36 protein-coding genes are annotated in these 44,123 nt (G+C 30.3%); 8 read left to right on the forward strand and 28 right to left on the reverse strand.

Annotated elements, in window-relative coordinates; translation table 11 throughout:
- Positions 1–209 precede the first annotated feature (209 nt).
- Genes flgG through OB7_RS08005 form a run of 5 tightly spaced genes read right to left on the reverse strand, consistent with a single transcriptional unit; the run spans position 210 to position 4,107 of the window.
- The gene (gene flgG, locus OB7_RS07985; protein WP_012579812.1) at positions 210–995 is read right to left on the reverse strand and encodes a flagellar basal-body rod protein FlgG; all 786 of its coding nucleotides are present in this window, start codon (positions 993–995) and stop codon (positions 210–212) included.
- Between the two features lie 12 nt (positions 996–1,007).
- Positions 1,008–1,715 carry a flagellar hook-basal body protein gene (locus OB7_RS07990; protein WP_114702984.1) on the reverse strand — a complete coding sequence of 236 codons (708 nt, stop codon included), beginning with the start codon at positions 1,713–1,715 and terminating at the stop codon, positions 1,008–1,010.
- 19 nt (positions 1,716–1,734) lie between these two features.
- Positions 1,735–2,742, reverse strand: coding sequence for a rod shape-determining protein (mreB, locus tag OB7_RS07995; RefSeq protein WP_114702985.1), 1,008 nt, complete (start codon positions 2,740–2,742; stop codon positions 1,735–1,737).
- Complete coding sequence (locus OB7_RS08000; protein ID WP_114702986.1) at positions 2,729–3,598, reverse strand: DMT family transporter; 870 nt, start codon at positions 3,596–3,598, stop codon at positions 2,729–2,731. The genes mreB and OB7_RS08000 overlap by 14 nt, the downstream gene beginning before the upstream one ends.
- A complete protein-coding gene (locus tag OB7_RS08005) occupies positions 3,598–4,107 on the reverse strand; it encodes a TIGR00725 family protein (RefSeq protein ID WP_114702987.1) in 510 nt (169 codons plus the stop codon). Before OB7_RS08005 ends, OB7_RS08000 begins: the two co-directional genes overlap by 1 nt.
- Before the next feature lie 249 nt (positions 4,108–4,356).
- On the opposite strand from OB7_RS08005, the gene OB7_RS08010 reads away from it, so the two are divergent.
- The gene (locus tag OB7_RS08010) at positions 4,357–5,640 is read left to right on the forward strand and encodes an MFS transporter (RefSeq protein WP_249031068.1); all 1,284 of its coding nucleotides are present in this window, start codon (positions 4,357–4,359) and stop codon (positions 5,638–5,640) included.
- Positions 5,641–5,662: 22 nt separating this feature from the next.
- On the opposite strand, the gene ileS is transcribed toward OB7_RS08010, so the two are convergent.
- From ileS to OB7_RS08050, 8 genes are all read right to left on the reverse strand, one after another.
- The gene (gene ileS / locus OB7_RS08015) at positions 5,663–8,395 is read right to left on the reverse strand and encodes an isoleucine--tRNA ligase (RefSeq protein WP_114702989.1); all 2,733 of its coding nucleotides are present in this window, start codon (positions 8,393–8,395) and stop codon (positions 5,663–5,665) included.
- Positions 8,396–8,490: 95 nt separating this feature from the next.
- Positions 8,491–8,850 (reverse strand): response regulator, encoded by a 360-nt coding sequence (locus OB7_RS08020; RefSeq protein WP_114702990.1) that lies wholly within the window; start codon positions 8,848–8,850, stop codon positions 8,491–8,493.
- Between the two features lie 48 nt (positions 8,851–8,898).
- Positions 8,899–11,433, reverse strand: a complete 2,535-nt coding sequence (gene pulA / locus OB7_RS08025; protein WP_114702991.1) for a type I pullulanase — start codon at positions 11,431–11,433, stop codon at positions 8,899–8,901.
- Positions 11,434–11,449: 16 nt separating this feature from the next.
- Complete coding sequence (locus OB7_RS08030) at positions 11,450–13,450, reverse strand: alpha-amylase family glycosyl hydrolase (protein WP_114702992.1); 2,001 nt, start codon at positions 13,448–13,450, stop codon at positions 11,450–11,452.
- Between the two features lie 72 nt (positions 13,451–13,522).
- Positions 13,523–14,101, reverse strand: coding sequence for a TetR/AcrR family transcriptional regulator (locus tag OB7_RS08035; protein ID WP_114702993.1), 579 nt, complete (start codon positions 14,099–14,101; stop codon positions 13,523–13,525).
- Entirely contained in the window at positions 14,102–14,899 is a 798-nt protein-coding gene (locus tag OB7_RS08040) for a DUF2705 family protein (protein WP_114702994.1), read from the reverse strand.
- 15 nt (positions 14,900–14,914) lie between these two features.
- Complete coding sequence (locus OB7_RS08045; RefSeq protein ID WP_004100458.1) at positions 14,915–15,712, reverse strand: DUF2705 family protein; 798 nt, start codon at positions 15,710–15,712, stop codon at positions 14,915–14,917.
- An 11-nt stretch (positions 15,713–15,723) separates the two neighbouring features.
- Entirely contained in the window at positions 15,724–16,581 is an 858-nt protein-coding gene (locus OB7_RS08050; protein ID WP_114702995.1) for an ABC transporter ATP-binding protein, read from the reverse strand.
- 124 nt (positions 16,582–16,705) lie between these two features.
- On the opposite strand from OB7_RS08050, the gene OB7_RS08055 reads away from it, so the two are divergent.
- Positions 16,706–18,688, forward strand: coding sequence for a methyl-accepting chemotaxis protein (locus tag OB7_RS08055; protein WP_114702996.1), 1,983 nt, complete (start codon positions 16,706–16,708; stop codon positions 18,686–18,688).
- Positions 18,689–18,711: 23 nt separating this feature from the next.
- Here OB7_RS08055 and OB7_RS08060 read toward each other — a convergent pair whose 3' ends face one another.
- Positions 18,712–19,836, reverse strand: a complete 1,125-nt coding sequence (locus OB7_RS08060; protein WP_114702997.1) for an ROK family transcriptional regulator — start codon at positions 19,834–19,836, stop codon at positions 18,712–18,714.
- Positions 19,833–21,047, reverse strand: a complete 1,215-nt coding sequence (locus OB7_RS08065) for a glycosyltransferase (protein WP_114702998.1) — start codon at positions 21,045–21,047, stop codon at positions 19,833–19,835. The genes OB7_RS08060 and OB7_RS08065 overlap by 4 nt, the downstream gene beginning before the upstream one ends.
- A gap of 340 nt (positions 21,048–21,387) precedes the next feature.
- Between OB7_RS08065 and OB7_RS08070 the strand changes: the two genes are divergently transcribed.
- From OB7_RS08070 to OB7_RS08085, 4 genes are read left to right on the forward strand one after another with little or no spacing between them, the layout of a single operon-like run.
- The gene (locus tag OB7_RS08070) at positions 21,388–22,632 is read left to right on the forward strand and encodes an ABC transporter substrate-binding protein (protein WP_114702999.1); all 1,245 of its coding nucleotides are present in this window, start codon (positions 21,388–21,390) and stop codon (positions 22,630–22,632) included.
- A 45-nt stretch (positions 22,633–22,677) separates the two neighbouring features.
- On the forward strand, positions 22,678–23,559 hold the full coding sequence (locus OB7_RS08075; protein ID WP_004100474.1) for a carbohydrate ABC transporter permease: 882 nt from the start codon (positions 22,678–22,680) through the stop codon (positions 23,557–23,559).
- Between the two features lie 14 nt (positions 23,560–23,573).
- The gene (locus OB7_RS08080; RefSeq protein WP_004100476.1) at positions 23,574–24,413 is read left to right on the forward strand and encodes a carbohydrate ABC transporter permease; all 840 of its coding nucleotides are present in this window, start codon (positions 23,574–23,576) and stop codon (positions 24,411–24,413) included.
- Between the two features lie 4 nt (positions 24,414–24,417).
- Positions 24,418–25,800 (forward strand): amidase family protein, encoded by a 1,383-nt coding sequence (locus OB7_RS08085; protein WP_114703000.1) that lies wholly within the window; start codon positions 24,418–24,420, stop codon positions 25,798–25,800.
- Positions 25,801–25,884: 84 nt separating this feature from the next.
- Here OB7_RS08085 and OB7_RS08090 read toward each other — a convergent pair whose 3' ends face one another.
- From OB7_RS08090 to OB7_RS08115, 6 genes are all read right to left on the reverse strand, one after another.
- Entirely contained in the window at positions 25,885–26,937 is a 1,053-nt protein-coding gene (locus tag OB7_RS08090; protein WP_114703001.1) for a vWA domain-containing protein, read from the reverse strand.
- 23 nt (positions 26,938–26,960) lie between these two features.
- Positions 26,961–27,449 (reverse strand): hypothetical protein, encoded by a 489-nt coding sequence (locus OB7_RS08095; protein WP_114703002.1) that lies wholly within the window; start codon positions 27,447–27,449, stop codon positions 26,961–26,963.
- 176 nt (positions 27,450–27,625) lie between these two features.
- Positions 27,626–29,674 carry an LPP20 family lipoprotein gene (locus OB7_RS08100; RefSeq protein ID WP_114703003.1) on the reverse strand — a complete coding sequence of 683 codons (2,049 nt, stop codon included), beginning with the start codon at positions 29,672–29,674 and terminating at the stop codon, positions 27,626–27,628.
- Positions 29,675–29,688: 14 nt separating this feature from the next.
- Positions 29,689–30,879, reverse strand: a complete 1,191-nt coding sequence (locus OB7_RS08105) for a CsgG/HfaB family protein (RefSeq protein ID WP_012579830.1) — start codon at positions 30,877–30,879, stop codon at positions 29,689–29,691.
- 51 nt (positions 30,880–30,930) lie between these two features.
- Positions 30,931–32,730, reverse strand: a complete 1,800-nt coding sequence (locus OB7_RS08110) for a hypothetical protein (RefSeq protein ID WP_114703004.1) — start codon at positions 32,728–32,730, stop codon at positions 30,931–30,933.
- The gene (locus OB7_RS08115) at positions 32,724–33,974 is read right to left on the reverse strand and encodes a hypothetical protein (protein WP_114703005.1); all 1,251 of its coding nucleotides are present in this window, start codon (positions 33,972–33,974) and stop codon (positions 32,724–32,726) included. Before OB7_RS08115 ends, OB7_RS08110 begins: the two co-directional genes overlap by 7 nt.
- An 87-nt stretch (positions 33,975–34,061) precedes the next feature.
- Here OB7_RS08115 and OB7_RS08120 point away from each other — a divergent pair, with 87 nt between their 5' ends.
- The gene (locus OB7_RS08120; protein ID WP_114703006.1) at positions 34,062–37,301 is read left to right on the forward strand and encodes an O-antigen ligase family protein; all 3,240 of its coding nucleotides are present in this window, start codon (positions 34,062–34,064) and stop codon (positions 37,299–37,301) included.
- A gap of 129 nt (positions 37,302–37,430) precedes the next feature.
- Positions 37,431–38,243 carry a DUF4382 domain-containing protein gene (locus tag OB7_RS08125; protein ID WP_114703007.1) on the forward strand — a complete coding sequence of 271 codons (813 nt, stop codon included), beginning with the start codon at positions 37,431–37,433 and terminating at the stop codon, positions 38,241–38,243.
- 67 nt (positions 38,244–38,310) lie between these two features.
- On the opposite strand, the gene OB7_RS08130 is transcribed toward OB7_RS08125, so the two are convergent.
- From OB7_RS08130 to OB7_RS08160, 7 genes are all read right to left on the reverse strand, one after another.
- Positions 38,311–39,651 carry an NCS2 family permease gene (locus tag OB7_RS08130; protein ID WP_004100513.1) on the reverse strand — a complete coding sequence of 447 codons (1,341 nt, stop codon included), beginning with the start codon at positions 39,649–39,651 and terminating at the stop codon, positions 38,311–38,313.
- Positions 39,652–39,691: 40 nt separating this feature from the next.
- A complete protein-coding gene (locus OB7_RS08135) occupies positions 39,692–39,886 on the reverse strand; it encodes a hypothetical protein (RefSeq protein WP_004100515.1) in 195 nt (64 codons plus the stop codon).
- A 1-nt stretch (position 39,887) separates the two neighbouring features.
- Positions 39,888–41,030 (reverse strand): DegT/DnrJ/EryC1/StrS family aminotransferase, encoded by a 1,143-nt coding sequence (locus OB7_RS08140; RefSeq protein ID WP_114703008.1) that lies wholly within the window; start codon positions 41,028–41,030, stop codon positions 39,888–39,890.
- Positions 41,027–41,638: an endonuclease III gene (nth, locus tag OB7_RS08145; RefSeq protein ID WP_004100519.1), complete on the reverse strand. Its 612-nt coding sequence runs from the start codon at positions 41,636–41,638 to the stop codon at positions 41,027–41,029. Before nth ends, OB7_RS08140 begins: the two co-directional genes overlap by 4 nt.
- Positions 41,628–42,497 (reverse strand): bifunctional riboflavin kinase/FAD synthetase, encoded by an 870-nt coding sequence (locus OB7_RS08150; protein ID WP_114703009.1) that lies wholly within the window; start codon positions 42,495–42,497, stop codon positions 41,628–41,630. The genes nth and OB7_RS08150 overlap by 11 nt, the downstream gene beginning before the upstream one ends.
- 67 nt (positions 42,498–42,564) lie before the next feature.
- Positions 42,565–43,101, reverse strand: coding sequence for a VanZ family protein (locus OB7_RS08155; protein WP_114703010.1), 537 nt, complete (start codon positions 43,099–43,101; stop codon positions 42,565–42,567).
- Positions 43,098–43,979, reverse strand: coding sequence for an MraY family glycosyltransferase (locus OB7_RS08160; protein ID WP_004100524.1), 882 nt, complete (start codon positions 43,977–43,979; stop codon positions 43,098–43,100). Before OB7_RS08160 ends, OB7_RS08155 begins: the two co-directional genes overlap by 4 nt.
- Positions 43,980–44,123 lie beyond the last annotated feature (144 nt).

Below are 44,123 nucleotides of genomic sequence, written 5' to 3' on the forward strand. Positions count from 1 at the left end.
AAACCTAATTATATCAAAATTTAAATTATTTGCAATATTTATAATTTAAAAATTAATAAATGTAAATAAAAATAAATCTTTATTTAAATATTTTTCATCTAATTTTTCTAAGAAAATTATTGATAAAAGACAAAAGATGGCCTAAATAAAAAATGGCCCTTGCATTAAGCAAGAGCCATACTTTATATTTTCTATATTTTATTTTTTAATTACCTTTTCATACTCGATGCAGTTCTCAACATTTCATCTGCAGTTTGGATTGTTCTTGAATTTAATTCATAAGCTCTCATAGCACTGATCATATCAACCATTTCTTTAACTATATCTACATTTGATTTTTCTACATAGCCTTGCAATATAGAACCAAAACCATCTTGTCCTGCGGTGCCTTCAACTGGAGTACCACTTGCTGGAGTTTCTAAGAAAAGGTTATCTCCAATTGCTTTTAAGCCAGAAGGATTGATAAATCTTACCAATGTAATTGTTCCAAGATTTTGTAGGGTTCCATCTTGAAGCTCAGCGGTAACTATACCATCTGGAGATATACTCAGTGATACAGCATTTTGTGGTACAACTATGTTTGGTGATAATAAATTTCCATTGCTGGTAATTATCCTACCATTGCCATCAATTTTAAATTGTCCGTCTCTTGTATATGCTATTCTACCATCTTGAAGTTGGATTTGGAAAAAGCCATCACCGGAAATGGCTAGATCAAGAGAATTTCCCGTTCTTTCTAAATTTCCTTGAGTAAAAATTCTTGTGGTTGCTGATAATTTTGTTCCGTGACCTACATATAAACCTGTTGGATGCAAAGAATTTTGTGCGGTTGCAGCACCAGCATTTTTTGAATAATCATAAAGAAGGTCTTGAAATTCTGATTTAACTTTTTTATACCCAGCGGTATCTACGTTTGCAATATTATTTGAAAGCGTGTCTAGTTTAAATTGTTGTGCCCACATTCCTGTTGCAGCTGTATAAAGTCCATTAATCATTTACTACACCTCCTACTTTAAATTACCCGCAGAATTAATAGATTTGTTAAGCAATTCATCATGTACAGTTACAGCTTTTGATAAAACTTCGTAATGTCTATTTGCTTCTATCATTTTTACCATTTCCTTTACAATGTTCACATTTGATTTTTCTACATATCCTTGTAAAATCCTAAAATTTTCTTTTTCAATTTCTTGACCTTTGTAGAAGGTGTAACCAATCTTTCTTGGATTATCAAGATCTACAACTTTGATATTATTAATAAGATCTGATTTATCTAATACTTTAATTCTTTGATCATTTTTATCTAATACGTAATACCCTTCACTTGTAACTAAGAAACCGTCGCTGCTAATTTTAAAATTTCCTGCTCTTGTATATAGTTTTTCTCCGTTTTTTTCTACTACAAAGAATCCAGAACCATCAATTGCAAAATCTAACATATTTTCAGTATGTTCAATATTTCCCTGACTGAAATCAGTTTTTACTTCATCTAAAATAACTGCTTGCTCGAACTTCCCAATATTCTTAATTTCGACATTTTTTTCTTGAGGCATTGGTTTAAAAGAGTGTAATCTTTTTTCAAGATATGTCTTAAATGCCAAATTATCAGCTTTATAGCCAATAGTTTCTGCATTAGATATATTATTTGAAAGCGTATCAAGTTTTGTAATATCAGCCAACATTCCCATAGAAGCAAGGTAAACGCCTTTGTACATTTTTAATCACCTCAAATTTTTATTCGTAGGTTTCAGCTACTTCATTTAATAATTCTTCATCATCTAATAAAATTCCTGTACCTCTTGCAACACAAGTTAATGGATCTTCGGCTACCTTGCAGGGAACGCCTATTTCATCGTAAATTGCCTTATCTATTCCTCTTAATAATGCACCACCTCCGGTAATTACAATTCCTTTTTCCATAATATCTGCAGAAAGTTCTGGTGGAGTCTTTTCAAGAACTACCTTAATCCTTGAAATAAGGCTTTCAATAATTGGTTTTAGCATGCCGTAAACTTGCGATGAATTTAATTTATCTGTTCGTGGAAGGCCGGTTACTGCGTCACGGCCCTTTACTTCCATTTCAAAATCTTCTATATCCGGGTGTGCTTTTCCGATTCTTTTTTTAATTTCTTCTGCTGTTGAATCACCAATTATTAAACCAAGAAGTTTTCTTACACTTTTTACTATTGCATCATCCATTGCATCACCTGCAAGCTTTACAGAATCTCCTACCACGACTCCTCCAAGACTTATAACTGCGATATCTGTAGTTCCACCTCCGATATCGATAATTATATTTCCTTCAGGTTTTGTAACATCAATGCCTGCACCTATTGCAGCTGCAAGCGGTTCAGAAACAACAAAAACTTTTTTTGCGCCTGCGCTTGATGCAGCGTCAAAAACAGCCCTTTTTTCAACGGTAGTTGTCTTTGCAGGAATACCTATAACCATATTTGGTTTAAACAAAAATCCTTTAGTTACCTTTTTTATAAATATTTTTAAGACCTCTGATATTATCGTATAATCTGCAATTACTCCGTCTTTCATAGGTCTTACAGCTGTAATTGTATCTTCTGGAGTTTTTCCTAGCATTTCTTTTGCTTCTTCACCAATTGCAATTATTTTTCCATTTTTTTTAGAAATAGCTACGACAGATGGTTGATACAGGACAATTCCTTTTCCTTTCTGATAAACCAGAAAATTTGCTGTTCCAAGGTCTATTCCTAGATCATTTTTTCCCATGATTTACTCCCCTTTCTTCAAATTTTTCAAATATTAAAAGTCCTATAATCACTAATATTATACCCGAAATAAGTAATATTGATGGAAGCTTTTTGAATATTAAGCTTTCAAACACTGCTGTTACAACTGGAATTATATATACAGCATTTGTGGTGGTTCTATCTCCAAGTGTTTCAATTGCTTTATTCCAAAGAAGATATCCAATTGCAGAACATAAAATTCCCAGATAAAGTAGCGAAAAAATAATATTAATATTTAAATTAAAATTAGTTTCAAAGAAAATAGTTTCAATAAAAGTAAAAGGAATTAATGTTATTACACCCCAAAAAGTAATTTCAAATATAGCATTAATTGATGAGTGATCATCAAGCTTAATAATATGATGTGTGTATAAAACCCATGATATTGCAGCAAAAAAGGCAAGTAAATCACCAATAGGGTTTAATTTTAAAATAATTCTTCCATTTAAAATCACAAGCCCCACACCAAAAAGTGCAATTAGAGAACCAACATATTGTAGAGAATGAGTTTTTCTTTTATGAGCAATTTGTGTAAACAAAACGTACCAAATTGGAGCTGTTGAAACTATTAAAGCAGCATTTGTTGGAGTAGTAAATTTAAGCGCAAAATTTTCTGAGACAAAATAGATTGTAATTCCCCAAAATCCAGCAAGAACTTTGTGAATATTAAACAAGTTAATTTTTCTATTTTTTGGAATGACAAGTAGTGTCAAAAGAGCTATAGAAAATCTAATAAAAGCAGCAAGTAAAGGTGAAATATTTTGAACTATAATACTTGTTGCAATAAATGAAAGTCCCCAAACTATTATTACTAAAATAAGTGAAATATATTGCATCAGCTACCTCCTAAGATTTTTTCAAGAATTTTTAAAATTTTATCTATACTATCTGCTATGTATATCTCTGAATGTTTCCTATTATCAAGATATTTTCCATCAATTAAAACATTTTGTATTCTATCAGTCCAACCACCTGTACCTTTGAATAAAATTAGGGGTTTTTTGTATGCGTATGCTCCAAATATCTCAATTGCTGTGCCACATTCTCCTGCAATTGAAATAACAGCATCTGCATTTCTTAATATGATAAATGATCTTGTAGAAAAATCAAGACCTGTTGAAAATTCTATAGTGTTAAATTCATTTCCTTTTTCATCATATGGCAAGATACCGATAGAAGTTCCTAAATTGTTTTTAACACCTTTTGAAACAGCTTCCATTACTCCATCTCTTCCACCTGTAATTACTATATAATTTTTTGACAGCTCTTCGCCAAGTTTTACACATAATTTTTCAAGATTTTCATCTATTTTTCCTGAAGAGCCTATTACTGCTACTTTTTTCATTTTTTCACTCCTATATAATTTTTTGAACAATAATATTATATCATTTAATATCAAATGATTTTTTTAAAAAATTCACTTTATCAATTATTTTTTAAAGAATATTCAGTTTCATTTTTTAAAATAAAATTGTTATAATAATGTTACCGTTAACGTTACCGTAGCAATATTATGAAGGAGGGATAGTTTTGGTAGAGAAGTTACCTTTTTGGAAAAAAAATTATTTATGCCTTGGGACAGCTTGGGTGGTCATTGACAAGCTTTGCAATTGCAAATGTTCTTGTTTATTTTTATATGCCACCGGAGGGTGTTAACTTTCCAGAATTTATTAAAAGGGGACCGGTTTTTTTAGGTCTAACTATTGTAGGTCTTGCGCTAGGTGTATCTAGATTGTTTGATGCGGTAACTGATCCTTTGGTTGCAACTTTGTCTGATAGAAACAGGATGAAACTAGGAAGAAGAAGAGGTTTTTTAGCAATTAGCGTTCTTCCTTTTGCAATATTTTCATTCTTGCCTTTTTTTCCACCTTCAAGTGACCATACAATTAACACTATTTGGTTGTTTTTGACCGTTATTCTTTTTTACTGGTTTATGACAATGTATGTTACGCCTTATTTTGCATGGATGAGTGAACTTGGTCATACACCAGATGAGAGGCTTCTATTGAGCACTTTAATATCAATAACTTGGGCAATTGGTTATGTTTTAGGAACACAGATATACCTTTTCCAAACAATTTTGGAAAATAAAGGATTGACTCCATTAAAAGCTTTTCAAACGATAACCTTAATATACGGATTAGTTGGTTTTGTATTTATGCTTTTGCCGGTAATTTTCATTGATGAGAATAAATATTGTGAAAAGCATACAGTTAAAGAGAAGGGTTTAGAATCAATTATAAACGCTTTTAAAGAAAGAAATTTTAGATTATTTGTTCTCCAAGATTTCATATATTGGTTTGGTCTTACAGGGATTAGTCTTGGACTTGTTTACTATATAACTGTTTTACTTAAATTACCAAAAGAGCATGCATCACAAGTTCAGTTGTTAATGTTTTTACTTTCATTTATTTTTTATATCCCTGTTAACTTTTTGGCAAAAAAGTTTGGAAAGAAAAATTTGTTAATAATAGGATTTATAGTCTTTTCATTGGATTTTGCGGTTGCAGCAATGCTTGGAAAATTAAGTTTTTCTCCGATTATGCAAAGTTATATAATTGCAGTACTTTCTTCAGTACCACTTGCTATTTTTGGAATATTACCAAATGCAGTTATTGCAGATATTGCAGAAGCACATGGAAAAGAAACGGGGAATTACAAAGCAGCAGTATTTTTTGGTGCAAGAACATTTATGCAGAAGATGGGACAAACATTTGCTGGACTAATTTATCCTTCATTATTTATCCTAAACAGTGAAACAATTGGAGAATTTGGGTTAAGAATTAGTGCAATATTTTCTTTAATATTGATGGTTTTGGGAACAATAATTTTAGTTTTCTTTAATGAAAAAAAGATACTTGAGATATTAAAAAAATGAAGGTGCTTGAAAGCACCTTCATTTATTTTCTTAAACCTTTTAAAACAGCAGCACATCTTGGGCATGTATTTGGATATTCTTCATCTTTTCCTGTTTCCTCACTATATTTCCAGCATCTTTGACATTTTTCGCCACTTGCCTTTTCTACACTTACATTTGCAAATTCACCTTTAACTTTTCCTTCTCCAATTTCAACTTGAGAGACAATGAAAATTTCTTCAAGGTAATCTTTATACTTTACAAGAACGTTGTTAATTTGTTCATTTACACCATTTAAAGTTACTTTTGCATCTAAAGAATGGCCTATTATATCATTTTTCCTTGCATTTTCTAAGGCTTTTAGTACGTCATCTCGTACCATGAATAGTATTTTAAATTCCTCCATTAATTTTTCATCTACAAACTCTTTTCTTACTTGTGGCCAATACTCAAGATGTACTGTGTCAAATTCTTTGAGTGGGCTTAATTGATAAGCTTCTTCTGAAGTGAATACAAGTACTGGAGCAAGCATTTTAATTAATGCATCTAAAATGTAGAACATGACAGTTTGTGCTGAACGTCTATATATCGAATCTTTTGTTTCAACGTACAACCTATCTTTTAATATATCAAGATAAGTTGCACTTAATTCCACGGTGCAATATCTGTTTATAAGGCTATATACCTTTGAAAATTCGTATTTTTCATAATGCTCTGTAACTTGAGATATTACTTCTTGAAGTCTTCCAAGAGCCCATTTATCAAGTGGTAAAAGTTTATCAAATTCGACTAAATCGTTCTTTGTAAAGTCGCTTAAATTACCGAGTAAGAATCTAAGTGTATTTCTAATCTTTTTGTATACTTCAACTTGTTGTTGAATGATATTTTTACCAACGCGTATATTGTCAAAAAAGTCTATACTGGAAACCCAGAGCCTTAAAATATCAGCACCGTATTTATCAACAATTTCTTTTGGATCAATTACATTTCCAAGAGATTTACTCATCTTTCTACCATGCTCGTCTTTTATAAATCCATGTGTTACAACAGATTTGTATGGAGCTTGACCTGTATGTGCAACGGACATAAATATAGAACTTTGGAACCAACCTCTGTGTTGATCATCGCCTTCTAAGTATAAATCAACTGGGAATTTTTCGCCCTTTGATCTTATTACAGCCTCAAATGAACAACCTGAGTCAATCCAAACATCCAAAGTATCGTATGTCTTTTCAAATTCATTATGTCCGCATTTTGGACATTTAACATCTTCTGGAATAATATCTTTTTCGGGAAGCTTAAACCATGCATCTGTTCCTTCTTTTTCAACGATTGTTATAAAGTTATCAATTACTTTTTCATCAATAAATACTTCACCACAATGTTTACATTTTATTGCAGGGATTGGAGTTCCCCATACCCTTTGTCTTGAAATTGTCCAGTCGGGTCTTTCTTTAACCATTGCCGTAATTCTATTTTCACCCCATTTTGGGTGCCATTCAACTTTTTTGATTTCTTCTAGGACTTTTTCACGCAAGTTATTTTTATCGACAGAAATAAACCATTGAGGAGTTGCTCTAAATATAATTGGATTTTTACATCTCCAGCAGTGTGGGTAGCTATGTTCGATTTTTTGTGTCTTTATAAGTGTACCTAATCTTTCTAAGTCTTCTATAATTACTTTATTTGCATCCCAAATTTTTAGTCCGGCGTATTTCCCTGCTTCTTCAGTAAATATTCCTTCTTCATTCACTGGTGAAAGAACTGGTAGGTTATACTTTAAACCGGTTAAATAGTCTTCTGCACCGTGTCCTGGGGCGGTATGAACACAACCTGTACCATCTTCGAGTGTTACATAATCGGCAAGCACAATTAATGATTCCCTATCTATGAATGGATGTTTTGCCTTTTTATACTCTAAATCTTTACCTTTATATTTTTCAACAACTTCATAATTAATTTCAGTTTCTGCTGCAAATTTATTTAATAATCCTTCCGCTACTATCCAGTATTCATCCTCAACTTTAATTTTTACATAATCATATTCTGGATGTACTGCAATAGCAACGTTTGCAGGTAGTGTCCAAGGAGTTGTTGTCCATATTACAACATATGTATTTTCTTCACCAATTAATTTAAATTTTACATAAATTGAAGGTGAAGAGTGGTCATGATATTCAACTTCAGCTTCTGCAAGAGCAGTTTTACAAGTCGGACACCAGTAAACAGGTTTGTTTCCCCTATATACATTACCATTTTTAACGAGTGTTTTGAAAATATTTAATATGTGGGTTTCGTATTTTGGATCTAGTGTTAAATATGGATTATCCCAATCGCCTCTTACACCTAATCTTTTGAATTGTTCACGTTGAATATTTACAAAGTTGAGTGCAAAATCTTTACATTTTTGCCTTATTTCGACTGGAGACATGTCTTTTATCTTTTCTCCCATTTCTACAGAAACTCTATGTTCTATTGGAAGACCGTGAGTGTCCCAACCTGGAACGTAAGGAGCATAATATCCCCTCATAGTTTTGTAGCGAATAACTATATCTTTTAATATTTTATTTGTAGCAGTTCCAATATGAATGTTTCCATTTGCATATGGAGGGCCATCGTGAAGAACAAATTTTGGTTTTCCCTCCCTTGATTTTAAGACCAGATTATAATCATCCATTTCTTTCCATTTTTTAAGCATTTCTGGTTCTTTTTTTACAAGATTTGCCCTCATTGAAAATTCTGTTGAAGGCAGGTTTAACGTTTCTTTGTAATCCATATAAACACCTCCGCTTGATCTATTTGTTTTTAGGTATTAAATTAACAAAAAAGGTGGCCCTCCCGCCACCTTTTTTTCTTGGGGAGGGCAATGCCTTACATATTAATTATTTTTGCAATTGTATCTTTTAATTCGGTTAAATCTGAAGATTTTACAACATATGCATCAGCAGCCCATGATGCAAGATCACTCTTATAATGAGAATAAGCAGTTAAAATTATTATCTTTGCATCTTTTTTTATTTCTCTGATTTTTCCCGCAACTTCCAAACCGTTCATACCGGGCATTTCAATATCTACAGTAACAAGGTCATATTCTTTTTCTCTAAATTTTTTAAGAGCCTCTTCCCCGTTTCTTGCTTCATCAACATCGTAACCACTTTCTTCCAACTCTTCAGTTATTAAAAGTCTCATGTTATCCTCGTCTTCAACGACAAGAATTTTTTTCTTTGACATATTATCACCCCTTAGAGTACAAAGTACACCATTCTAAATTATATCATATTATTCATTTTTGTACAAAACATATGCAGAAATTCCTTCAAGCTTTATTTTACCAGAAACTTTTTCTATTATTTCTGTGCCAGCTTTTTGTCCGTTTACTACAACGTTCCATATTCCTTCTGGAAGTTCATACTCAACTGGTCCAACATTTCCATTGTATATAACCAAAATATCTTTCCAGGAATCTCCGCCTGCATTATCGACAAGCATAAAGGAAACTATTCTTCTAGTTTTGCTTGTTAAAAGTTTAAGGTGTTTTTTGATTTCTTCTGCTGTTCTTAATCTGAATGCAGGATGTTCTTTTCTTAGCTTAATTAATCCTTTATAGTATTCAAAGACATCTAAATATTCATATTTTCTTTGATAGTCAAGGCCATTAATTGAAATTGGAGCATTGTAAGAATTTTCATTAAAGTTTTTAGTTCTTGCAAAATCTTGCCCTGCGTGTATGAAAGGTATTCCTTGAGAAGTAAGTAAAATTGCGCCAGCAAGCTTTTGAGCATTTCTTAACATTTCATCGGTCCATTCGTATTTTTTATCATATTTTGCAGCTAAATAGTTTTTATCCCAAAGGGTGTGGTTGTCATGACATGCAACATAATTTATTGTTTCTTCTGGATCACTGGCAAAACTTTTGATTCTTGAATCATAATAGATGCTTCCTACCACACCTCTTTTAACGCGTGTTTCTTTTCCAATCGCCCCCATTAAGAATCCTTTAACTTTTTCATCGAAAACGGAGCCCCTCAAAGCATCTCTAAATTCATCGTTAAACGCAGCAATATGTGTTCCAGCTACATCTGATTTTCCAAATCTTATAGGTGCGCCCCATCCACCCCAAGGTTCACCATACAATATTATTGTTGGATCTATTGAATGAACAGCCTTTTCTAACTCAAGCATTGTTTTTTTATCAATAAGTCCCATTTGGTCAAATCTAAAACCATCAACGTGGTATTCATTTATCCAGTATAGCAAAGTATCAATTATGTATTTCCTCATCATTGGCCTTTCTGACGCAATAACATTCCCACAACCGCTTTCGTTAAGGTATGCTCCTGTTTTATCAATTCTGTAGAAATAGTAAGGTACAGTTTGGTCAAATGGTGAAATTTCTCCAATACCAAAGGTATGTGGAAATACCATGTCAAGAATAACTCTAATGCCTTTTTCATGGAGTTTTTGAACCATTTTCTTTACTTCGTTTATCCTAACGTATGGATCACTCGGATTTGTTGAATATCTTCCTTCTGGAACTGTGAATAAATAAGGATCATATCCCCAGTTGTAGCTTCTTTCAAAATCTTTATCCTCTTCATTACCAGTGTAGAAATCAAACATTGGAAGTATATGAACATGTGTTATTCCAAGCTCGACAAGGTGAGAAAGCCCTGTAGAAACTCCACCAGGTCCTTTTGTATTTTCTTCAGTTAATCCTATGTATGTTGCTTTATTTTTTACTCCGGAGTTATCAAGTCCTGTCATATCAGCAATGTGTATTTCGTATATTATAGCGTCTTCTAGTGCTTCCATTGCTGGTCTAATATCATTGTTCCAGCCTTCAGGATTAGTCTTTTTTAGATCTACTACAGCACTTTTTGTTCCATTTTTATAGACTGCTTTTGAATAGTAGTCAACAGTTTCTCTAACTTTTCCATAGCTTTCAAATCTGTATTTGTAAAATACTCCGTCAAGATCTCCTTCAACTTCTGCTTGCCAGACACCATTTCCAACGTATTTCATATCAACAATCTTGTACGGCTTTTCATCTTCACCATTTTTGAAGAGTAAAACTTGAGCCTTTTTAGATACAGGAGACCATACTTTAAAGATGGTTTTTTCTTTGCTATATAAGTAACCAAGTTCTCCATCGTAGTAAAGATTATCTAAAACATCTAACATATAAACAGTAGACGGAGAGAAGCCCTCAATAAATAATTTTACATCTTTATTTAAGTCTTCTTTTGATAGAGCATCCTTTAAAATAATTCTTATATAATTTGTTTCTGAAAGATCTGTAGGATCTGCTTTTTCTATCTTTTCAACTTTTAATTCTTTTCCATCAACAGTTACTTTGATGTTTTTAAATGTTTTAGTGTCGATTTTGTTTGTAAGGTATGCTTCTATTATGTTGTAATCTTTTGCTGCAGCAAAAAACACTCTTGGGCTTGTATCTGGCTTTGTTGTGTATATTTCCTCGACTCCCTGCAAGATCCACACCTCCGCTTTTCCATCTTTTATTTTGATAAATCTATCTTTTGCAACATCTTTTGCCTGCCATTCGTTTAATCTTACTATTATTCCAACTTCTTCTAAATCCATATCAAGTTCTATTTTTGCAACTACGCCAAAATCATCAGTTTCAGTAAATTGATAGGCCTTTCCTTCCATTGAAACAGGTTTTGAAGGCCATATCCAAAGATTCCATCCTGCATAATTATCATCAAATCTGTGGTAATGAACGGTTATAACTGTTTTTGAAAATGCAACTAAAGAGATTAATACAAAAATTAAAAATAATACCTTTTTACTCATACTATCCCTCCCAAATTTACTCATTAATGATAATTAAAGCAAAATCGCCTGCATTAAGTTTTAACCTTAAAATATTATTTTTCTCTAAGAAATATTCCTCAAAACCATTCCATAACTTTACACTTTTTATTTCTATTTGTTTTCCAACAGTTTTATCAAGGTGTATTTCAAACTCTCTTTCCCATGAAAGATCAAGGTTTCCAATAACTAATATACCTTTATCATCTTTCCAATATGAATAGTTTGCCAAAAATCCATCTTGATAATTAAAATAAACATATTTAAATTCACCTGAAAGTATAAAATCTTCGTATTTTTTTCTATAAAATAGAAGATTTTTCAAGAAAGAGAATACTTTTTCATCATAATTGTTCCAGTGAAGCACGTAGTGATCAAAAAATGCAAGTTTTCCATAAAATTCATCATCTGGAGGAAGAACAGTTTTTCCCCAGATTGTATTGTCTAATCCTAAATTCATTGGTTGAATTTCTCCTATTTCTTGCCCTGAGTTAATGTAGGGAAGTCCGTTAGGTATAAAATACATTAAAAATGGTGAAAGAAATTTTAATTTATCTCCAAATTCTCTTGCCTTTATTCTAGGAGTATCTGGTGTTTCAACTGAAGCAACAAATGGAATTTTTAAATTTACCGATGTTTCTTCTACCAATTTGTACATTTCCTCTCTTCTTGCAACTGAATACCAACTGTTACCTAGTATAACGTTGTAGCCTTCCTCCATTGCTTTTTTGTCATTTTTCATTTCAAGTTCTTCAGCTATAAACATAAATTCAGGATCATTGTTTTTGGCTTTTGATATGATCATTTCTTGAAGTTTTTTTGGAAGTGCATGGCCCATGTCAATTCTTGCACCATCAATTCCAAATTTTTTTTGATAGTGAGGGATTATATCAGAAATATATTCCCAAAGTTCTATATTTTCAACTTCACCTGGGAATTTGCTTGATTTGATTACGTCAAACAAAATGTAAGGCTTTTGATCGGGTGATATATGTAGTTTTGCAAGTTTTGGGTTGTCTAGGTACAACCTTAGGAATGTAACATCATCCCATGTTGGCTGAGTATCATTTATCCAGTCTGAAAATCCAGGAGGTGTAACTATACCAAATTCTTTTATTATGTTTACTAGAATATTTCCTTCCATTTTTTTAACCTTTTCCCATTTTTCTGGATCTATCTTATCCGGAGAATCGACAAATTTTTTTAGATGTTTTCGAACTTCTGTGTTTCTATAAATTACAGGTATATCTTCTGCATCTGGAATTTTAAATGGTAAGTTATCAATGATTGGAGGTTTATATTCAGAAAGATAATCTACCTTTATCCAGTAGAACCAATCAGGATGTTCCTTTATTAAATCAGAATCTCTTGAAGCGGTTCTTGGAATAAAGTCAAGGACAACTCTAATGCCAAGGATATGAGCTGCTTCTACTAACGCTTGAAATTCTTCTTCTACATTGAAACCTTCAAGTAGAGGATCATGATAATTTTCATCAAGTTTTAAAGGATTTTTAACTGCGTAAGGTGAACCAATACTGCCTTTTTTGAATAAATTGCTAGATTGGCTTATGGGAAGCATGTAAAGTGTATTTACATTGAAGTTTTTAAGATAAATGAGTAAAGCAATCATTTTTAAAAATGTGCCTGATTCTTTAAAACCCAATATATCAGTTTCTTCAAAATTTGCAAATCCCTTGTGATTGTATGCAACTGTCATTCTTGGCAAACTACCGTATATTATTGCCTTTTTATGCCAATCCTTTTCCCCAGTTATATTAGAAATTGATTTTGAGTAGTCTATATTTTCTTTTCTTTGCAAGTTTATATATGAAACAACTTTATAGAAAAACTCGTATGGATCAACAAAAATTGTATTTCCTTTTTCTTCAAATATATTTCCAAATATTTCTTTGCTAGAATGTATCCAAAGCTTAGGAATTGCATAATTTTTATGCCCACTTATTTTGCTTTTTAAATATTTTTCTAAGTCCTTTAACATCACGTCACCTCCATAGAAACGGTTCCAATTTAAACCTAAAATATTATATCACATTTGAAAAGAATATCTATACTATTTTAGTATTCCAAATTTGATTATATCTATAACTTTTTCTATTTCTTCCATTATCTTTTCAAGGTTGCTTTCAAATTCGTAGTAGTATTTTTTTGATAAATATTCCAATATTTCAAAAGTTATTTTAAAGGAAAAATTTTTATCCATGTTTTCCTTTAATTCAAGTTTTTCAAATTTTTCAAAAAAGAAAGGAATATATTTTGAATAAATTTCTTGATTTAATTTTAAAATTTTTTCTTTTAAACTCTCAGGTATAGATTCAACTGTTTTAAAAAATTGAAGATACTCAGGTTTTTCTTTTGCTATTTCAATTTTTTTATAGCTCCATTTTATTAAAAACTCAAAAAAATCAAGGTGAGGATTTTTAGAATAAAATTTCAAAAATTCTTTTTCATATTCACCTTGGATTTTTTTAAAACATTCTATGTATAGATTTTCTTTATTTTTAAAGTGGTAAAAAATTGCCCCTTTTGAAACTTTTGAAGCTTTTGAAATTGTATTTGTGGAGGCAGCAAGAAAACCTTTCTCTGCAAATTCTTTTAGGGCAAATTTAATAATTTTTTCCTTTTTTGTCATTTAGATATTGACATCCTTTCTAGTAAATATTTTAAGTCCGAACAGAGAAATTACAAAGCCTAAAAGTATAAGGATTATGGAATTATTTATATATACTACATTATTGTTTATAGTATCACCAATTGAAATATATTTAAAAATTGATAAATACCTTAAAAAAGAAATTTTTTCATTTGCGCTTCCCAGAATATCGATTATGTACATTAATATAAAAGTTGATAATGATAATGATATAGAAAGAATTGTTTTTTGAAATATTACAGATAGAAAAATTGTTAAACAACCAAAGAAAATTTCAATGACATATAGATATAGGGAATATCCAAATAAGATGTAAGGACTGTATTCGTAACTTACATATACCTTAAAGAGCGCCAACACACTTGTGCAGAATATTAGAAAAAAGAGTGTGTAGAAAATAAGAATAGCAATTAGTTTTTCAAGGTATATTTTTTTTCTACTTATTGGTTTAACAAGCAAATATTCTATTGTTTTATTTTCAAATTCATTAGCAAATAAATTTGATGCAAGTATTATGGAAAAAACCCCTGCAAATATTTGAGCCATCATCATTATTTTCATTCCGAAAAATCCTTCTGGAGTTATTGAATTTTCAGAAATGTTAAAGATTTTAACCATAAATTTTGGAAGTGATTTAATAAAATTTATCATTTCCTCTGAATCTTTCATTACTGTATCTATAAAAGGGGCGATCATGTAAGAAAATAAAAATAATACAAATGCCCAAATTATAAATAACTTTATATTAGATCTCAATTCTTTTTTTAAAATTAACATTTTCTACGCCTCCCCTTAGATTGAAATATCATTATTTTTGAATATGTAATGTGATGAAATAAATAAAATTGTTGAAATAAAGATAATTGCAGCTACTGCACTGTAATTTATAGTTAGTTCTTTAAGTATATCTATTGTTGAAAAATAATAGAAAATGCTTATTTTTCTAAGAAATTCAAAGTTTTCAACACCTTCGGTAACAGAATTTAGAAAAAACATTAAAAAGACAAACGATATAGATATAGTATTTACAAGCTTCCTTTTTCTAAATATCATAGATAAAAGCGTAGAAAATGATGCAAAGAAAATGGACGAAATAAATATGTAAATGAAAAAATAATTCATAACAAGCTTGCTAAAATTTTTAACGTATAAAGGAAAGAATATATGCTCTGAAAACAAGAAAGTAAATGAGAGTATTGTTATAAATAAAATTGTGGCTGCTATTTTTGATAAAAAAGTTTTAGTTCTACTAACTGGTTTAACAAGCAAATATTCTATTGTTTTATTATCAAATTCACCTGCAAAAATTTTACTTGCGATTATTGAGGAAAATATTCCAAAGAAAATAAACATAAATGTCATACCTTCGGTTCCAAAGATACCTTCCGGTTTAGATAAAACGTCAAGTTCAATATTAAATGTTTTTAATAATTTTTCTGGCATATTTTGGATTATTTTTAAAGCAGGTGTATTTTCATCTAAAAAGAATGTTGTTGCAGCCGAAAACATCCAAATAAAAAGGGATATAACTATCATCCAAATAAGAATGACTATTATATTTTGATTTATTTCTTTTTTTAGTATATTCATATTTTCACCACCTATTTATAAAGTTTTAAAAAAACATCTTCAAGTGCAGGGTTTTTGATCTCAATATCTTTGAACTCACAATTTAAAAGATCATTTAAGAATGTTTTTAATTCTATTGATCTTATTTCGAATGTGTAACTTTTTGAGTCTTTTTTGAAACTGTATTTTTTTATTAGATCACATTCCTTTAAGCCGTATACATTAACTAATTTTATGGAAAAATCTTTTAAACTTTCTATATTTCCAAATTTTACGATATTTCCATCTTTTATCATTGCAAATTTATCACATAATTTTTCGACTTCTGATAATATATGAGATGAGAACAATATTGCCGCACCATTTTTTTTATGTTCTTCTAAAAGACCGTAAAATTTTTGCTGGACTAGTGGATCAAGACCACTTGTAGGTTCATCTAATATTAAATATTTTGGCTTGTGTACTAGTGCTTGAAGAATTGCAATTTTCTTTTTGTTCCCAAGAGAAAGTTCTTTAAATTTTTTATTTAAATCTATTCCTAGGGTTTTTATAATATATTTTTCATAATCTTGATCTATATTTTGATAAAATGCCCTGTTAAATTTTAGAAAATCTTTTATTTTCATGTCACCATAGAAATTTACTTCTCCTGGAATATACCCAATATTTTTTTTGACTTTGTCAATTTCAAATGGCATCTTTTTATCATCAATATATGCTTCACCGCTATTGGGAGTTAGAAATCCCGTTAAAATTCTAATGGTTGTTGTTTTTCCAGCACCATTAGGACCTATTAATCCAACTATTTCACCCTCTTTTACTTCAAAGCTTACATCTTCGATGCCAACATTTTTACCATAATATTTTTTCAAATTTTTAACCTTAATCATTTAAAAATCACCTCCTAACTATTTGACCATATGGTCAGTTAAGATTATATCATATATTTATGGTTAAAGTCAAAATATGGTAAAATAATCAAAAGAATGATAAAAGATTGAAGGGAGGTTTGTTATGTTTAAAAATTTATTTTACTTCTTACTTGGAGGAATTGTAATTCTTTTAGTTATTTTTTCAATCAACTTGTATTTAAAAGAAGATGGATTACAAGAATTTTTGCCAAAACTTAAAGTTGATGGAGCACTTTTAGATGAAAGTTTTTTAACATTTAATGATGAAGATCTCCATGAATTTGAAGTTGTTTTAAATCAAAAAAATAAGTATGTAGCATTTACGGTTACTGCCAATCAAAAAGTAGAAGTTTATCAAGACGGAAAATTAATATTTTCTTTAACTGGACCAGATCTAAATTCATGGCATAGGTATTATTATCTTCCATTAAATGGGACAACAAAATTTTTATTTTATTCAAAAAATGTCGGTGGCGTTGAATCAAGCTGGTATATAGGTAATTTAAAAGATATTCAGAGTGTGGTTGAAAAACATAATTTTGCTAACGAAATGCTTCATCATTTTACATCAGGTTTTGCAGTAGCTATATTTATATTAATGCTCCTTATGTATTTTGGAATAAGAGATAAAAGTTTATTATTTGGAGCAATAACAGTTTTAAGTCCAGTTTTATTGTCTTTGGATGAAATGAATTTAATAATGTCTCCACTACTATTTTGGAAAAAGACTGTAATTTTAGGAGCTGCTTTATCAATGTACTTTGCGTTAGAATTTGCATATAGCTTGTTTAAAATAAAGAAAAATCTATTATTCAAGATTTATGCGATAATTTACTGGATTTTATATGCAAGAGTTTTATTTGCTGCAAATCTTTCAACTGTTAGAGAATATTATTCTCAATTTTATCTGTTTGCAATTTTTGCTTTATTCTATATATCATATATCTTTGTAAAAAACTCTAAGAATTTTTCAGAAAGAATAGTGACGCTAGGATTGGGAAGTGTTGTATTTGGAATATTACTGTCTATTTTCTCAATCCTAGGAATGGTTGAGGTAAACTATATGTTTTTTAATCTTGCTCAGACAGGATTTGGAATTACCCTTGGTATGTATGCTTTTGTGAAAATAATTGAAATTAACAATGAAACAAAAATTGCAAATGAAAAGATTAACAATTTGCTAGAACAAGAAAGAGAGAACATGAAAATTCTTGAAAGATGGTCTCAGAAAGCAAGAGAACTTTCTCAAGTTGTTTTTGATACAACTAAAAAAGTTCAGGAAATAGATTTGAGTTTATACGAGAATGCAAAAATTGTTGATAGTGACATAAATAATCTTTTATTTGTACTTGAAAAATTTAACGGATTTTTAAATGAAGTAGAGGAAAAGACAAACGAAATATCAGAAAAGATCAACAAAGTAAGTAAAATAGGTGAAAAGATTGAGCAATCTTCCAGAGAAAATTTAGCAAATCTTTCAATTGTACTGAAGATGACAAAAGATCTTATAAAAGTAAATGACTCTCTTAATGCGTCATTTGTTGAATTTTCAAAAGGTATTGATATGATCGAAGATGTTACAACAAAGATTCAAGATATTGCAGAACAAACTAATTTGTTGTCTTTAAATGCTGCAATTGAAGCAGCGAGGGCAGGAGAAGCTGGAAAAGGATTTGCTGTGGTTGCAGAAGAGATTAGAAAGTTGTCCCAAGACACAGGAAGGTTGGTAGAGTCTATAAATGAAACAGTGGGCAGTACAAGAAGAACTTTTTCAAAAGTTAATTCGATAATTGTGGAATTGTCAAATAACCTTTCAACTGTAATTGATAAAAATCAGAGTGTTTTAAATTCAATTGATGAAAATACAAATGATATGTCCGATATGTTTGAAGAATTTAAGATAATTGTAGAAATGGCGGAAATGCAAAATCAGCTTTCTCAAAATGTTCAACAAGAAGTTCAAAAAATAGAGGCTATAGCAAGAGATGTTGAGGAAAAATTCAAGGAATTAAGAAGAAAACAGGAGGAAATTTCGCAAATGATTAAGCAAATATCTCAAAAATCAGATGAGTTAAGTAATTTATAGGGGGATAATTTCCCCCTATTTTTTTAAAGATTAGATTTTAAGATATATTCTCTCAGAGCATCTACCGCTGCACCAAATTCTATGTTGTTTTTAAGCCCTCTGTACGTTAAAGATACTGAAAAAGTAGAAATGGAATGAATTTTTCTTTCGAGCTCATTTGAAAACCATTTTGTTACACCTTCACCAGAAAGAATTATTTTTTCAGGGTTGAAAAGTTTAAAAATATTAGTAAGAAAAATAGCAAGGTATTTGAAGGATTCATTGTAAATTTCTTGGGCCTTTTTTTCGTATGTCTTGTGCAAGTTTCTAAGTTCGTCTAAGTCATTATTGTATAACTCTTCATTTAAGATAAAATCTTCGATTTTTAAGTTCGGAAATTTATATCTTTTAAGATTTGCATAATCTGAAGCTATGGTTTCAAGGCAGCCAGTTGCTCCACAGTAGCACTTTTCATTTGTTCCTGCATAGAAATGCCCAAGTTCTATTATTTTTCTTTCACTTTTTTCGTATATTCCATGTGATTCATAAAAGCATGCCCCTATACCAGTTCCATAATTTATTACCAGAATTTTCTTTCCTCCATGTTTTACAAATTCTTCAGTTGCGATTGCTTCGACATCATTAAGTAGACTTACAGTGGCATTAGGAAGTAATTTTTTAATTATATAGTGTGGATTAAAGTTTTCAAGTTTTAAGATCTTAGAGTTTGCTTTGTCTTTATCTATATTTCCTGAAAGAGCAATTCCTATAGCTTTTATTTTATCTAAAGATGATACTTTTTTGATAATTTTCTCTAGAATTCTTGATATGTTTTCATTTCCAATATCATTTTTTGTTAACTTTATAGATATTTTCTCTTCTTCTTCTTCAAAGTATCCATTAAAAACAGTCAAATTTACACTTTCTCTACCAATTCTAATTCCAATACTTTTCCAAAAATTCTTGTCCATCTTGATTATATGTTTAGGTCTTCCTACAGTTTCACTTTCGCTTTTTAATACAGTAATATACCCTTTCTTTTTTAAATTGTCCGATATATACGAAAGGGTGGAAGGAGTAACTTTTAAAGATTTTTGCAGTTGATTTCTGTAGGCTTCGTTTTTAAAGAGTAGGTTTAACAGTATTTTTTTTGAATTATTTAATTTCAACTGATAACCTCCTTTATAACTTTTAAATACCTTTTTAGATGTGAAGTAGTTAAAAATTTCTCTTTAACTACTTTTCTAGCGTTTCTGCCTAATTGTTTCCTTAGGCTTTCATTTGTTATTAATTCATATATTGCATCAGCAAGTTCTTTTATATCATTTCTTAAAAAACCATTAAACCCATCTACTACTTGTACTTTCACACCGCCTACTGGTCTTGCTACCACAGGATTTTGTTTCCAGAGCATTTCAGATATTACAAGCCCAAACCCTTCTTTTGTTGCAGTGTGCAATCCAACTGTTGATATAGTTTGAAAAGCATTAACTTCTATATGTCCAACACCCTTTAGATCAGTTAGAAAGTGAATATCAGGATCAGTGCCAGCGTATCTTAATATATCTTCAAATAATATCCATCCTTCGGGATCATCTTTAGCCATGGCTGAAACGATGAGTAATTGTATGTCAACTTTTTCTTTTAAAATCCTATATACATCAATAGCACTTTTTAAATCTTTCCATGGATCAAACCTTGCAACCACTGTAACAATAGGTCTATTTAGGTCAATATTATACTTTAAAGCAATTTCTTCAATTACTTTTTTTGGAAGTTGCTTGTTTTTATCACTTAATGGATCTATACTTGGAGGAAATTCAATAGCTATTTGTTTAAATGGCTCTTGAACATATTCATTTAAGTGAAATAAAGCTTTTGAGTATTTATCTGCTGCTTTGTAAGTAATTCTATTCCAAACATTAAAATTTGGATTTGAAGTATCAATATGACATCTCCATATATACTTTCCATCTTTAAATAAAGGTATAAAAAATGGTTGAGGATCATGAATTATAACAGCGTCGGCATCCAAATTTAACTTTTTTGCATTATCTTTATTAACCTTTTCAAAGAGTTCAAATTCATTATCTGAGATATCAATATCGGCTCCTTGAAAAGCATTATGAAGTTTTTTTGTAACATTAAAAAATTCATTTGGTGCTTCTAAAACTTCCCAAGATGTATTTAAACCTAGATCATTCATTAATGGGGCTAAAGTATAGAGTAACTCTGCAACTCCGCCTCCATATGAAGTGGCGTTTACGTGGACAACTTTAAGACCCTTTAATTCTTTTGAAAGTTCTATCAACTCTTCAACCTCTTCTTTTGCCACTGTATTGTAGTCGCTAATTTTTCTTACAGGCAGTTCTACTCTCATGTTTTCTCCTCCTTTAATTCGAATTTCGAAAAAATTATATCACAGTCCAAAAAAATACAAAAATGACTAATCACAGAAAATAGGTAGAAAATTTCAGTTAGTAAAGTTATATCGAGAATAAAAAGATATTTTGCTTACTTTTGAATAAAATGTATTGATTAAAATGTAAACTTTTTCATTTTTCGTTTTGGTAAAATAATTAAAATTAGAGGCGATTATTTGATATTATTTGAAAATATTTTGTTTTATTAATGGTTTAGAAAGATGTATGCGATGTGATATTATAAATTCGAAAATCGAAAAAATATTTATGATTTATTTCTAATAAGGAGGTGGAAGTATGAAAAGGCTGTTTGTTTTATTTTCTTTGCTTTTAGTTTTTGCTTTATCATTTTCAATTACCACTATTACTATGACTTCTGGAGGTGTGGGAAAGGAACTAGAAGTTTTGTATGCACAATTAAAAGAATTTATGAAGCAAAATCCTGACATTGTTGTTACGGTAATTCCAATGCCTGATTCTTCTACAGAAAGGCATGATTTGTACGTTACTTATTTGGCAGCTGGTGAAAGTGATCCAGATGTTTTAATGCTGGATGTAATTTGGCCTCCAGAATTTGCTCCATTTTTAGAAGACCTAACAGATGACTATAATTATTTTGAACTTGATAAGTTTTTGCCAGGAACTGTAAAATCTGTTACCGTTGATGGAAAAATTGTTGCGGTGCCTTGGTTTACTGATGCAGGACTTTTGTATTACAGAAAGGATTTATTAGAAAAGTATGGATATGATCATCCACCTCAAACATGGGATGAACTTGTAGAAATGGCGCAAAAGATTTCCAAGGCAGAAGGTATTGAAGGATTTGTCTGGCAAGGTGCAAGATATGAGGGGCTTGTTTGTGATTTTATGGAATATGTCTGGTCATTTGGAACAGATGTTTTGGATGAAAATGGTAATGTAATTATTAATAACCCAAAAGCTATTGACGCATTAAAATTCATGGTTGATTTAATTTACAAGTATAGAATTTCACCTGAAGGTGTTACAACGTATATGGAAGAAGATGCAAGAAGAATATTCCAAACAGGAAATGCAGTATTTATGAGAAACTGGCCATATGCATGGTCACTTGCTAATAGTGATGATTCACCAATTAAAGGTAAGGTTGGAATTGCTCCGCTTCCAAAGGGACCTGGCCCAGATGGAAAACATGCAGCAACATTGGGTGGATGGAATCTTGGAATAAATGTATATTCTTCTCCAAAAGAAAAAGAAGCTGCTAAAAAACTTATAAAGTTCTTAACAAGTTCAGAGCAACAACTTTATAAGGCAGTAAATGCAGGTCAAAATCCAACAAGAAAAGAAGTTTATAACAAACCAGAATTGAAAGAAGCTAATCCATTTATGGTTGAATTGTTTGATGTATTTATTAATGCACTTCCAAGACCAAGAACAGCAAGTTATGCAGAAGTTTCCGATGCTATCCAAAGATATGTACATGCTGCATTAACAAGGGAATTAACACCTGAGCAAGCAATTTCAAGACTAGAAAAAGAGCTAAAAATGTTGCTTGGAAAATAAATTTGTGGGGGACTTTCCCCCCACAATTTATAAAGAGGTGAGTATATGCAGAGGAAGGAGCCATTAATTGCTTTTTGGATGATTTTGCCGGCTATATTAGTCATCTCAGTGATTGCATTTTTTCCACTTTTTAAAACGTTCTATGATAGTTTTTATTCATTTAGTCTAAACCCAAGATTTCCTAGACAATTTGTTGGATTTGGTAATTATATAAGGCTTTTCAATGATTATAGATTTTGGGATGCACTAAAAACTACAATAATTTTTACTCTCGTTTCAGTTGCACTAGAAACAATTTTGGGTTTAATGATTGCCTTGATAGTTAATCAGGATTTTAAATTTCGTGGGGCTGTAAGGGCTGCTATGCTTATTCCTTGGGCAATTCCAACAGCAATATCTTCTCAGATGTGGAGATGGATGTTTAATGATCAATTTGGGATTATGTCCAGGTTTTATGAAGCACTTCATATAATAGAGCCTGGAACTCCAATTCTTGGAAGACCAAATTTAGCACTTTGGGCTATTATACAAGTAGATGTTTGGAAAACAACACCTTTTATGGCTCTTTTAATATTGGCTGGTTTGCAATTGATCCCAGAGCAGTTGTATGAAGCAGCAAAAATTGATGGGGCCAATATGATTCAAAGATTTTTTAAAATTACATTGCCACAGCTGGCTCCTACCATAGCTGTTGCTTTAATTTTTAGAACATTGGATGCGTTAAGGGTTTTTGATGTTGTCTATGTTATGACTCGTGGAAGTGTAGGTACAGAAACTTTGTCGGTTTACAATAGAGTATTGTTAATGGATAGAGCATTTACAAGTGCTTCATTTGGGTACGGTTCTTCATTGTCAGTTATAATTTTTCTATTAATCTCAATTTTTGCAATTATTTATATTAAATCATTAAAGCTCCAGTTTGATTAAGGAGTGTGAAGAAAATGCAGGCAAAAAAGATAATTTATAGATTTATATTGTATTTCTTGGTTGCTATCATTTTGATATGGTGTATTTTTCCTTTTTATTGGGCAATAATATCATCTTTAAAGCCAGATAAGGATTTGTTTGAAGTTTATCCTTCTTTGTTTCCTAAAAGAATAACTTTTGAAAACTATATTAAAGTATTTACTGAAAGACCTTTTCATATTAATATTTTAAATAGCGTAATTGTTGCAGGTGTCACAACGCTTGCCTCACTTTTGATAGGTTCTCTTGCAGCATACGCCATTGCAAGGTTAAGATTTAAGGGTAAAGTAATAGTAATGTCTTTGATATTAGCTGTTAGCATGTTCCCTCAGGTTTCCATATTAGGTTCACTGTTTGTTCTTTTGAGAAAAATGCATTTAATAAATACATATCCTGGTTTGATACTACCGTATATAGCTATTACTTTGCCTTTAACAACATGGATTTTGCAAAATTTCTTTAGAGAATTACCAAAAGAAGTTGAAGAATCAGCAGCTATTGATGGATGTTCAAGATTAAGAACACTATGGTCAATAGTTCTTCCTATGGCGGCTCCTGGACTTGTTGCAACTGGATTGTTGACCTTTATTTCAGCATGGAATGAATTTTTATTTGCTCTAACGTTTATGCAGCGCCCTGAAAAGTACACTGTTCCTGTAGCGATTGCACTTTTTAAGGGAGCCTCACAATATGAGATTCCTTGGGGTCAAATAATGGCTGCTGCTGTAATTGTAACTACTCCGTTGGTTATTCTGGTTTTGATTTTCCAAAAAAGGATTATTGCCGGTCTTTCAGCTGGTTCTGTGAAAGGGTGATATTTTGAAAAATTTAACTGTTAAGAAATTTAATGATTTTTACGATGAAGGTAAATTAACTTCTGAAAGACTGGTTGAGTTTTATCTTGAACGTATTTCAAAAATTAATTTGAACGCAATTCTTGAAATTAATCCTGATGCACTTTTTATTGCAAGAGCTTTAGATAGAGAGCGAAGAAACGGTAAAAAAAGGAGTAATTTACATGGAATCCCTGTTATTATTAAGGGAAATATTGATACTAATGATAAAATGCAAACTACAGCAGGTGCTAAAGCTTTGGAAGGAAATTTTGCAAGTTCCGATGCTTTTATAGTTAAAAAGTTAAGAGAAGCCGGCTGTGTAATCATAGGTAAGGCAAATTTGACAGAATTTGCAAATTTTGTATCTTTTAAAATGCCAAATGGATATAGTAGATTGGGAGGACAGACTAGAAATCCTTATGGAGATTTTGACACTGGTGGTTCAAGTTCTGGCTCAGCAGTTGCAATTGCTGCAGATTTAGCACTTCTTTCGATAGGAACTGAAACTTCGGGTTCTATTCTTTCGCCTTCTAGTATGAATTCTTGCGTTGGTTTAAAGCCAACTGTAGGTACAGTAAGCAGGACAGGTATTATACCAATTTCATTCACACAGGATACTGCAGGACCAATAACAAGAACGGTAGAAGATGCTTTTGAATTGTTTAAGGTGATTTTTGGATATGACCATAAAGATCCTGCAACATACTTTATTAAAAATTTTTCTTTTGATAGTAAAATAGAAATTATTCATGATTTATATGGTATGAAATTTGGTTATACAGATCAAATATTTGAATGGATGAATAAGGAGTTAGTGGATATATTTTTGGAAAATTTAAAAAAGATTGAAAAATTGGGTGGGAAGGTTAAAAAAGTAGAATTTAAAAATCTTAACAAAATAAATAACATAGAAGTTTTATATTATGAGTTTAAATTGGGGATTAATAATTATCTAAAAGATAAAAATTTAAAGGTTAAAACGTTGAGTGATATTATAAAGTATAATTTTGAAAATAGAGATGCAATACCCTATGGGCAGAATATCTTGCTTAATTCAGATGCAACTGATATTAAAGATGGAAGATACATAGAATATCTTTTAAATGATAGAAAGTATGCAAAAGGTGAGATAGATAGATTATTTAATGAAAATGTTCTTGATGCTCTGTTGTTCCCAGCAAATTATGGTGCACACATTACAGCAAAAGCACAGTATCCGTCAATTGTTGTTCCAGCAGGCTTTACTGAGAAAGGACCTTTTGGCCTTACTTTTTCAGCACGGGCATTCGAAGAAAGTAAGTTATTTTCCATTGCTTTACTATTTGAAAGAAGTTTTTCAGAAAGAAAACTTCCAGATATAGATTAGATTTTAAAAATAGCCCTTTTAGATGAATTAGTAAAAAAGGAATGGCAAAAGCCATTCCTTTTTGTTATATATAAATAACTTTATTTAATAAGAAATGTCTTCTAATATACCGTATCCTTTTCTTGCATCCTTTTCAATGAAAACTTCGATGGTGTGAGTTGCACTTGGTGAGTCACTTTCAAATGCAATTATCCAACTTGATTGAACATATTCTAATATTCCAAGAGTTGTTAAATCAACATTTCCGGAATAATCAGTATATTTTATTATACCACCTGTTTTTTGAACTATTTCTCTAGGATCATCTGGAGATGTATAGTCTGTTGTTGAGTCACTATACCAACCAGGTACAAATGCCCCATGAACGGTAACGTATCCTTGAATTGCTGAGATTACTTCATCTTTATCATATAATGTCTCACCTGCTGCATCTCCCGGATATTCCTCAGATTTATAGTGAGCTGAAGCGTCAGTAATTAATATAATAATTTTTTGTGAAGAAGGTCTCCAAGAGGCATTATTCCATGCATACATTATTCCAGCATATGGATTTTCAGGAAAATCTGCCCCACCATATGCATATAGTTCATCTACAAAATTTTTTGCAGTATTTAGATCAGTTAAATCTTGCCATGGTTTTGTAATAGTTAAGTCTTTTGCAGGGGCTGCATCATCGTATGGTACTATTCCAACTCTAACATCAAGGCCACTAGCTTCCAATGTATCAATAAAGTTTTTTATGCTACTTTTTACTCCTTCTATAGCAGAACCCATACTACCAGTTGTATCCAGTACAATCATTATATCTATATTACTTCGTGTTTCTGATTCTTTAAAAACTAAAAATCCTTGTGCTTTACCATCTTCAAAAACTTTCAAATTTTCTTCAGTTAAATTCGATATTTCAGGAACACTAATTTTAACTCTTACATAGTCGGGAATTGAAATTGGAACCAAAAATGGTGTTTTATCGCTGGAAATATACACTTGTAAATCATTATACAAGCTTGGATCAGGTTTGGTTACCCCCTCTGGATCAGCAGGTATAATTTGTGGAAGTGTTGGAATATTTGTACAACTAAATAAAATTATCAAAAGTGATACAGAAATAGATATTATTAACAAAGATTTTTTCATTTTACTCACCTCCTTCTAAATTTTTAAAATGAAAGTCCTATTCCAAAGTTTACTGTGTATATTCCAGTGCTTAAAAATTGCGTGTTAAATGTAGTTATAGCCTCTAAAGAAAATGCAATGCCAGTTCCAGATTTTATTCCTACTTTTGCATGGAACACTTCTTGAGAGTAAAGACCTATTTCACCACTTTGAACATTTGCAATCAATATAGGTGCTGCTCCAGCATAGATTTTTGTGCCAAGCAAGTTCAAAACAAGTAATAAATATGGATCAATCTCGATTAATTGAATTTCTGAAAGATTAACATTTTCAAATGTATCGATTTCTGAACCCGCGAGCGGATAAAATACGTTTACTGAAAGCCCAAGTAAATTTTGGTAAGTTCCTAATTCTGCACCTAGAATGTATCTATTTTTACCACCTAGCTCTTTTCCACCACTTACTCCTAAAAAGAATGGAAAAACTGAAACTGCTAAACTAATAACTAAAACAATAAACAAAAGCTTTTTCATACTACTCACCTCCTTTAAATTGATAAATAAAATTAATTATATAATGGTAAAAATAGATAAAAAATTAAAAAACAATTTTTTCAAGTTCGGGAGAACACTTGGGTTGAAGGATTAATGTGGAGGCATTTGATGAACCCCCACCTTACCTTACTTTATTGGTAAGGTGGGAATAATTTTTAATTAATTTTGAATTCTATTTGGTTGGGGGATGCTTTTAGAACTTTAATATTTAAATTTCTAAATGAGGTTACTATACTTATAATTTCTTCGTTTGTTAAATTTGTATTTAGTGATAATATTCCAAAATTTTCCTCTTTTTCGATTAATTCTACTTTTCCAAATTTTTCTGATAAATAATCTTTCATAATTAATATGTATGTTGATTTTTCAAAATAAAATTTTAGATTTACTTTTCTTACTACATTAGATTTTTCTGCAGATGAGTAAGGCTTTTTTAGCTCCTCAATTAACTTGTTTATAAAATCAGAAAATTTTTCAGAATTTAGGACTTTTGATAAAGCGGCTTCTTTTGTAGCACCTGCTGCAACATCTTCAAAGTTTTCACTTTTTACTATTTGTCCCGTTAAGGTATTTATTATTTGAACATTTAAGAATAGTCTCATTGACCATATTTTGTATTCGCTAGAATACGCTTCACCATAATTTACTTTAATATTTATTACATATTTTGCAGCACTAAGGATTGCAAGTTTTGAGAGAATATTTGGATCTGAGTATTGTGCAAGTTTTCTTGAATATTCTTTTGATACTAAGTTTATGCTAGATTCTAAGAGTTTATTTTCAAAAATTGGTTCGATATATCCATATTGATCATTATTTACAACTATAACTGCATATCCAACTGGTTTTTGACTGATTATCTTGGTAACTAAATCTTTAAATTCATCTCTGTTGAAACTTACATTGATAACAATATTGTATGTTCCATTTTCGTATTTTTCATTTACAATTTCATATTTTAAGACTCCAAAAAGTGCATTAACTAAATCTTTATCAACTGGAATAGAAAGTAATAAATTAACATCTTGAGAAAATACAATTCCAATTGCTTTTTTTACAGCCATTGTTAGCGCTTCTTCAATTGCCGCATTTCGTTGGGGTGCTACACCTTGTGATGAGATTCTAATTATCTCTCCTACTTTTTGTGAAGAAACGCCAGCGCCTTCGCTGGTACCTGGTGAGTATCTTTCAAAAATGAGATTTCCAAGTGATACCTCTACTAAAATATCTTTATCTTTTACTATTCCACTTAAAGTGCCTTTTCCGTCTTTTATTGTTATAAACTCAGGAAATTCTGCGTTTTTAGCTTTTACGTTAAATGTATAATTTCCATTTATTTTTGGAGACAGCTCTACAAAGATATCTATTCTTTGACCTACTGAAACTGATTTTGGACCATTTAAAGTAATTTTTATATCTTTGACAAATGTTTTAGCCTTTTCCTTTAAAGGTTCTATTTTATCTTGTGGAAAATCAATGCATTGAGAATTTAATTTATCAATTGCTTCAAGTAACTTTAATGCATTTTCTACTGTCTTGATTTCTTTGTTTTCTAAATCATTGTAAAGTGCAATTATATCATTCCAGCTTTTTTTTATTTTAGAAACAGTTGAAATAAGCTCCGAAACCATATTAGCAGGAAGTTTATCTTTATTTTCTGAAATGAGTTTTTCATATTCAGAAACAATTTTTTGAGCTGAATATATCATCTTTCCTTCAAGTAATGATTGTCCTATCTTTATGGCAAAGTATGTTCTATATGCAAATAACGCAGTTTCTTTGTCAAGAAGTCCTAATACTTTTGTATAGTACTGGCCATTTATTAATCTTTTATCGATCAAAGTAAAATCAACACCAACTATTTCTATATCAGTTGTTGTGTTAACTATATTTTCAAGCTTTGTTTCAGCTTTTTCTTTTACTTGTTTATTTTCAATAATTTGTGTAAGGTTTTCTTTGAGAGTAGAATCGCTTTTTATTTCCACATAAATTTGCTCTGCTATTTTCCTTAGAGCATCTTTTTTTGCAATTTCTTCTGATTCAACATCGGTTTTTCCATATCCTTCTCCTACTGCTCCAATGAAGCCGTATGGAATAACAACATTGTTTGCTGGTGTTTTTGATTCACTACTTGTAGAGTTATTATCGCATGAAAATAGGAAAAATAGTAAGACAGAGATAAATACAATAAGTATTTTCTTCATTTGTTCACCCCTAATCAGAATGACATAAAGTATCCTGCTCCAATTTGCAAGAATGAAGTTGTATCCATTCCAAATAATATATCATAAATGCTTTGACTGAAACTATCTGGGAATAGAGCAGATGCGCCAACAGAAACAAAAATTCCAGATTTAGGTTCAAATTCATATTTAATTCTTGTACCAAGATTTATACCAAATATAGGTAAAAATGAATTTTCACTAGTAGTTTCTGTATCATATATAGCTAAGATTTGTAAGCCCCCATAAATTGTTTCTGTAAGTTGCCCAACTTCAATTAGATCAAAATTTCCTCCCAATGTTACATAGCCTGGTATATAACCTGCAAAAGAGGAAAGAACAATACCACTTTCAACGTATAAATTATTTTGCCATCCCACAAATCCAAGTGCAATTTTTCCTGCGTATAATCCTGCACTTATTCCACCAAACATTGAAGATACAGGATATTCTATTGCAGGGTCATAGACTGAAGGCATTGCTCCATATTTAAATTTTGCAATTACAAGATTATTATTCCTGTCAATTCCTATTACTTCAGCGTAACCAATTTCTCCAGTTGAGGTTTCTAATTTGAATATAAATCCATTTTTTGCAATTTTGGGATCAAGTCCTGCAAGGTAAATTTTGTTTCCTTCAATTTTTGAAACATATGCTTCTAATTTAAAATATTCTCTTAATGATAGCCACATATCTTCAGCAGTAGACATAAGTATGGAATTAATGGCTTTTTGCGGAGTCTCTTCTTCTGTATAAGTTTCTTTTGCAAATGGTGTTGAAGCAAGGAGTTCTCCGGTTTTAAGATCGTACAATTTTAAAGAAAGTCTTAAACTTGCAGTATAGCCGTTTTTTTCATAATTTGATGTAAGTTCGGTGAGTGTTAACAAAATTGCATATCTTGCGCCCAAGATCTTTCCAGCTTCAAATGTTTGCTCAACAATTCCTAGATCTCCAAGGTTTCTTTCTTTGACTATCATATCTAAATCATTACGGGAGAATACCCTAAATCTTCCAAGTTCTAAGGCTTTTTGCTCTAGTATTGATATGAGAAAATCTGCTTCATCCATATTCCAACCATTTCCAATTTTTGCAGGAAGTATTACTATTCCAATTTTTTCTGATACTGTGATTGCAAATAATGACGAAAGTAAACTAACGAAAATTAAAAATATTGCCAACTTTTTCATTTTCTCACCCCCAAGAGATATTATAGCATAAATTAATTTTTAAAAAAAATATTAAAATCCAAATACAATACCTGATGAAAATCCTTTTTGAGAAATATCTAGGAAAAATCCAAAAATTTCATTTGAAAACAAAGAATATTTTTTTGCAGTATTTATTCTTAAAGCTGGCAAAAATTCAAATGATTCTTCTTTAAAATATAAACGTAAAATGGCATCAAAAATCCAAATTCTTTTTGAATTTTCAAATGTATAATAGTCACTGAAAATTCCAAATCCAACTGAAAAATTGTCGTTTCCTTTAATATCAAGGTTTCTAATATTAAAAAGTAGGTAATATTCTTCAAAATTTGATAAACCTATCATTGTGCTGATTCCAACTCTTAAGGGATATTCAAATGCTTCAGAAGCAAGAGAAAACTTTTCAATTTTTTCATCGAGGAGGTAGAAAATATCCCCACTTGAGCTTGTGCCAAAAACATTAGTAATTTTTAAATATCCTTCAGTCCAGTGGTCATCAGAAATCCTAAATACTTGTCCTCGTTTTATACCAATGTTTTCTCCATCGTAGAGTTCAACGTTTAATTTTTCTACTTTTTTTACCATTGAAGAAAGTGGAAAAGCTTTTTTTAGAAGATTTTTAATGTCAGAAGAGAAACTTTTGTATAAGTTAAGTAAGCTGTCTATTTTGCTTTCTGTTTCATAACTTTTAAATCTGTCGAGTATTCTTATTTCAGGAAAGTGCAAACTTTTTTCTAGATATTTAGAAAAAATTACTCTTGCTGTTTTTGTTTCTATAACGTTCAAAAGTATTGAATAATATATATTTGTATATTTTAAATTATCAACAGAGATAACATCGTAAAAATTGGAAAATGTAGTATATCTTTCCTTTTTCCATATAAAGTTTAATATCTTTACATAATTTCCATTTTCTCTGTCCGGTATGTAATTTTTACCGTCGAAAGAATAATATTTACCAACTTCTACCTTGTATCCATTTGACAAGTATTGTCCATTCATATCGTTTCTAAAAAATAATACTTCATCTTGCGTTGTATTTTCCTGGTAGTTGCTAATATTTTTGACGGAAATTATGTATTCGGGAACTCTAAATTTTAGCTCTATTTGGTTACCTATAAGATCTCTCAGTCTTAGTTCTTCAAATATGTAATATAGATATTTTCTATCGTATATATTGTATCTATTGTCTTCTTGAAGGTTTGCTAATAAAAAGGCTTTGAGCTTTTCAGGAATTTTTTCGTCGAAATGTACAACAATATCTATCTTATCTGGATAGAATTTGTTTAGGTTTTTGTTTAAATTCATTAGTTGTTGGTTTATATCACTTAATGATCTTACTTTGAAAACAAAAGGAGTAAATGATTTTAAAAATAGATTTTCGTAGCTTATCTCTACTACATAACCTGATATATAGTAATATTCTTCTTTTATTGTTTTTTCGTACTTTTTATAAAAGCTACTTTTTATATATTTTTGCTTTTCGTTCCTAGCCCAGTAGAAATGACTTGCATATACGTATTGCCCATATTTATTATCTACTATGAATCTATCGTTTTTGGGGTTATATGAATATCTTTGACGGTTGCTGGTGTAATAATAGTCTCCATTGTAATATATGTAATTTCCGTATCTATCAGGATAAAATTCTACTTTTTTGCTTTGTATCAATTCTTTTTCAACTGAAAAGATATTTATTACAACAAAATCGTTACTTTTGTCGAATAAATTACTATCTATGTTGAGGTTGAATCCACTTTCGTTAATAATTATAACTTTTGAAAATAGTGAGATTGAAAATATTAAAATTAAGATTATTAGTTTTTTTACCATGAAAAACCACCACCGAAATTAAATGTCTTGTTTTGTAATGAATAATTAAACATTAGATCAAATAAATCGTACTTTATCATACCTCCTATTGAATAGTTGCTTGATAGTGAAAGATAAGTTTTTAGTTCATAAAAATCGAATATGTTATATCCAAGTGTAAATATGTAATTTTGAGTATTTGTCAAGTAATCTACAACTAAAAATGCCTTTTTATCATTGTAAACATCTCTTTGTCTTAGACCTAAAGAAATTTTCAATCCATTACTTGTGTAGTATATTCCAAGTGATATAGGAATGAATATTTTTTTACTATCTTCAACTACTTGATCTCCAATTTCTATTTTTGAATGTTTTTTTAGGTAATAAAATTCTGCTTCTGAATAATTATTTTCAACATTTTTTATAACTATTTGGCCTTTATTTTCTGCTATTGTAAATACTGTTCCAGGTAGTACCCCATCTTTTTTGCCTATGTTCAATATTACTCTGTCTTTTTTTAAGTCGTAAATTAGTCCTTCTAATTTATAAGCATTTTTAATATTTTCAAGTATGTTTGATTTTATTACTGATGCAATATACTTCAAAATTTCTATTTGACTATTTTCTTTTTTCATGGGCTTTAAAATTGTTTCATCCCATTTATACCATCTTTTTTTAATTTCTTTTGAAAAGCTAAAAGAATCGTTTGCATATCCAAAAAGATTGTAATATACTTTCCCACTAACTTTATATACTATTTCTTCATGTGAAAACTTTGTATAAAAATTATTGAAGGTATAGAAAATTCCATCGTATCCTTTTATGTAATACCCCTCTTTTGAAGGAATATATCTTGAGGTATTTGCATCATATGAGTAGTAGATCCCTTTTTGAACTTTAATGTATTTTTCACCTACTCGTATATAATCTCCAGATTCATTGTTTACAATATAGTCTTTTTTTATTTTTTCTTCTTTTATTTGCAAATTTTTTATTACAACATCAAAATTTATGATTGGTTGTTTGCTTTCTTTTAATATAAGATTTTTGTTTGATAATAAATCTTGTAGCCTGAGTTCTTTATACAATTTTTCAAGTTCTTCTTGCAAATAAAGTTTGAATTTCCCACTTTCTATTATGGAATCATAAATAGTTGCATTAATAATTTCTATATAACTTGGAGCTGTAATATTTATTTTAACGATTGGAACATTAGAAAATAGTGTAAGACCAACTCCAAGAAATATTAAAATTAACTTTTTCATTAATCCACCTCCTTGTATTAATGAAATTATATCAAATTAGTGATATAATTTGATATGAAAATTAAAATGATAAAGGGAGGGGTATCTTTGTTATTCAAGGACATATTGTTTCAAATAGCGATAGTGTTAGTAGCATTGTTTGCAAGTCCAAAATACACATATGAATTCAGTGTTCCAAAGTATGCAATATTGACACTTTTTATGTCAATAATGTTTACTTATCTTGCATTTAAATGGATTAAAGAAAAAAAGATAAATTTTTATATTACACCTGCACATATTGTATGGTTTTTATTTTCTATATCTTCTGTGATTTCATCATTTAACGTTTTAAGAGATAATCCATTTTATTTTAGAAGATCTATTGATATAGCATTGTATGTTGTTTTTAATGCGTTACTTGCAATTTTTATAAGCAGTGAGTATAAAGAAAAAAAGAGAATTCACATGTTTTTGCTAACATTTATGATTACCGGCTTTGTCATTTCAATTGATGCACTTTTAAATTTTTATGGCGGATATTCTATGTTTTTAGGTAATGTTGGGGAAGCATTTTCAAGGGCAGCTATAAAATCAACAGTTGGTAATGTTATATTTACCGCAAATTACATTGATATGCTTCTTCCAATTGCTTTGTATTTTATTCTCTCGAATGAAATTTCTTTTAAAGGATTCTGGCAGGTAGCTTTGTTGAAAATTTTTGCATTTGTTTCATTTGCAATAGGATTTGTTGCAGTCATAGTCTCTCAGACAAGGTCCGAGTATCTAGCAATTATAATAATGACATCACTTTATATCATAATGTACTTGATATGGAGAAAAGGCAAAAAGGTTAATGAAGAAATTCCGAAGAAGATAAGGGCTATTACAAGATATCTATTTGTAAGTTTAATTGTCATTTCTATTATTATAGTGATTGTTTTTAATACTGATAATCCTTTAACAAATGGTGGTAAAGTAAGTATGACAAGCAGATTTTCTGCTATGAGCTTAGTTTCAAGTAAAGATGAAAGATTCTTGTCGTGGTTTACATCTCTAGAACTTTGGGAAGATCACAAAATTTTTGGAAGTGGGATAGCAACATATCAACTTTTATCAATATCAAAAATGGGAGAATATCTTGAAAAACACCCAGAACTTTATTATGGATGGAATAACTTTAAAAGAGCCCACAATGATTATTTTCAAGTGTTAGGTGAAACTGGGATAGTTGGTTTTTCATTATTAATAGCCCTTTTAATTATCCTAGCTTATTACTTTTTTACTATACCAAAGAAAATAGAGGACAGGGATGATTTACTACTATTTTTATCGCTTTCAATATCTATAGTTGGATTTGCAATTCAAAGTTTCTTTAGTTTTCCAGGGCATCTTTTACCGAATGCTCTTGCGGCCACTTTCTTTGCAAGTGTTGCTATTGGCCCATACTTTACTAAAAAAGAATATAAGCAAATAAAGGGTATCTCAGCTGTCGTTGTTGCAGTACTTGTTGTTTTGTTAGTTTATACAACAACTTATTTAAGATGGAACAGATTTATTTCTGAAGTCAATTTTAAAAATGGTAATACAGCATACCTTACATATGCAAAAATAATGGAGGAGTATCCTAAAATTGATGCATATATCAGCCAACTTGAAGGTAGGCTTGATGATTTGAGAAATTACAGTGGAGAATTTTCACAATTAAAACCTGAAGTTTGGAAAGAGCTTAAGAAAAAAGAGTATGAAAGCAAGAATTTGCCATACAATGAAATTGAAATTGAAAACCAAAGAATAGCAGCAATAAATAATGTAAGAAGTCAGATACTTTCACAGATTCAACAATTAAAAGAGCAAAAAGTAAAACTTCCAAAAATGGCAAAACAATATTATGATACTGCAAAAGAGGAGTTGTTGAAAAGTGTAAGTGTAGAACATACATATGGAAAATCATATTTTTATCTTGCAACTCTTTGTGTTCAAGATTTTAGAGTGCAAGAGATGAAAAACAATATAAAGACTAGTTACGAGAAGATATTTAATCAAGAATACGATGATTATCAAAAGATAATTGCAGAGCAATATAAGTACAAATGGCTTTCAAAACTTACTCCATATATTAAACAGCACATGGAAATCTTGGATAAATTTGATTTTGCTACAACTCAAGCATTAATAGATTCTATTGGTATATATGAAACATCACTTCTTGCATTTAATGAAAGAAATACCTACAAAGCAATTGCTATGAGGTACCATAGTTTACACAATCTCTTTAAGGAATTACTTTCATATCTACCAAAAGATTCAGAATATTATGAATATGTTAAAGAACTAGTTATAAAAACTTTTGATGGATATGTTAATTATTCCAAAAAAACGATAGTTAATATGCCGGGTGGCTGGAATAGATTCCCAGATTGGAAAAATCCTAATATTTCAAAAGCATCAAGAGGTCAAGACATATACAGATTTTTTGCAGGCATGGTATTTAAATTGCAACCACCTACAATTCCATCAGTAGTTGAATTTTTAGATTGGCTTTCAAAGATGGAAATAAAAGCAGCAAAATATATGTCTTTAAAAGGCATTTGGGGTGTTCCAAATGGTGTTATAGATTTTATCCATGCAACTGCATTTGAGTATTACAAAAATGGACGATTTCAAGAATCTATATATACGCTTGAGAAAATAAAGAATGATTATAAGGAATCGTATGAAATAGCAAGAAAAGATGTTGCAAAATATGTTAAAAGTTTTGAAAATCAAGTGGAAAGTTTAAAGGAATCTTACAGCATGCAGATAGAAGATGTGCTTTTGTCTAAAAATGTTCATCCACAAGCAATAAAGGTAATAGTAAATAAGTTTAAAGATACAGTTGATAAAATAAAAGAAGGATTTTTGAACTATAACTATCTATCACTTGAGGCAACGTATATGAAAACGTTGATAGGAAAGAATTACATAAGCTGGTATGATACGGCAAAAGATACTATTTGGCCTTCAATTTGCGTAAAGTATTTAAATGAATTTTTATCAGAACTTCAAAAATTGGGCTTAAATACGGATTCAATAATTAGTATTAAGGGAAAAATTGAAGTAATGATAAATAACCCACCTAGTTATGCAATGGTGTATGAAAGTTATGCAAGGTTTATTGCACATTACAAATTAGTTGAAAATGATCTAAAATATAATGCAAAACAATTACTAAATAATTATAAAGAAATGACTGATAATATGTGGGAAGCAGTAATTTTAGATTGGTCAAATACATTGTTTGAAGCTACACCACTGAATACGAAAGAAGAGATTATTGAATATCTTGAAAATATAGTTAAAGAATAAAAAGCAAAAATTAAGACTCCGAAGCTAGATAGCTTCGGAGTTTTTTTATCAGAATATAATAAAAAAATGAATAAAATTTGGTAAAATATTATTTGAAATGAATTAATACCTAAAAGGGAGGTGTGAATTATGAGAAAAGTATTAGTTATTTCAAGTTTATTTATTATTTTATTTGCATTTTTTGGTTGTTTAAACTTATTTGAAAAGACTACAACGGTTTCGTTGCTTTTAACAGATAGACCAGTTTCAGATATTGATAAATTAACAGTTGATATTTCTTCCTTTACATATCATTACTCAGTAGGTGATGAGGAAGGGCAATGGGCAACACCTACTAATGTTGCAACTACTATAGATATATTAAGTCTTGCTGGAACAGAAGTTTCATGGTTTAATATTGAACTTCCTGAAAATGCGTCATTAACTCAGTTAAGACTAACAATTGAAGAAGCTACTGTAACAGTTGGAGGAGAAGAATACCCTGTAGAAGTTAAAAATAAAGATGTTAAAGTAATTAAATCTGCATTAAACATTCTAAGTGGTGGGGAATTAGTACTTGATTTTGATTTAGCACGTTCTCTACATCAGAAAGGATCATCAAATGTATATATTTTAAATCCAGTGTTAAAACCAACATTTAGAAGAGGAAAGTTGTATTTTATAAATGGTGAAGTTCTTGAATTCGGAAATCCTTTAAAATTGTCTATAGTAGCTTTAATGCCTACTGATGAATCAACTGTATTAAGAATTACGATGACTAACAAGTATGGAGAATTTAATCTTGGAAAGTGGAAAGATGGTGAATATCTAATAAAAGTGTATAAGAATGTAGAATTACCAGACGAAACTGGAGATTTGGATTTGTTGTCGCTTACTGAAGATGCTTCTGAAATTGTAACTGTAAGTGGAGAAGATGTGTTCAGAACCATAAATGTCAAATAATTAGTATCAAAAATTACAACAAAAGCAGCCGCATGTGCGGCTGCTTTTTATTTTGCTATTGATATATTTATCCTCTTAAATAAATTAAGTATAGTACAAACAAGAATGCAAGAATCCAATTGAGCCAGTGAACATCTTTTGTTTTACCGCTGAATGTTTTTACGATTGGATAGACAATTAAACCGAGTGCTATACCATTTGCAATTGAATATGTAAGAGGCATTATTATCATTGTTATGAAGGCAGGTAGTGCTTCTGTTATATCATCCCAGTTAACACCTTTGAGACCTTTAAGCATTAACGCTCCAACAAATATAAGAGCGGGTGCGGTAGCTGCAGCTGGAATGCTCATTCCAAGAGGTGCAAAAAACAGCATTAAAAGCATTAAAATTGCAACAACTACTGCAGTGAGTCCAGTTCTTCCTCCTTCTGCTATACCTGTACTACTTTCGATATATGTAGTAACTGTAGAAGTTCCAAATAATGCACCTACAGTTGTTCCAACCGCGTCAGAAAGATAAGCTCTGTTAGCCCTTGGAAATTCACCATTTTTAATAAATCCTGCACTTTCGGCAAGTCCTGTTAATGTTCCAAGAGTATCGAAAAAGTCAACAAAGAAGAAAGTAAATACGACTATCCAGAATGTTCCACTTGCAAGATCGGCCCATGAGAATTTTTCAAACAATTTGAAAAATGTAGGAGAGATATCTGGTATTTTTCCTACTACACCTTGAAAGTTTGTTACATTAAAAGCAGGTATCATCCCTATAAATGTTGATGCTAGAATACCTATTAAAATTGAACCAGGAACTCTAAGTGCAAACAAAATAGCGATAATGAAAAATCCGATTATTGTTACTAAAGCAGTTGGAGAAGTTAAGTCACCAAGTGTTACGTAAGTTACACCATCAGCAACTACTATACCAGCACTTTTGAGTCCTATAAATGCTATGAAAAGTCCTATACCAGCACTTGTTGCAAGTTTAATTGAATTTGGTATTGCTTTAACTACAAATCCTCTAACGCCGCTAACTGCAAGTAAAATGAACAATATACCTTCTACAAATACTGCGGCAAGTGCAACTCTCCAATCAATTCCTAGTTTTCCACAAACAGTGAAAGCAAAATATGCGTTAAGCCCCATTCCAGGTGCAAGTGCAAATGGATAATTTGCCCAAAGTCCCATAATTAAAGTTGCAGTTGCGGCACCTAATATAGTTGCAACCATGAATGCACCAAAAAACTGTGCGTAAAGAGGACTATCAGGAGTTGCACCGGGAATAACGTTGATCAAGATGTTTGGGTTTACGAATATGATGTAAGCCATAGTTAAAAATGTAGTAATACCTGCAATAATCTCGGTCCTGACAGAACTGCCACTTTCTTTCAGCTTAAAGAACTTTTCCATACTCTCTCCTCCCCCTTGAGAAATAAAGATAGAAAAAGCTTTATTTTATTTGGATTTTTGTTTTTCTAGCAAATTCTACCATAACCCCATCCACTATAATGTTATCTATATCCATATGCTCTACAAATTCTACGATCATTTCTTCTAATTCCTTTTTCTCTCTGTTTAATTCCTTTATTGTTTCTTTTACCTTTAAATATCTCCTGACTAATTCTTCGAGTGTGTTGTTTTCCATTTTATTCTACCTCCTCTATAGCCTCTTTTATTTTTTGAACAATTATTTCAATTTCTTTTTCTTCTAATTCTGGGAATATTGGTAGAGCAAGAGTTGTTTTGGAAAGTTCTTCTGAAACAGGGAGATTTCCTTCTTTATATCCTAAATAAGCGAAACACTTTTGAAGATGAAGCGGAACCGGATAATAAAGGCTCGTTCCTACTTTGTTTTCCGATAGATATTCTCTAACCTTTTCTCTTATTTTATTACTTTTGAATTTTACTACATATTGGTGGAATACGTGGTATTTGTATGGTTTATTAAGAATTTTCGGATATATTACTTCTAATTTGTGTTTTTCAAATTCTTCTTTGTATTTTTTGGCAATTTTAATTCTATTTTCAGTCCATGAATTTAGATATTTAAATTTAACATTTAAAATTGCAGCCTGAATTTCATCTAATCTTGAATTAAAACCTATTTCTTCATGAAAATATTTCTTTTTTGCACCATGTACTCTAAGCATTTTTGCCTTTTCATATATTTTTTCATCGTCTGTTACGATCATTCCCCCGTCGCCATATGCCCCTAAATTTTTAGTTGGAAAGAATGAAAAAATAGCAGCATCTCCAATGCTTCCGCTTTTTTTGACTTGACCATTTAAAATCCCTTCTGAGCCTATTGATTGAGCACAATCCTCAAGAATTTTTATGCCATACTTTTCTTTTAAATAATATAGCCCTTCAAGATCAACAGTCTGTCCAAAAAGATGAACAGGGATTATACCAAATACCTTTTCCTTTTTTAGTATCTCTTCAACCTGATTTAGATCAATGTTATAGGTTTCACTGTCAACATCTACAAATATAGGGATACCACCATTTCTAACAATTGCCGAAGCTGTAGCAAAAAATGTATATGGAGTTGTTATTACTTTATCACCTTTTTTAATTCCCATTGCTTTTAATGCAATAACAAGTGCATCGCTTCCATTTGCAACACCTATTCCAAATTTAACACCAATAAAATTTGCAATATTTTGTTCTAATCTTTCAACTTCTTGTCCTAGAATTACCCTTCCATTTGAAAGAACATTATCAATTGCTTCGATTATTTCTGATTTGATTTTTGAATATTGTCTTGTAATATCAAATAAAGGTATCATCTTTTCCCCTCCCACTTGCAGTATTTTGAAATTGGGCATATTTTACAATTTGGAGATACAGGTTTACATACTTTTTTTCCAAATTCCACCATAGAACCATTGATAGGCCCCCAAAGATTTTTAGGAAGTATTTCCATGAGTTTGAATTCAGTTTCTTCTGGAGTTTTTGTATTTACCCACCCAAGTCTGTTTGAAATCCTATGAACGTGAGTGTCAACTGCTAATGCTGGTTTTGAAAAAGAAACGTATAAAACTATATTTGCTGTTTTTCTACCAACACCTGGGAGTTTTAAGAGTTCTTCTAAACTATCTGGTACTATTCCAGAGTATTTTTCAACTATTATTTTTGAAATTTCTATGATTCTTTTTGCTTTTTGCCTGTATAAACCTGCTGGTTTTATTAATTCATATATATCTTCTTCTTTTGCTTTTGAAAGTTCAAGCGGTGTTTTATATTTATTAAAAAGATTTTCAGCGGCAATTTCGGTATTTTCATCTTTGCTTCTTTGACTTAGAACTGTTGTTATTAAAACTTTAAAGGGATCTTTTTCTTTATGATCCCTTGGAAAATTCTCAATTATTAACTTTGCAACTTTTTCAATTTCCATATTTTTCCTCCAATAACTTTCTTGCAACCTTTTCGTCATTTTTCATTTGCTCAATTAAAGCATCGATACTATCAAATGTTGTTTCTTCCCTCAAATATTCAAGGAGTTCAACTCTAATTTCTTTGCCGTATAAGTCTTCGTTAAAATCAAGAATGTAAACTTCGTATTTAACGCTTTTTGTTTTTTCAACAGTTGGCCTTAGTCCGATATTCATTAATCCAAAATGTAATTTTGGTGTATAAACTTTACATAGATAAACTCCAAATTTTGGAGTAATTAACTCTTTGGATCTTCTAATATTTGCTGTTGGAAAGCCTAATTTGCGTCCAAGTTGTTTGTCTTTGTATACTTTTCCATAAATAGGGTAATTTCTTCCAAGAAGGTAATTTACCTTTTGAATGTTGCCTTCTTTCAATAGCTTTCTTATTAAAGTACTACTTACTCTCTTACCATCTATTATTAGATCATCGATCACCTTAAGATTAATATTTTTTTCCTTTGAAAGATTTTCAAGTAACTTTATATCTCCTGCAGCATTTTTTCCAAATCTAAAGTCTTGACCAACTACTATTGCTTTGGTGCCTTTTGAAATAAAATCAAAAAAATCGTAAGGTGAAAGATCTTTAATCTCGTGAAGATTTAATGTATAAACGTTGCCGTACATTTCAAGTAGGGTAATTCTATCTTCAAGTGAAATTAAGAGACCATCGAAATTTCCTGTATAATATTCCATTGGAAAAACTATTGTATATATTTCAGGAGATGCATTATATTTCTTTGAAAGATTTTTTAGAGAGTTTAGAATTTCTTGATGGCCTTTATGTACTCCATCAAATACACCCACCGTTACTATGCGCATATAACCACCTCAAATTGATTATACCATTCTCATTTTACACGATAATATAATAATTATTACACTTTCTTTAGTTTTGTAAATTTTCAGAATTTCCTTTTTTCTTAAAAATTTTCCTTATTAATTTGAAAGTATAGTATACAATAACTGCGAAAGCAACACCAAATGTAATGCCTGATAGGTCAATAATTACATCGTTTAATGAGGAACCACGATTGTAATACTGCTGGGTATATTCATCTAAAACTGCTATAAGATTTGGAAAGGTTATAGCAAGTAGGATCGAAAAAATATTTTTAATAAGCAGATGAAAACCAAAAAAGCTGATAAAACCTAGTATAAAATATAGGCCAAAATGTGCGGTTTTTCTTACTAACATTTCCGCAGGAACGTATTGGGTTTTGAACCATAATTTCTTTATAAGTATTTCCACCTTTTTAAACAATGTGGTATCTGAAAAGTCTATTATCTGATCTATTTTTCTTAATATCTTTGTGACAAAAGATGATTGTTGCGATGAATAAAGAGGATTACGTGAGGAAAAATAAAATATTAGTAAGATCCAAAGTATGATTATTATGAAAATAAAGATTGCTTTTTTCTTCATTTATTATCACCGTCATATTTAAAAAGTTCTAATTTGAAAATTATAAAGATTGAAAATAAGACAGAGATAAATAAAGAAATATATGGATTAAAAAGAAAATAAAATCCATTTAGTGAAAAGAACAAATATATTATTAGAAAAACAAATACAGCTTTTCTCCTATCTTTTACCTTTTCAAACACTTTATTAAAAATATTATTTTTGTCATTTTCTATCGAATGCTTTTTGTAGATTATTTTTCTAAATATACCCGCAGCTGTATCTAATAAATATGGTAAAAGAACTATGATAGAAGCAAAAAAGTATACATATCCCTTTGAAAGGGAAGAAATTACTGAAATTCCAAAAATACTTCCAATAGCGTATTTTCCTGTGTTTCCCAGGAAAATTTTTCTTGTTGAGAAATTATAAATTACATAAGCGATTAAAGAGCCAGAAATGGAAAGTAGAAAGTATTTATTGAATGGAACTGAGATAGTTAAAACTAAAAAAAGTGAGGAGATTAAAAATACAATAGAAAGAGGATTTCTTTTTTCCTCTTTATTTTGTATTGAGTTAATTATGAATATAAAGAATAAAATAGCTATTATTAAATCAACGGGATTTGATAAATATTGACTTACTGCAAGGTACCCTAATAATGCTTCTATAGAAAGCTTTATCAAATAATTTATTGTTTTAAAGTCAAGGTAAATACCTAAAAATCCAAATATAATAATATAAAATTTTTGAAAAATATTAAACGGTGTACAAAGTAATAGTGAAAAAATAATAGATAATCCACCAAAATATGGAATGTTATACTTAATAGATATTTTTCTTATTATAGGAAGTGATATAAGTGATAATAAAAACGAAAGAATAAAAGACCAGAGCATTTTTTCCTCCTATACTTCGTTTTTTTCTAATTTTTCTGTATTCTTTAAAATTTGGTTGAAAATTTCCAACTTTTCTGAAGCTTTTTCTACATGTTTTCCTTCAAGTAAATCGTATCTGATAGCATTTGAAAGCGATGGTGAACT

The organism is Thermosipho africanus Ob7, assembly GCF_003351105.1.
GTDB classification, from domain to species: Bacteria; Thermotogota; Thermotogae; order Thermotogales; family Fervidobacteriaceae; genus Thermosipho; species Thermosipho africanus.

Coding starts and splice junctions, on each gene's coding strand:
- OB7_RS08005 (WP_114702987.1), bottom strand. CDS start 4,107: ATGAAAAAAGTAGCAGTAATAGGCTCTTCAGGAAAAATAGATGAAAAT.
- ileS (WP_114702989.1), bottom strand. CDS start 8,395: ATGGATTACAAAGAAACGTTAAACCTGCCTTCAACAGAATTTTCAATG.
- OB7_RS08050 (WP_114702995.1), bottom strand. CDS start 16,581: ATGATTAAGGTTAAAAATTTGAAAAAATATTATGGTAAAAATGTTGGC.
- OB7_RS08155 (WP_114703010.1), bottom strand. CDS start 43,101: ATGAAGAAAAAAGCAATCTTTATTTTCATAATAATCATACTTTGGATC.
- OB7_RS08045 (WP_004100458.1), bottom strand. CDS start 15,712: ATGAATATACTAAAAAAAGAAATAAATCAAAATATAATAGTCATTCTT.
- OB7_RS08000 (WP_114702986.1), bottom strand. CDS start 3,598: ATGCAATATATTTCACTTATTTTAGTAATAATAGTTTGGGGACTTTCA.
- OB7_RS08125 (WP_114703007.1), top strand. CDS start 37,431: ATGAGAAAAGTATTAGTTATTTCAAGTTTATTTATTATTTTATTTGCA.
- OB7_RS08095 (WP_114703002.1), bottom strand. CDS start 27,449: ATGAAAAAGCTTTTGTTTATTGTTTTAGTTATTAGTTTAGCAGTTTCA.
- OB7_RS08070 (WP_114702999.1), top strand. CDS start 21,388: ATGAAAAGGCTGTTTGTTTTATTTTCTTTGCTTTTAGTTTTTGCTTTA.
- OB7_RS08055 (WP_114702996.1), top strand. CDS start 16,706: ATGTTTAAAAATTTATTTTACTTCTTACTTGGAGGAATTGTAATTCTT.
- OB7_RS08020 (WP_114702990.1), bottom strand. CDS start 8,850: ATGTCAAAGAAAAAAATTCTTGTCGTTGAAGACGAGGATAACATGAGA.
- OB7_RS08040 (WP_114702994.1), bottom strand. CDS start 14,899: ATGTTAATTTTAAAAAAAGAATTGAGATCTAATATAAAGTTATTTATA.
- OB7_RS07990 (WP_114702984.1), bottom strand. CDS start 1,715: ATGTACAAAGGCGTTTACCTTGCTTCTATGGGAATGTTGGCTGATATT.
- OB7_RS08140 (WP_114703008.1), bottom strand. CDS start 41,030: ATGATACCTTTATTTGATATTACAAGACAATATTCAAAAATCAAATCA.
- OB7_RS08100 (WP_114703003.1), bottom strand. CDS start 29,674: ATGAAGAAAATACTTATTGTATTTATCTCTGTCTTACTATTTTTCCTA.
- flgG (WP_012579812.1), bottom strand. CDS start 995: ATGATTAATGGACTTTATACAGCTGCAACAGGAATGTGGGCACAACAA.
- OB7_RS08160 (WP_004100524.1), bottom strand. CDS start 43,979: ATGCTCTGGTCTTTTATTCTTTCGTTTTTATTATCACTTATATCACTT.
- OB7_RS08030 (WP_114702992.1), bottom strand. CDS start 13,450: ATGTTAAAGGACTTAGAAAAATATTTAAAAAGCAAAATAAGTGGGCAT.
- OB7_RS08110 (WP_114703004.1), bottom strand. CDS start 32,730: ATGGTAAAAAAACTAATAATCTTAATTTTAATATTTTCAATCTCACTA.
- OB7_RS08105 (WP_012579830.1), bottom strand. CDS start 30,879: ATGAAAAAGTTGGCAATATTTTTAATTTTCGTTAGTTTACTTTCGTCA.
- OB7_RS08035 (WP_114702993.1), bottom strand. CDS start 14,101: ATGACAAAAAAGGAAAAAATTATTAAATTTGCCCTAAAAGAATTTGCA.
- OB7_RS08075 (WP_004100474.1), top strand. CDS start 22,678: ATGCAGAGGAAGGAGCCATTAATTGCTTTTTGGATGATTTTGCCGGCT.
- mreB (WP_114702985.1), bottom strand. CDS start 2,742: ATGGGAAAAAATGATCTAGGAATAGACCTTGGAACAGCAAATTTTCTG.
- pulA (WP_114702991.1), bottom strand. CDS start 11,433: ATGAGTAAAAAGGTATTATTTTTAATTTTTGTATTAATCTCTTTAGTT.
- OB7_RS08150 (WP_114703009.1), bottom strand. CDS start 42,497: ATGCGCATAGTAACGGTGGGTGTATTTGATGGAGTACATAAAGGCCAT.
- OB7_RS08090 (WP_114703001.1), bottom strand. CDS start 26,937: ATGAAAAAATCTTTGTTAATAATATCTATTTCTGTATCACTTTTGATA.
- OB7_RS08080 (WP_004100476.1), top strand. CDS start 23,574: ATGCAGGCAAAAAAGATAATTTATAGATTTATATTGTATTTCTTGGTT.
- nth (WP_004100519.1), bottom strand. CDS start 41,638: ATGGAAATTGAAAAAGTTGCAAAGTTAATAATTGAGAATTTTCCAAGG.
- OB7_RS08065 (WP_114702998.1), bottom strand. CDS start 21,047: ATGAGAGTAGAACTGCCTGTAAGAAAAATTAGCGACTACAATACAGTG.
- OB7_RS08115 (WP_114703005.1), bottom strand. CDS start 33,974: ATGAAAAAGTTAATTTTAATATTTCTTGGAGTTGGTCTTACACTATTT.
- OB7_RS08130 (WP_004100513.1), bottom strand. CDS start 39,651: ATGGAAAAGTTCTTTAAGCTGAAAGAAAGTGGCAGTTCTGTCAGGACC.
- OB7_RS08135 (WP_004100515.1), bottom strand. CDS start 39,886: ATGGAAAACAACACACTCGAAGAATTAGTCAGGAGATATTTAAAGGTA.